This is a genomic window from Chromohalobacter sp. 296-RDG, assembly GCF_029889885.1.
Taxonomy (GTDB): Bacteria; Pseudomonadota; Gammaproteobacteria; order Pseudomonadales; family Halomonadaceae; genus Chromohalobacter.
This window is the reverse complement of record NZ_JARANY010000007.1, coordinates 56,807-106,293: the sequence shown is the minus strand read 5'-3', so window position 1 is coordinate 106,293 and position 49,487 is coordinate 56,807. Positions and strand designations below refer to the sequence as shown.

The 49,487-nt window shown below is 61.5% G+C and carries 45 protein-coding genes and 2 tRNA genes (1 of these 47 cut by a window edge); 20 read left to right on the top strand and 27 right to left on the bottom strand.

Annotated features, from left to right (window positions below; all coding sequences use genetic code 11):
• Positions 1 to 326: 326 nt before the first annotated feature.
• Positions 327 to 1,523: a tyrosine--tRNA ligase gene (tyrS, locus tag OP495_RS05025; protein ID WP_280562647.1), complete on the bottom strand. Its 1,197-nt coding sequence runs from the start codon at positions 1,521 to 1,523 to the stop codon at positions 327 to 329.
• Positions 1,524 to 1,622: 99 nt separating this feature from the next.
• Here tyrS and OP495_RS05020 point away from each other — a divergent pair, with 99 nt between their 5' ends.
• The gene (locus OP495_RS05020; protein WP_280567613.1) at positions 1,623 to 2,738 is read left to right on the top strand and encodes an anhydro-N-acetylmuramic acid kinase; all 1,116 of its coding nucleotides are present in this window, start codon (positions 1,623 to 1,625) and stop codon (positions 2,736 to 2,738) included.
• 4 nt (positions 2,739 to 2,742) lie between these two features.
• Here OP495_RS05020 and OP495_RS05015 read toward each other — a convergent pair whose 3' ends face one another.
• Positions 2,743 to 3,885 carry a PilT/PilU family type 4a pilus ATPase gene (locus OP495_RS05015; RefSeq protein ID WP_280567611.1) on the bottom strand — a complete coding sequence of 381 codons (1,143 nt, stop codon included), beginning with the start codon at positions 3,883 to 3,885 and terminating at the stop codon, positions 2,743 to 2,745.
• Between the two features lie 37 nt (positions 3,886 to 3,922).
• Positions 3,923 to 4,963 (bottom strand): type IV pilus twitching motility protein PilT, encoded by a 1,041-nt coding sequence (locus OP495_RS05010; protein ID WP_280562644.1) that lies wholly within the window; start codon positions 4,961 to 4,963, stop codon positions 3,923 to 3,925.
• Positions 4,964 to 4,997: 34 nt separating this feature from the next.
• Here OP495_RS05010 and OP495_RS05005 point away from each other — a divergent pair, with 34 nt between their 5' ends.
• From OP495_RS05005 to metW, 5 genes are read left to right on the top strand one after another with little or no spacing between them, the layout of a single operon-like run.
• Positions 4,998 to 5,705 (top strand): YggS family pyridoxal phosphate-dependent enzyme, encoded by a 708-nt coding sequence (locus OP495_RS05005; RefSeq protein ID WP_280562643.1) that lies wholly within the window; start codon positions 4,998 to 5,000, stop codon positions 5,703 to 5,705.
• Positions 5,706 to 5,754: 49 nt separating this feature from the next.
• Complete coding sequence (gene proC, locus OP495_RS05000) at positions 5,755 to 6,579, top strand: pyrroline-5-carboxylate reductase (RefSeq protein WP_280562642.1); 825 nt, start codon at positions 5,755 to 5,757, stop codon at positions 6,577 to 6,579.
• Positions 6,580 to 6,613: 34 nt separating this feature from the next.
• Positions 6,614 to 7,204: a YggT family protein gene (locus tag OP495_RS04995; protein WP_280567609.1), complete on the top strand. Its 591-nt coding sequence runs from the start codon at positions 6,614 to 6,616 to the stop codon at positions 7,202 to 7,204.
• Positions 7,205 to 7,264: 60 nt separating this feature from the next.
• The gene (locus tag OP495_RS04990) at positions 7,265 to 8,425 is read left to right on the top strand and encodes a homoserine O-acetyltransferase (protein WP_280562640.1); all 1,161 of its coding nucleotides are present in this window, start codon (positions 7,265 to 7,267) and stop codon (positions 8,423 to 8,425) included.
• The gene (gene metW, locus OP495_RS04985; RefSeq protein WP_280562639.1) at positions 8,425 to 9,024 is read left to right on the top strand and encodes a methionine biosynthesis protein MetW; all 600 of its coding nucleotides are present in this window, start codon (positions 8,425 to 8,427) and stop codon (positions 9,022 to 9,024) included. Before OP495_RS04990 ends, metW begins: the two co-directional genes overlap by 1 nt.
• A 1-nt stretch (position 9,025) precedes the next feature.
• Here metW and sfsA read toward each other — a convergent pair whose 3' ends face one another.
• The gene (gene sfsA / locus OP495_RS04980) at positions 9,026 to 9,772 is read right to left on the bottom strand and encodes a DNA/RNA nuclease SfsA (RefSeq protein WP_280567608.1); all 747 of its coding nucleotides are present in this window, start codon (positions 9,770 to 9,772) and stop codon (positions 9,026 to 9,028) included.
• Positions 9,773 to 10,021: 249 nt separating this feature from the next.
• Between sfsA and dksA the strand changes: the two genes are divergently transcribed.
• The 10 genes from dksA (at position 10,022) to OP495_RS04930 (ending at position 20,376) form a co-directional block, all read left to right on the top strand.
• Positions 10,022 to 10,459, top strand: coding sequence for an RNA polymerase-binding protein DksA (dksA, locus tag OP495_RS04975; RefSeq protein WP_040239883.1), 438 nt, complete (start codon positions 10,022 to 10,024; stop codon positions 10,457 to 10,459).
• Between the two features lie 71 nt (positions 10,460 to 10,530).
• The gene (gene gluQRS / locus OP495_RS04970; RefSeq protein ID WP_280562637.1) at positions 10,531 to 11,406 is read left to right on the top strand and encodes a tRNA glutamyl-Q(34) synthetase GluQRS; all 876 of its coding nucleotides are present in this window, start codon (positions 10,531 to 10,533) and stop codon (positions 11,404 to 11,406) included.
• Between the two features lie 172 nt (positions 11,407 to 11,578).
• Positions 11,579 to 12,943, top strand: a complete 1,365-nt coding sequence (locus OP495_RS04965) for a sigma-54 dependent transcriptional regulator (protein ID WP_280567607.1) — start codon at positions 11,579 to 11,581, stop codon at positions 12,941 to 12,943.
• An 886-nt stretch (positions 12,944 to 13,829) separates the two neighbouring features.
• Positions 13,830 to 15,248 (top strand): polynucleotide adenylyltransferase PcnB, encoded by a 1,419-nt coding sequence (gene pcnB / locus OP495_RS04960; protein WP_280567605.1) that lies wholly within the window; start codon positions 13,830 to 13,832, stop codon positions 15,246 to 15,248.
• The gene (gene folK / locus OP495_RS04955; protein WP_280562634.1) at positions 15,229 to 15,729 is read left to right on the top strand and encodes a 2-amino-4-hydroxy-6-hydroxymethyldihydropteridine diphosphokinase; all 501 of its coding nucleotides are present in this window, start codon (positions 15,229 to 15,231) and stop codon (positions 15,727 to 15,729) included. The genes pcnB and folK overlap by 20 nt, the downstream gene beginning before the upstream one ends.
• Before the next feature lie 112 nt (positions 15,730 to 15,841).
• The gene (gene panB, locus OP495_RS04950) at positions 15,842 to 16,633 is read left to right on the top strand and encodes a 3-methyl-2-oxobutanoate hydroxymethyltransferase (RefSeq protein WP_280562633.1); all 792 of its coding nucleotides are present in this window, start codon (positions 15,842 to 15,844) and stop codon (positions 16,631 to 16,633) included.
• Positions 16,633 to 17,484: a pantoate--beta-alanine ligase gene (gene panC, locus OP495_RS04945; protein ID WP_280567603.1), complete on the top strand. Its 852-nt coding sequence runs from the start codon at positions 16,633 to 16,635 to the stop codon at positions 17,482 to 17,484. Before panB ends, panC begins: the two co-directional genes overlap by 1 nt.
• A gap of 33 nt (positions 17,485 to 17,517) precedes the next feature.
• Positions 17,518 to 17,898: an aspartate 1-decarboxylase gene (panD, locus tag OP495_RS04940; RefSeq protein WP_280565276.1), complete on the top strand. Its 381-nt coding sequence runs from the start codon at positions 17,518 to 17,520 to the stop codon at positions 17,896 to 17,898.
• A 125-nt stretch (positions 17,899 to 18,023) separates the two neighbouring features.
• Positions 18,024 to 19,205, top strand: coding sequence for an acetyl-CoA C-acetyltransferase (locus tag OP495_RS04935; RefSeq protein WP_280567602.1), 1,182 nt, complete (start codon positions 18,024 to 18,026; stop codon positions 19,203 to 19,205).
• A 133-nt stretch (positions 19,206 to 19,338) separates the two neighbouring features.
• Positions 19,339 to 20,376, top strand: a complete 1,038-nt coding sequence (locus OP495_RS04930) for an acyltransferase (protein ID WP_280567600.1) — start codon at positions 19,339 to 19,341, stop codon at positions 20,374 to 20,376.
• Between the two features lie 71 nt (positions 20,377 to 20,447).
• Here the strand turns inward: OP495_RS04930 and pnp are convergent, their stop codons facing one another.
• The 15 genes from pnp to rlmE all read right to left on the bottom strand — a co-directional run bounded on the left by pnp (position 20,448) and on the right by rlmE (position 36,034).
• Positions 20,448 to 22,577, bottom strand: coding sequence for a polyribonucleotide nucleotidyltransferase (gene pnp / locus OP495_RS04925; RefSeq protein ID WP_280562628.1), 2,130 nt, complete (start codon positions 22,575 to 22,577; stop codon positions 20,448 to 20,450).
• Between the two features lie 249 nt (positions 22,578 to 22,826).
• Positions 22,827 to 23,096: a 30S ribosomal protein S15 gene (gene rpsO, locus OP495_RS04920; protein ID WP_280562627.1), complete on the bottom strand. Its 270-nt coding sequence runs from the start codon at positions 23,094 to 23,096 to the stop codon at positions 22,827 to 22,829.
• Between the two features lie 172 nt (positions 23,097 to 23,268).
• Positions 23,269 to 24,192: a tRNA pseudouridine(55) synthase TruB gene (gene truB / locus OP495_RS04915; protein WP_280567598.1), complete on the bottom strand. Its 924-nt coding sequence runs from the start codon at positions 24,190 to 24,192 to the stop codon at positions 23,269 to 23,271.
• Entirely contained in the window at positions 24,192 to 24,584 is a 393-nt protein-coding gene (rbfA, locus tag OP495_RS04910) for a 30S ribosome-binding factor RbfA (RefSeq protein ID WP_280562625.1), read from the bottom strand. The genes truB and rbfA overlap by 1 nt, the downstream gene beginning before the upstream one ends.
• A 56-nt stretch (positions 24,585 to 24,640) precedes the next feature.
• Positions 24,641 to 27,217 carry a translation initiation factor IF-2 gene (gene infB, locus OP495_RS04905; RefSeq protein ID WP_280567596.1) on the bottom strand — a complete coding sequence of 859 codons (2,577 nt, stop codon included), beginning with the start codon at positions 27,215 to 27,217 and terminating at the stop codon, positions 24,641 to 24,643.
• Positions 27,218 to 27,244: 27 nt separating this feature from the next.
• Positions 27,245 to 28,738, bottom strand: a complete 1,494-nt coding sequence (gene nusA, locus OP495_RS04900; RefSeq protein WP_280562623.1) for a transcription termination factor NusA — start codon at positions 28,736 to 28,738, stop codon at positions 27,245 to 27,247.
• A gap of 26 nt (positions 28,739 to 28,764) precedes the next feature.
• A complete protein-coding gene (rimP, locus tag OP495_RS04895) occupies positions 28,765 to 29,226 on the bottom strand; it encodes a ribosome maturation factor RimP (RefSeq protein ID WP_280562622.1) in 462 nt (153 codons plus the stop codon).
• Between the two features lie 136 nt (positions 29,227 to 29,362).
• A tRNA-Met gene (locus OP495_RS04890) sits at positions 29,363 to 29,439 on the bottom strand.
• Positions 29,440 to 29,546: 107 nt separating this feature from the next.
• Positions 29,547 to 29,633 (bottom strand) — tRNA-Leu (locus OP495_RS04885).
• A 140-nt stretch (positions 29,634 to 29,773) separates the two neighbouring features.
• Positions 29,774 to 30,133, bottom strand: a complete 360-nt coding sequence (gene secG / locus OP495_RS04880; RefSeq protein WP_280567595.1) for a preprotein translocase subunit SecG — start codon at positions 30,131 to 30,133, stop codon at positions 29,774 to 29,776.
• Between the two features lie 4 nt (positions 30,134 to 30,137).
• Positions 30,138 to 30,887, bottom strand: a complete 750-nt coding sequence (tpiA, locus tag OP495_RS04875; RefSeq protein ID WP_280562619.1) for a triose-phosphate isomerase — start codon at positions 30,885 to 30,887, stop codon at positions 30,138 to 30,140.
• A 64-nt stretch (positions 30,888 to 30,951) separates the two neighbouring features.
• A complete protein-coding gene (gene glmM / locus OP495_RS04870; protein ID WP_280562618.1) occupies positions 30,952 to 32,313 on the bottom strand; it encodes a phosphoglucosamine mutase in 1,362 nt (453 codons plus the stop codon).
• Positions 32,310 to 33,101, bottom strand: coding sequence for a dihydropteroate synthase (folP, locus tag OP495_RS04865; protein ID WP_280567617.1), 792 nt, complete (start codon positions 33,099 to 33,101; stop codon positions 32,310 to 32,312). Before folP ends, glmM begins: the two co-directional genes overlap by 4 nt.
• Before the next feature lie 197 nt (positions 33,102 to 33,298).
• Positions 33,299 to 35,263 (bottom strand): ATP-dependent zinc metalloprotease FtsH, encoded by a 1,965-nt coding sequence (ftsH, locus tag OP495_RS04860; protein ID WP_280562617.1) that lies wholly within the window; start codon positions 35,261 to 35,263, stop codon positions 33,299 to 33,301.
• A 138-nt stretch (positions 35,264 to 35,401) separates the two neighbouring features.
• On the bottom strand, positions 35,402 to 36,034 hold the full coding sequence (gene rlmE / locus OP495_RS04855) for a 23S rRNA (uridine(2552)-2'-O)-methyltransferase RlmE (protein ID WP_280567593.1): 633 nt from the start codon (positions 36,032 to 36,034) through the stop codon (positions 35,402 to 35,404).
• Positions 36,035 to 36,291: 257 nt separating this feature from the next.
• On the opposite strand from rlmE, the gene yhbY reads away from it, so the two are divergent.
• Complete coding sequence (yhbY, locus tag OP495_RS04850; protein WP_280562615.1) at positions 36,292 to 36,618, top strand: ribosome assembly RNA-binding protein YhbY; 327 nt, start codon at positions 36,292 to 36,294, stop codon at positions 36,616 to 36,618.
• A gap of 279 nt (positions 36,619 to 36,897) precedes the next feature.
• On the opposite strand, the gene greA is transcribed toward yhbY, so the two are convergent.
• The 5 genes from greA to OP495_RS04825 all read right to left on the bottom strand — a co-directional run bounded on the left by greA (position 36,898) and on the right by OP495_RS04825 (position 43,284).
• Entirely contained in the window at positions 36,898 to 37,374 is a 477-nt protein-coding gene (gene greA, locus OP495_RS04845; RefSeq protein ID WP_280562614.1) for a transcription elongation factor GreA, read from the bottom strand.
• Positions 37,371 to 40,601, bottom strand: coding sequence for a carbamoyl-phosphate synthase large subunit (gene carB / locus OP495_RS04840; RefSeq protein WP_280567591.1), 3,231 nt, complete (start codon positions 40,599 to 40,601; stop codon positions 37,371 to 37,373). The genes greA and carB overlap by 4 nt, the downstream gene beginning before the upstream one ends.
• A gap of 72 nt (positions 40,602 to 40,673) precedes the next feature.
• Complete coding sequence (gene carA / locus OP495_RS04835; protein WP_280562612.1) at positions 40,674 to 41,831, bottom strand: glutamine-hydrolyzing carbamoyl-phosphate synthase small subunit; 1,158 nt, start codon at positions 41,829 to 41,831, stop codon at positions 40,674 to 40,676.
• Positions 41,832 to 42,074: 243 nt separating this feature from the next.
• Positions 42,075 to 42,884: a 4-hydroxy-tetrahydrodipicolinate reductase gene (dapB, locus tag OP495_RS04830; RefSeq protein WP_280567589.1), complete on the bottom strand. Its 810-nt coding sequence runs from the start codon at positions 42,882 to 42,884 to the stop codon at positions 42,075 to 42,077.
• Between the two features lie 115 nt (positions 42,885 to 42,999).
• Positions 43,000 to 43,284, bottom strand: coding sequence for a DUF2218 domain-containing protein (locus OP495_RS04825; RefSeq protein ID WP_280562610.1), 285 nt, complete (start codon positions 43,282 to 43,284; stop codon positions 43,000 to 43,002).
• 272 nt (positions 43,285 to 43,556) lie between these two features.
• Here OP495_RS04825 and OP495_RS04820 point away from each other — a divergent pair, with 272 nt between their 5' ends.
• From OP495_RS04820 to OP495_RS04810, 3 genes are read left to right on the top strand one after another with little or no spacing between them, the layout of a single operon-like run.
• A complete protein-coding gene (locus OP495_RS04820) occupies positions 43,557 to 44,684 on the top strand; it encodes an ABC transporter substrate-binding protein (protein WP_280567587.1) in 1,128 nt (375 codons plus the stop codon).
• 1 nt (position 44,685) lies between these two features.
• Positions 44,686 to 45,768 carry an iron ABC transporter permease gene (locus OP495_RS04815; RefSeq protein WP_280562608.1) on the top strand — a complete coding sequence of 361 codons (1,083 nt, stop codon included), beginning with the start codon at positions 44,686 to 44,688 and terminating at the stop codon, positions 45,766 to 45,768.
• Positions 45,762 to 46,511: an ABC transporter ATP-binding protein gene (locus OP495_RS04810; RefSeq protein ID WP_280567585.1), complete on the top strand. Its 750-nt coding sequence runs from the start codon at positions 45,762 to 45,764 to the stop codon at positions 46,509 to 46,511. The genes OP495_RS04815 and OP495_RS04810 overlap by 7 nt, the downstream gene beginning before the upstream one ends.
• Here the strand turns inward: OP495_RS04810 and OP495_RS04805 are convergent.
• From OP495_RS04805 to dnaK, 3 genes are all read right to left on the bottom strand, one after another.
• On the bottom strand, positions 46,489 to 47,382 hold the full coding sequence (locus OP495_RS04805; RefSeq protein WP_280562606.1) for a DMT family transporter: 894 nt from the start codon (positions 47,380 to 47,382) through the stop codon (positions 46,489 to 46,491). The genes OP495_RS04810 and OP495_RS04805 overlap by 23 nt on opposite strands.
• Before the next feature lie 187 nt (positions 47,383 to 47,569).
• Positions 47,570 to 48,709: a molecular chaperone DnaJ gene (gene dnaJ / locus OP495_RS04800; RefSeq protein WP_280562605.1), complete on the bottom strand. Its 1,140-nt coding sequence runs from the start codon at positions 48,707 to 48,709 to the stop codon at positions 47,570 to 47,572.
• 90 nt (positions 48,710 to 48,799) lie between these two features.
• Positions 48,800 to 49,487, bottom strand: the end of a protein-coding gene (dnaK, locus tag OP495_RS04795; protein ID WP_280567584.1) for a molecular chaperone DnaK. The gene runs 1,247 nt beyond the window's last position; 688 of the gene's 1,935 nt are visible here — the last part of the coding sequence; its start codon lies beyond the right edge, outside the window — the gene reads right to left on this strand; it ends in the stop codon at positions 48,800 to 48,802.

Below are 49,487 nucleotides of genomic sequence, written 5' to 3'. Positions count from 1 at the left end.
TTGTTGCCGAAGCGCCTAACGAGGAAGGCGTATTCTACCGAAAGCGCCGTGATTGTCAAGGCCGAAGCCGGCGAGACAATGCTTGGCAACGCTTCAAATCGCGGCGTTGCCTGAGGCCTTTCGAGATGCGGCGCATTCTACCGAAATCGGCGTTACTGTCAAGCGAGAAGCCACCCGAAGGCTTGAATTTCTCAAGCAAGTCAGCCACTTGCGCCACCCTTTCACCGCCGGCCACGAAGCCCGTCGCCGGCAGCGGATGCGTACTTTACGGATCCGCCGACGCGAACGCAAGGGGTTTTTACACCGATGAAACCTATCGCTCGTCTCTACCCTAACGTCACCCGCGCGTAACGCTTCTTACCCGCCTGGATAACATAGCTTTGTCCGGTGGCAAGCATATGATCACGTGCCACAACGTCGCCATCGACCTTGACGCGACCATTGCCCAGCATGTCCTTGGCCTGGGCACTGTTGTTGACCAAGCCCGAGCGGTTGAGTACTGCAGCAACCGGAGCCTGCTCGCCTTCGAAGACCACCTCAACCTCCGGCAAGTCCTCCGGAAGCTCACCTTCCGCCAGTTGGTTGCCCGCCGACTTGTGCGCATTGGCGGCCGCTTCATCACCGTGATAACGCCCGATCAATTCGCGCGCCAGCTCCATCTTGATATCACGCGGATTGGCCCCGGACTCGATCGACTGACGAATCACTTCGATGTCTTCATTGGACTTGAGCGACAGCAGTTCGAAGTAACGCCACATCAGGCTATCGGGCATCGACACCAGCTTGTTGAACATCACTCCCGGCGTATCGTCGACGCCCACATAGTTGCCCAGCGACTTGGACATCTTCTGGACACCGTCAAGCCCTTCCAGCAGTGGCATGGTCATGACCACCTGCGACGCTTGACCGAAATGCTTCTGGATCTCGCGCCCCATCAGCAGGTTGAACTTCTGATCGGTGCCGCCCAACTCGATATCGGCTTCAAGCGCCACCGAGTCGTAGCCCTGCACCAGGGGGTACAGGAACTCGTGAATCGAAATCGACTGGTTGGCCGTATAACGCTTCTCGAAATCGTCACGCTCCAGCATGCGTGCCACGGTAGACTGCGCTGCCAACTCAATCATGTCAGCCGCGGAAAGCTGGCTCATCCACTCGGCGTTGAAGCGCACTTCCGTGAGTGCCGGATCGAGGATCTGGAACACCTGCTCTTTATAGGTCTCCGCATTGGTCTTGACCTCTTCCTCGGTCAGCGGCTTGCGGGTCACGCTCTTCCCAGTGGGGTCACCGATACGCCCCGTAAAGTCGCCGATCAGGAAGACGACCTGGTGGCCGAGCTCCTGAAACTGACGCATCTTGGTCAACAACACGCTATGCCCCAGATGAAGGTCCGGTGCGGTAGGATCGAACCCCGCCTTGATACGCAGCTTACGCCCGGATTCGAGCTTTTTTACCAACTCGTCTTCCAGCAGGATTTCATGGGTGCCACGCTTGAGCAGCGCCAGCGCATCGGCAACGTCGGTCATCGTATCCTTTCTCCGCAAATGGGGTGGCTTGGGCAATAATGGGGGGATGTTAGCATGACTCATCGACGCGGTTGAGCGCCCCGACACATGGAGAGGAACATGCCCCTTTATATCGGCCTGATGTCCGGCACCAGTCTGGACAGCATCGACGCCGCCCTGGTGCATTGCGGCGACGACCGCCCCGAGTGGCTAGGTGCTACTGGAGTGACCTTTCCCGCCGCGCTGCGAGAGGATTTGCTGGCCTTATGTCTCGCCCGCGAGACCTCTTTCAGCGAACTGGCCCGACTCGAAACCGCGTTCTGCGAGTACCAAGCCGAGGCAGTCAACCGCCTGCTCACGGAGACCGGCACCTCGCCTGACGACATCGCTGCCATCGGCAGCCACGGGCAAACCATCGAACACGCCCCCGAGGGGGTTCCGCCGCACACCTACCAGCTCGACAACCCCAGCCTACTTGCTGAGCTGACCGGCTGCGCAGTGGTCGGCGATTTTAGGCGCCGCGACATGGCCGCCGGCGGACAAGCCGCGCCGCTCGCGCCGGCCTTTCATGCCGCGCTATTCACCTCTGCCGAGCATACGCGCTTGATCCTAAACCTCGGAGGCATCGCCAACCTCACGCGTCTTCCTCCGAGCGGCGACTCTGCCCCTGTACTCGGTTTCGACACCGGCCCCGCCAACATGCTGATGGACGCCTGGTGTCAGCGCCATCTGGGCCACGCCTACGACGCCGATGGTGCTTGGGCCGCCAGCGGCCACGTCGACGCGGCCTTGCTCTCACGCCTCCTCGATGACCCTTACTTCCGGCGCCCCCCGCCCAAGAGCACTGGACGCGAGCATTTTCATCTCGACTGGCTGACAACTCACCTCACGGGTGACGAGGCGCCCCGAGACGTCCAGGCGACGCTCGCTGAGCTGACCGCCGCCAGCATTGCCATGGCCATCACCCAAGACAGCGAACGTTTGGATACGTGTTACGATGCGCTCATTCCCTGCGGAGGCGGCGCCCACAACGTAGACCTGCTGGCGCGCCTACGTCGGCACGTGCCGGATATTCCGCTGACGCCCTGTGAGCGTTTCGGCTGGTCAGCGGACTGGCTGGAAGCCGGCGCCTTCGCCTGGCTTGCTCATCAGCGCCTCGCAGGGCGCTCCGGCAACCTTCCCGAGGTTACCGGGGCGCGTGCCCCCCGTGTGTTGGGCGGTCTCTATGCGCCATGAAGGCTCACTCATCGTCACCTTGAAGGGTGAAGCGCTCGGCGGCATCGCTGGCCCGCGCAAGTTGCGAACTATCGGCATCGCCATAATCGATACACAACCGCAGGTCGTTGGCCGAGTCGGCATGCACCAATGCCATCTTTTCGCTGATGCGCCCTTGCCGATAGAGCGCATATAGCGCCTGATCGAAGGTCTGCATACCCTGATCGTGAGAGCGTTGCATGATCTCCTTGAGGTCGTGAATCGCCCCCTTGCGGATCAGATCGCTGACCAACGGCGAACGCAGCATCACCTCGACCGCCGCGCAGCGCCCCTCGCCATCTTCGCGCGGCAGCAGACGCTGGGCGACGATGGCCTGTAAATTGAGCGACAGATCCATCCATACCTGTTCGTGGCGCTCGCTCGGGAAGAAATGTTGTATCCGTTCCAGCGCCTGATTGGCGTTGTTGGCATGCAGCGTCGCCAGGCACAGATGACCGGTCTCGGCGAACGTCAACGCCTGCTCCATGATCTCGCGCGAGCGCACCTCGCCGATCATGATTACATCGGGCGCCTGACGCAGTGCATTCTTGAGCGCCACCTCGAAGGACTCGGTATCGATGCCCACCTCGCGCTGATTGATGATCGCCCGGCCATGGGGATGAATGTACTCGATGGGATCTTCAATACTGATGACATGTCCGCCGGTCGTCTGATTGCGGTGCTGAATCATCGACGCCAGCGTGGTCGACTTGCCGCTACCCGTGCCACCGACGATGAACACTAGACCGCGTTTGCGATTGACCAGCTCGCTCAAGACATCCGGCAACGCCAGGCTCGCCAGATCGGGAATGTCGTAGGCGATTCGGCGCACGACCATCGCCATCTGGCTGCGCTGGTAGAAGGCACTGACGCGAAAACGCCCCTTGCCCGACAGACTAAGTGCAAAATTGGCCTCGCGTTCAGCCTCGAAACGTTCTCCCACGCCCTGCGGCAGCGCCGCCGAGACCAACTCACGCACCTGTGACACCGACATCGCCTGTGCGCCCAGCGTGACCAGCTCGCCATTGATCTTGAGACTCGGCGGCGCCCCGGTGGACACCAGCAGGTCGGAGGCTTGCTTGTCGAGCATGATGTCCAGCAGTTGCGTCAGCCACTCGTATGGCGTCATCTCGCGCTCTCCTTCGCGACTGTCGATCATGCCCAGCTTACACGCCCAGTACGCGTCCATCCTTCGCCTTGGCCTGTGCCTCGGCGCGCGAGACGACACCCTGCGCCACCAGGCGCGAAAGCGCCGCATCCAGCGTCTGCATACCCAGGCTGCCACCAGTCTGGATCGAGGAATACATCTGCGCCAGTTTGTTCTCGCGAATCAGGTTACGCACCGCCGCGCTGGCCACCAGGATCTCGTGCGCCGCCATACGCCCGCCGCCTTCACGCTTGAGCAATACCTGAGAAATGACCCCCTGCAGCGACTCGGACAACATCGAACGCACCATGCTTTTCTCGTCGCCCGGGAACACATCGATGATGCGGTCCACGGTCTTGGCTGCCGACGTGGTGTGCAGGGTGCCAAATACCAGATGGCCGGTTTCGGCAGCGGTCAGCGCCAGGCGGATGGTTTCCAGGTCGCGTAGCTCACCGACCAGAATCACGTCGGGGTCCTCGCGCAGTGCCGAGCGCAACGCCGTAGCGAAGCTGCGCGTATCGCGATGCAACTCGCGCTGATTGACGAGACTGCGCTTGCTGCGATGCACGAACTCCACCGGGTCTTCGATGGTCAGCACATGCTGATAATAGTTTTCGTTGACGTAGTCGATCATCGCCGCCAAGGTCGTGCTCTTGCCCGACCCGGTCGGCCCCGTCACCAGCACCAGCCCACGCGGCAGCGAGGCCAGGCGTCGAAATACATCTCCCAGGTCCAGGTCATCGAGGGTCAGCACCTCGCTGGGAATGGTGCGAAAGACGGCGCCCGCGCCGCGCCCTTGATGGAAGACGTTGACGCGAAAGCGCGCCACGCCCGGCACCTCGAACGAGAAATCATGCTCGAGCGTCTCTTCGTAGTCGCGGCGCTGCTGATCGTTCATGATCGCGTAGATCAACTTGTGAACGTCACGATCCTCGATCGGCGGCACGTTGAGCCGGCGGATGTCGCCGTCGACGCGAATCATTGGCGGCAAACCGGCAGACAGATGCAGATCGGACGCCTTCTGTTTTGCCGAGAACGCCAGCAATTCGATAATATCCATGCATTTCTCTCGCTCGCGGACAGGGTTTCTCAGTATGCCAGATGTCACCATCGCCGAATCCCTCGAACGCGCTCGCCAGCGTTTGACCCGCGCCCTGGCGAGCGCGGGGCGTGACGGCGAGGACGCCTGCCTGTTGGCCGTGAGCAAGACGCAACCCACAGCCAGCGTGCGCCAGGCCTTCGCTGCGGGGCAACGCGCATTCGGCGAGAACTATCTTCAGGAAGCGCTCGACAAGCAGGCCTCGCTGGACGATCTCGAGGGTATCGTCTGGCATTTCATCGGTCCTTTGCAATCCAACAAGACCCGCGCGGTGGCCGAGCACTTCCAATGGGTGCATACCATCGACCGCGCACGCATCGCCACACGCCTCGACGCACAACGCCCGACGGCGCTGGAACCGCTGAATGTTTGCCTGCAGGTCAACGTCAGCGGCGAAACCAGCAAATCCGGCGTGGTGCCCGAGGCCTTGCCAGCACTGGCCGACGCCGTGGTGGCACTGCCACGCCTGCGACTACGCGGCTTGATGACACTGCCCGCACCGAGCGACGACCCGGCAGCCCAACGGCGACCCTTCGCCGAGCTGCGCGCCTTGCTCGAAACACTCCGCCAGCGACATCCCCAGGCGCCCCTGGATACACTCTCGATGGGCATGAGCGGCGATCTCGAGTCCGCCACCCTCGAAGGCGCCACCCTGGTCCGTCTGGGCACGGCCATTTTCGGGCAGCGCGCGCCGCGCGCCTGATCGTCTTGTCTCAACGCCACTGTTTCGCCGCGACACTACAGGAGACCCCATGACAAGCCACGTCACATTCATCGGCGCCGGGAACATGGCCAGCGCCATTTTCGGCGGCATGATCGAAGGCGGCCATCCCGCCGAAGCCATCACCGCCACCGCGCGCAGCACCCAGACACTCGACGCGCTCGCGTCGCGCTATGGCGTCCACACCACCTCCGACAATAACGCGGCCGTCGAACAAGCGGATGTCGTGGTCCTGGCCGTCAAGCCGCAGGTCATGCGTGAGGTCTGCAACGAATTGCGCGATAGCGTGCAGCGCCAACGCCCGCTAATCGTCTCCGTGGCCGCCGGTTTGAGTGCCGAGACGCTGGAGAATTGGCTCGGCGGCGAGCTCGCCATGATCCGCTGCATGCCCAATACCCCCAGCCTGGTCGGCCAGGGTGCCTCGGGGCTTTACGCTAACGCCCGCGTCAGCGAGGAGCAGAGGCAACTGACCACCTCGCTGCTGGAAGCCGTAGGGCTCGTGGAGTGGGTCGCCGACGAGACGCTTCTCGAGGCCGTCACGGCCGTGTCGGGTAGCGGACCGGCGTATTTCTTCTTGATCATGGAAGCACTCGAGGACGCCGGCAAGAAGCTCGGTTTGCCCGCCGACAGTGCCCGCCGTCTGGCCCTGCAAACCGCTTACGGCGCCGCCAGCATGGCCCGCGGAAGCGAATTCGAGCCAGCTGAGTTGCGCCGCCGCGTGACCTCGCCCAACGGCACCACCGAACGCGCCATCAATAGCTTCGAGGACGACGGCCTGCGTATGCTGTTCGAAAACGCCACGCAAGCTTGCGCGACACGCGCCCGTGAGCTGGCCGACGAACTGAGCCGCGACTGAATCCCCCTTCACCCATTCGACACGGAGGAGCCCCATGGGCAGCCAAATAGGAAGCGCCGGCTTGATGCTGGTCAACACACTAATCAATGTGTATCTGTTCGTCTTGATGCTGCGCTTTCTGCTGCAGTTTTCGCGCGCCGACTACTACAACCCCGTCAGCCAGGCGGTGATCAAGGCCACGCGTCCAGTGGTCGCGCCGTTACAACGCATTTTCCGCCCGCGTGGACGTTTCGATCCCGCCTCGCTGGTCGCGGGCTTGCTGATCAAGGCCATCACCATCTTCGTACTGCTCAAGCTTGCCGGCATCGGCATGCCGCCGATTCAGGGCGTGCTGGTGGCATCACTGGCCGGGGTATTGAGCGCCATTCTCGACATCTACTTCTTTGCCCTGATCATAATGATCATTCTCAGTTGGGTCGCGCCACAGGCCAGCCATCCCGGCGCCATTCTCGTCCACCAAGTGGTCGAACCGATTATGGCCCCAGTGCGCAAGGTCATCCCCCCGCTGGGCATGATCGACTTGTCGCCCATCGTGGTGTTCATCGCCATCAATCTGGTCGATAGCCTCGTCGTCGGCGCCCTCGCCCGTGCGGCGGGATTGCCTGGCATGCTGGTAGGCTTCTGAACATTCACGACCCTGGCGCCGTCGCGCGCCCCACGCTGGACACGGAAACCGATACACACGATGCCCGATACGCTACCTCCCGACTCGGTCGGTCTGGTTACGCCGCAAACGGCGCACTTCGATACCCCGCTGGCACTGGCCGGCGGCAAGACGCTGTCCGACTATACTCTGATCTACGAGACGTATGGCACGCTCAACGCCGAACGCAATAACGCGGTGCTGATCTGCCATGCGCTTTCCGGCCATCACCACGCCGCCGGCTTCCATGATATGGAAGATCGCAAGCCCGGCTGGTGGGACGCGTATATCGGTCCCGGCAAGGCAATCGACACCGAGCGCTTCTTCGTCGTGTCGATCAACAACCTCGGCGGCTGCCACGGCAGTACTGGCCCTGCATCGACCAACCCCGAGACCCAGCGCGCCTGGGGACCCGAATTCCCGGTCCTGACGGTGGCCGACTGGGTGCATAGCCAGGCACGCCTGGCGGACCGGCTGGGCATCGAACGCTTCGCCGCCGTGGTCGGCGGCAGCCTCGGCGGCATGCAGGTGTTGCAATGGACGATGGCATACCCCGAGCGCATCGCCAACGCCGTGGTCATCGCCGCCACGCCACGCCTCTCGGCGCAGAACATCGCCTTCAACGAGGTCGCCCGCCAGGCAATTCGTTCGGATCCCGACTTCCATGACGGTTGGTATGAGGAGCACGGTACGGTGCCCAAACGCGGACTCAGGCTGGCCCGCATGATCGGCCATATTACCTATCTGTCCGAACACTCGATGGGGGCCAAGTTCGGCCGCGATCTGCGTACCGATCAGCTCAACTTCGGCTATGACGTGGAGTTCCAGGTCGAATCGTACCTGCGCCATCAGGGGGATACGTTTTCCACCAGCTTCGATGCCAATACGTATTTGCTGATGACCAAGGCGCTGGATTACTTCGACCCGGCCGCCCTGCACGGAGGCGATCTGGCGGCGGCGCTGGCACCGGCGCAATGCCCGTTCCTGGTGGTCAGCTTCACCACCGACTGGCGCTTCGCACCGCCGCGTTCACGGGAGCTGGTCGACGCCCTGATGCGCGCCGACAAGACCGTCAGCTACGCCAGCATCGACTCGCCGCATGGCCACGATGCATTTTTGCTGCCGCACCCGCGTTACGAGGCAGTGTTCGGCGGATTCATGCGTCGCGCTGCCCGCGACCTGCAGCTCGAGGAGACGACCTGATGCGCGCCGATCTCAAATTGATCCACGACTGGGTCCCGCAAGGCGCACGCGTGCTCGACCTGGGCTGCGGCGACGGCGCACTGCTGGCCGCCCTGGCGCGTGACAAGCAGGTCGTCGGCTATGGGCTGGAGATCGACCCCGACGGCATCACCGCCTGCATCGAACGTGGTGTCAGCGTCATCGAGCATGACATCGATGACGGCCTGAGCAACGTCGAGAATGACGCCTATGACCTGGTAATCATGACGCAAGCACTTCAGGCTCTGCAGCGCCCGGACCGCACCCTCGACGAAATGCTGCGCGTAGGCCGCGAATGCATCATCGCCTTCCCCAACTTCGCCTACTGGCGCCACCGCCTGTATCTCGGCTTTCAGGGCCGTATGCCGGTGTCCAAGTCGCTCCCCCATGCTTGGTACGACACGCCCAACATCCACCTATCGACGTTTCGCGACTTCGGCCAGCTATGCCGTGACAAGGGCCTGACCATCGTCGATCAACGCGTCGGCAACGGCGACCACGAGCCGCATTGGAGCTCGCGGCTGTGGCCCAACCTGTGCGGGGAGACGGCAATCTTCCGCGTCACCCGCGCCTCACGCTGACTCAGACGCTCGGCGGCTGCCGCTCGAGATCCACCGGCAGCCGCCGGGTCAACATCGCCTGGCAAGGTACTCCGGCTGTGTCATGGATGACGCTGACGCCATACGCCAGCACCTCAACTCCCTGGGCGGCGACGCGACGCAGCGTTTCGGCATAGACAGGGTCGAGGTGCCCGGCCGGTGCCACAGTGTCGATCCCGGTATGTGCCACGCAAAACAGCAGTACCGCGCGCTCGCCCATCGCGACCCGCGCCGCCAGGCTCTCCAGATGCCGCCGACCACGTTCGCTGACCGAGTCGGGGAAATAGCCATGGCCGTCGTCTTCACGCAGCGTCACCTGCTTGACCTCGACATGGATCGTTTGCCGTGCCTCGGCGAGGCGAAAATCGAGCCGTGCGCCTTCGACCTTCGCCTCCCGCTTGAGCGTTGTATACCCCGCCAGCTCGGCGATACGCCCAGTGCTCAGGGCTTCCTCGACCCACGCGTTGGCGCGCCCGGTGTGCACCGAGACCAAGGCCGGTGCCGCGCCGGGCATGGGCAGCTCGATCCATTCCCAGGTCCAGGCCAGCTTACGCGCGGGGTTACGACTCGGCGAGAGCCAGACGCGACACCCGGGGACGTTGACGCCTCGCATGGAGCCAGTATTAGGGCAATGCGCGATCACCTCCTCGCCCGACGCCAATCGCACATCGGCCAGAAAGCGCTTGTAACGACGCACCAGAATACCGGGCGTCAGTTGCGTGTATTCCACATCTTCCCCTCTTGGGTCGCTAACGCATCACCGCGTGGGACAAAAAATCACATTTTCATAAGAGCGGCCGCGTGGCGGCGTAACGCGCGCGCTCCAGCGTCTTGACCGAGATCCGAATGCGTCATTTTATCGCCTAGGGTGGTTGCAAAGCCTGCACTTTTCCGCTAAATAAGCAGGGCTTCGGGCGGGCGCCCAAGCCCTACCCTGGCCAGGCATCGGCCCAAGTCACTTGCGTAATGAGGCAGTCCCATGCCAGTAGCGGAAATCAAATCGGAAGCGCCGAAAAAATTCACCCCGTACGAGCCGGCGCCGGGTGAAGAATACATGAACGAGCAGCAGCTCGCGCACTTCCGCCAAATCCTGCTCATCTGGAAACAGGAGCTCATGGAAGAGGTGGATCGCACGGTGCGCCACCTGCAGGAAGAGGCCAACAACTTCGCCGATCCGGCCGACCGGGCCACCCAGGAAGAAGGCTTCAACCTGGAGTTGCGCACCCGTGACCGTGAGCGCAAGCTGCTCAAGAAAATCAACGAGACCATCGAAAATATCGATGAGGACGACTATGGCTTCTGTGAAGCCTGCGGCGTCGAGATCGGCATTCGCCGCCTCGAGGCTCGCCCCACCGCCACGCTCTGCGTCGACTGCAAGACGCTGGCGGAGCTCAAGGAAAAGCAACTCGGCGGCTGATACCGTCCCTGAACACTCTATCGACGGGCACCTTCGGGTGCCCGTTTGTCATTGCGCAGGTCACGCCAGTCATGTCGTATATCGGTCGTTTCGCACCGACACCTTCGGGGCCCCTCCATCTGGGCTCCCTGATCACGGCCCTGGCGAGCTTTCTCGACGCACGCCACGCCCAGGGGCGTTGGCTCGTGCGTATCGAGGATATCGATCCGCCACGCTGCCCTGCAGGCACCGCCGATACCATTGTCCAACAGTTGGAGGCCTTCGGCCTGACCTGGGATGGCAGCGTGCACTACCAGAGCGAGCGTCACGCGCACTACCAGGCAGCGCTCGAGCGTCTCGTTGAGCGGGGGTTTGCCTACCCGTGCAGCTGTTCGCGCAAGGAATGGCGCGAGTATGCCACCTATCCCGGCTGGTGCCGGCACGGACCGCTGAGTCCCGAGCGCCCCCTGGCCTGGCGACTACGTAGCGATCTTGGCCTGCGCCCCGTCGAATGGGAAGACCGGCGCCTGGGTCATCAACGCTTCGACCCCGCCGAGTTGGGCGACGTGGTCCTCAAGCGCAAGGATGACCTCTGGGCCTATCAGCTCGCGGTGATCGTCGATGACGCCGATCAAGGCGTGTCCGACGTGGTGCGCGGCGCCGACCTGCTCGACAACACTCCCTGGCAGCGTCAATTGCAGGATGCATTGGCATTCCCGGTACCGCGCTATTTGCACCTTCCTCTGGTGCTCGGTGACAACGGCCAGAAGCTCTCCAAGCAGAATCTTGCCCCAGCGCTGCCGACCAATGAAGCCGGCATACGCCACACCCTGCACCACGCCTTGCAGCGACTCGGTCAGCAACCGCCACGCGAAATGGCACACGCCTGCGTAGCCGATCAGCTCGACGCAGCAATCACGGCCTGGCGTCCCGAACACCTGCGTCACATGACAGCGAATGAGCACTGAAAGCCCGCCCCCGCACGTGCATCCGATGCCTCGACAGTGCTCTTGTCATGCCATGGTCGCACACCCCTTGGCTTGATTCGCCCAGCCGGCAGGCGTCAGGATACAGGCCAACTGATCGTCGCATGAGCCGGCGCTCGACCACTCCCCATGCATTCACGCGACCATGAGGCCCATGAGCCGAATCCTGATCGTCGAAAACGAAGACACGCCGCGCCAGACCCTGAAGGATCTGCTCGAGCGTCAGGCGTACCGCGTCGCGACTGCCGCATCGCTCGACGCGGCCCAGGCGCTGGCGCCGCAGACCTTCGACCTGGTGATCTGCGATCTGCGCTTGGCAGGAGAAGATGGCACGCAGATGCTCGCGCTGAGCGCCCCGACACCGATATTGGTCATGACCGACCACGCCAGCCTGCGCAAGGCCGTGGTCGCGCTCAAGGAAGGCGCCGTCGATTGTGTCGCCAGACCCGTCGATGACGATGACGTCCTGGCGACCGTGTCACGCGTGCTGTCACACCCGGCGCCCAAGGAAACCGCCGCCCCTAGCGGCGTTCCCCGTGGCATGATCGGCGAGTGCGTCGCCATTCAGCGTGTCTACGAACGTATCCGCAAGACGGCACCCGCCGACGTCACCGTGCTCGTACAGGGGGAGACGGGCACCGGAAAGGAACTGGTCGCGCGCGCTCTGCATCGCCAGAGCCGCCGCGCCAAGGCACCGCTGATCTGCGTCAACTGCGCCGCGATTCCCGAAACCCTGATCGAATCCGAACTCTTCGGCCACGAAAAGGGCGCCTTCACAGGCGCCAACAGCGCACGCACCGGCCTGGTCGAGGCCGCCGATGGCGGCACGCTCTTCCTCGACGAGATCGGCGAGTTGCCTCTGGACGCTCAGGCCCGCCTGTTACGGGTGCTTCAGGAAGGCGAGATCCGGCGTATCGGCTCGGTGGAGACGCGTTACGTCGATGTGCGCCTGATCGCGGCGACGCACCGTGACTTGCACTCGCTGTCGCGCAGCGGCGAATTCAGGCTCGATCTCTACTATCGACTCAATGTCATGCAGATCGAGCTGCCACCGCTTCGCGAACGCGATGACGATATTCTCTCCATTGCCCAGGTTCTGCTTGAGCGTGCTTGTACCCGTCATGCACGACCGGGATTGCGCTTATCGCGTGCCGCACGCCGCGACATCCTCGGTTACGCCTGGCCTGGCAATGTGCGCGAGCTGGAAAACGCTCTGGAGCGCGGCGTCATTCTCGCCGAGGGCCACCTTATCCACCCCGACGACCTCGGCCTCCCAATGGAACGAAGACAGGAGCCGGTCTCTGCATCTCCCGAATCCTCCGCCGCCCCCGAGGAGGAGGACGTGCTCGACGACGACCTTTCCCTGGAAGACTATTTCCAGCATTTCGTGCTCGAGCATCAGACGCAGATGAGTGAAACCGAGCTTGCCCAGAAGCTGGGCATCAGCCGCAAGTGCCTGTGGGAGCGTCGCCAGCGCCTGGGAATTCCACGCAAGAAGAACGCCCGCCGTCTAGGGTGAGATCGCTTAATGCCGACGCCGAGCGCCTTTTGCCCCTGTCGCGACTATGGTCTAAGCGCATTTCTCGGCCTTTTTAGAGACCCTATACGCCATTGAGACGAGGCCAATGCACCAGTTGTTACCATCCCACACAAGAGATGCCCCGTTATGCGGCAATTTCGGTAACACCAAGCTTCTTCAGAACGCAGGGAACTTTCATAAAAAACTATAAAACACTGATTAAAAAGAAGAAAACAAATGGTGGCACGACCACTGCAATATATAGATCAAGAAAAACAACAGCCGGACGCCCGTGGCGCACGAACAACGACAATAACGTACGTCCCAGGTGCTCAGCCCGACATCGGTAATAACAAACACAACAACGTCGAGCTTGAACATCGCAAGCGAATCGCCAACAACAACAAACGAGACGCAATGCGAGTCGACCGCCAACAACAACAAGAGGGTCGATATCCGGAACCGAACCAGGACGCGACGCTTCATGCGAGGCCCAACAAGAACAATGCCCTCGCCCGAAGCATCCCGACAACAACAACAAAACGTCGGGAGAAACGATGTCGTCGTGGTTGGATTATTGTTTTGAATACGAGGTGGTCACCACGCGGGAAGAGTCACAACAACAATAATACTGCTTGCCTGCCCGACCTCATTGGTGACTGTGGTGCGTATTCAAGGCGATGCGCCATCACGAAGAAGAAACAGCAGCAAGGACGCTGCACAGCATACTTAGGGGAGGCCCACCGGGTCTCCCCTTTCTAATGATGCATTCCCACCTACTTCTTGCCCTGGCTCGTTCTCGATTCCCATCACGCCACATCCTTTGCAAGCCAAGGAGTGTCGGCTTACACTAGCAACTTCGCTCTCCGCAAGTCGTTAACGACGCATGTTCAAAGGATTTACCCGCTTTCTCCAACGCCCCGGTGAACGTTTGAAGACCCTGTTTGGCGCCCAACAGCCTTCCGGCCACTCCACGCCCACATTGCGCGTCATCCCGCGTGATCAGCACGACGTATCGCGGCGCCTGTTCAGCGAAAGTGCCCTCAAGGTGCTGTATCGTCTGCACAATGCCGACCATGAAGCCTACCTGGTAGGTGGCTGTGTGCGTGACTCACTACTCGGTAAAGTCCCCAAAGACTTCGACATCGCCACCGATGCCACGCCGGAAGAAATACGTACGCTGTTTCGCAACTCACGCATCATCGGGCGCCGATTCCGTATCGTCCATGTGCGCTTCGGCCGCGAGGTCATTGAAGTCACAACCTTCCGTGGTCGGCCCGGCGACGATCAAGACACCGCGCATTCCCAGCAATCCGACGACGGCTTGCTGCTGCGTGACAACGTCTGGGGCACCATCGAGGAAGACGCGCTACGCCGCGACTTCACGGTCAATGCGCTTTACTACAACATCGCCGACTTCTCGATTCACGATTGGGCCGACGGTGTGAACGATCTCGAAGCCCGCACCCTGCGCTTGATCGGCGACCCCGAGGTGCGCTATCGCGAGGATCCGGTGCGCATGCTGCGTGCCGTGCGCTTCGCTGCCAAACTGGACTTCGATATCGAGCCGAGCACCGAGACACCGATTCTCGAATTGGCCCCCTTGCTGTTGCAGATCCCTCCGGCACGCTTGTTCGAGGAGGTCCTCAAGCTCTTCCTGTCCGGACAAGCACTGCGTACCTTCGAATTGCTCCGCGAGTATGGCCTGTTCGCCATGCTGCTCCCGGAGGCCGAGGAGGCCATCGCGGAACGCACGTGGGCAAAGCCGCTGATCGAACAGGCCCTGATCAACACCGATCGGCGCATCCAGGAAGAACGCCCCGTCACGCCGGCGTTTCTGTACGGTGCCATGCTGTGGCCCGGCATGCGGCTACGCGCCGAGCGTCTCGAGAGTGACGGCATGCCGCCGATCCCCGCGCAACAGACCGCCTCGCAGCAAAGCATCTCGCGGCAACTGCAGCACACTTCGATCCCCAAGCGTTTCAGCATGCCGATGCGGGAAATCTGGGACCTTCAGCAACGCTTGCCCAAGCGTCATGGCAAACGCGCCTTTCAGACTCTGGAGCATACCCGTTTCCGCGCCGCCTATGATTTCCTCCTGCTGCGAGAGAGCGCCGGTGAGATCGACCCCGGGCTCGGTGCTTGGTGGACAGCCTTCCAGGAAGGCGACGACCACGAGCAAGCACGCCTGATCGCCAAGACCAGTGGTTCTCCGGCCGGCACGTCCGACCGCCCCAAGCGGCGTCGTCGTCGGCGCCGGCGCAACCCATCCTCCGAGCAAGGCAATGACGGACGCCAGGAGTGATCGCGTAGCGGCCTATATCGGCCTGGGCAGCAATCTGGACAGGCCGCGCGAGCATGTCTCGCGCGCGCTGAACGAATTCGATGCCCTGCCGCTGACCCACTTGGCGGGGCATTCTTCCCTATATGCCTCAGCGCCGGTGGGCCCCCAGGATCAACCCGACTTCATCAATGCCGTTGCCTGCGTATTCACACGACTCTCGCCGCTGGCCTTGCTCGATCAACTGCAGGCACTCGAGCAACGCCACCGCCGGGTGCGCCAACGCCATTGGGGACCGCGCACGCTGGATCTCGACCTCTTGCTTTACGCCAATCTCGAATGGCAAACGCCGCGCCTGACGCTCCCTCATCCGGCTATGTACGAGCGGGCCTTCGTACTCGTCCCGCTGGCGGAACTCGCGCCACAGGTAACGATTTCAGGCAAGACCAGCGCTACCCTGGCGAAGTACCACGATGATGCGGACTTGCACCGCCTTCTTCCCTAAAAGTCGAGTTGCAGCCGATGTGTTACCGATCCACACTCTCGGCACCCCGAGGTAACGTTTGCGGTAACACTTCTCCCAGGCCCGAGCGGGCCGCCACAGCATGGAATGTCTCATGAAAACCGTCACCTTGAGCCACCTCAATGCCTTCAAGCGTGCCAGCGAACCGTTCAGTTGCCTGACGGCCTACGATGCCTCGTTCGCGCAGCATGCGGGCGACGCCGGTATCGATGTGCTGCTGGTGGGCGATTCACTGGGCATGGTGCTGCAGGGTCATGCCAGCACGCTTCCCGTGACGCTCGACGACATCCTTTATCACACACGCTGCGTGGCACGCGGCAAGCAGCGCAGCCTGTTGATGGTCGACCTGCCCTTCATGAGCAACGCCGACACGCGCCAGCTGCTGCACGATGCCGGCGCCCTGATGCGAGCCGGCGCCGAGCTCGTCAAGATCGAAGGTGCGGGCTGGATGCATGACGATGTGCGCGCACTCACGCGGCGAGGCGTGCCGGTATGCGCGCATCTGGGCCTGACGCCCCAGAGCGTGCATCAGTTCGGCGGCTATAAGGTGCAAGGCCGAGAACAGGACGATGCCCAGCGCATCGTCGACGATGCCCGGTTGCTGGTCGACGCCGGTGCGTCGGTGATCCTGCTCGAATGCGTACCCGCCGCGCTGGGACGCGCCGTGCGCGATGCAGTGGAGGTCCCGGTGATCGGGATCGGTGCAGGCCCCGACGTAGATGGCCAGATTCTAGTGATGCATGACATCCTCGGCGTAACGCATGGGCAGCCGCCGCATTTCGCCAAGAACTTCCTGACCGGCCACGACAGCATTCAGGCCGCATTCGCGGCCTACCACGACGCCGTCAAGACACGCCAGTTTCCCGCCGAGGAGCATTGTTTTTGATGTTGACGCTGCACGACATCGCCGAATTGCGTGCCCATTTGAATCCCCAACGCCGCGACGGCCAGCGCATTGCCCTGGTGCCAACCATGGGCAATCTGCACGCCGGGCATTTGGCCCTGGTCGATGCCGCGCGCCGTGACGCCGACGTGGTAGTCGCCACCATCTTCGTCAACCCTCTACAGTTCGGCGCCGGCGAGGACTTCGAGCGCTATCCGCGAACCCTCGAGGCCGATACTCAGGCACTGGCGAGCCACGGCTGCGATATCGTCTTCGCCCCCAGTGCCGAGACGCTCTATCCCCAGGGCCGCGATCATCACACCCAGGTCAGTGTGCCCCAAGTGTCGGAAGGACTGTGCGGCGCCAACCGGCCCGGGCATTTCACCGGTGTGGCCACAGTCGTCAGCCTGCTCTTTCATCTCGTGCAGCCCGATCTTGCCTACTTCGGGCGCAAGGATTACCAGCAGTTGACGGTGATCCGCAAGATGGTCGCTGACCTGCATTTCCCGATCGATATCGTCGGCGTGCCCACCCAGCGCAGCGAAGACGACCTGGCGCTCTCCTCACGCAACGCGTATCTGAGTACTACGGAGCGTCAGCGCGCCCCGGCACTACATCGCATCCTGTGCCAGGTACGTGACGCCCTGCAAGGCGGCAAACCTCCGGCGTCGGCACTGCGCGAAGGCTTGGCGAGCCTCGCCGCGGAGGGCTTCAAACCCGATTATCTGGAGCTGCGTCGCACTCAGGATCTGGGGCCTGTCGCGCTGGATACCCGCGAGGCGATCCTGCTCGTCGCCGCGCACCTCGGCACCACCCGCTTGATCGACAATCTAACGGTCGACTTACCGCGCTGAGTACCAGCACGAGACCACGACGAGGTTCCCACGATGTACACCATCATGCTCAAGGCCAAACTCCACATGGCTCGCGTTACGCACGCGGTGCTCGACTACGAGGGCTCCTGCGCGATCGACGGCGAATTACTCGACCGCGCCGGTATTCGCGAAAACGAGCAGATCCAGATCTACGACGTGGAAAACGGCAACCGCTTCACGACCTACGCGATTCGCGGTGAAGCCGGCTCGCGCCTCATTTCCGTCAACGGCGCCGCCGCGCATCAGGCCCAGGCCGGTGACCGCATCATCATCTGCAGCTACGCCCATTACGCGGAACACGAGCTCGACGCCCACCAGCCCGCGCTCGTCTACTTGCAGGAAGGCAACCGCATCGGCCATACCAGTCACGCCATCCCCGTGCAGTTCGCCTGATCTCCATCACATTACGCCGGTATACCCGCTCATACCGGCGATCTACGCCCATGACCCGATTGTCGCGCAACACCGTACTCACCTATTCTGAACGTATCGTCCCTCTACGCTGACAGGAGACTCTCATGGAAGACGTGGTGATCGTAGCCGCGAGGCGCACCGCCATCGGCAGCTTCGGCGGCGCCCTCGCCAGCCTCCCCGCGACCCAGCTCGGCGCCACGGTCATCGCGGATTTGCTCGCGCATACCGGCGTGGCGCCCGAACAGGTCGACGAGGTTCTTCTGGGTCAGGTGCTGGCCGCCGGATGCGGCCAGAACCCCGCTCGCCAATCAGCGATAAACGCCGGGCTGCCTTCCGCCGTACCGGCGATGACCCTCAATAAGGTCTGCGGCTCAGGCCTCAAGGCACTGCATCTGGCCACGCAGGCCATCCGCTGTGGCGACGCCGAGTTGATCATTGCCGGTGGCCAGGAGAACATGTCGCTATCCCCGCACGTGCTGCCGAACTCGCGCACCGGCCAACGCATGGGCGACTGGAAAGCAGTGGACACGATGATCCGCGACGGCCTATGGGATGCCTTCAACGATATGCACATGGGCAATACCGCCGAGAATCTTGCCGCCAGATACGCCATCACCCGCGAAGACATGGACGCCTTTGCCGCCGCATCCCAACAAAAGGCGGCCGCGGCCATCGAGGAAGGTCGTTTCGCCGGACAGATCGTGCCGGTCGAGATCCCCCAGCGCAAAGGCGACCCACTCCACGTCACGACCGACGAAGGGCCTCGCGCGGGCGTGACCGCCGAACAACTCGCCGGCATGCGCCCAGCCTTCAAGCGCGATGGGTCCGTCACCGCCGGCAACGCCTCCTCACTCAACGACGGCGCCGCCGTGACCATGCTCTGCTCGGCACAGAAAGCGAAAGCCCTGGGGCTGGAACCCCTCGCGGTGATCAAGGCCTACGCCAATGCCGGGGTCGACCCCGCGATCATGGGCATCGGCCCGGCCCCCGCTACGCGGCGGTGTCTGGAACGAGCCGGCTGGTCACTCGACGAATTGGACTTGATCGAAGCCAACGAAGCCTTTGCCGCCCAGGCGCTCGCCGTCAACAAGGAGCTCGGCTGGGACCCGGCCAAGATCAATGTCAATGGCGGTGCCATCGCACTGGGGCACCCCATCGGCGCCTCCGGCTGCCGCATCCTGGTGACGCTGCTGCATGAGATGATCGCCGGCAACGCCAAGAAAGGGCTGGCGACGCTGTGCATCGGCGGAGGACAAGGCGTGGCGCTGGCCATCGAACGCCCGTGAAACGCTAACAAAAACGCTGTTTTGTAACTCTACGTCAAACCGGTGAACTTTTCGATTATCCTGCCTGCCCAATCGTTTACGACGCCCAAGCGGCGTCGTATTCGTCTTGGCTTCAACAGGAAATGTCATCGGTATGTTGATTTCGGTGCAGGCATTACGTGCGTTTGCGGCATGGGTGATCGTCTTCCACCACTTCGTGCAGGTCTTTTTCGATTTCGAGACCAATAATGCCTTCGAGCACCTCCTCGCCACCCGAGGTCAAATGGGTGTGGATATCTTTTTCATCATCAGTGGCTTCGTCATCTATGCCGCCACCGCGCGCCGCGCACCTTCCAGCGGGGAGTTTCTCCTACAGCGAGCAGCGCGCATCGTGCCCGCTTACTGGCTTTATACCGCCATCACGGCAGGCATCGTCTACCTTTCGCAGGATGTCATGCCAGACTACGGGCTGGACCTCAAAAGCCTGGCGATGTCGCTTTTATTCCTGCCTACCGAGAATCCTGCCGGCTATGGGTACTATCCAACATTACCCGTGGGGTGGACACTCAACTTCGAAATGCTGTTCTACCTGGTGTTTGCAGGCTCCCTGCTGGTCAATAAATACCTACGCCTGTGGCTACTAGCCCTGGTGCTTATCGCGATCAGTGCCTGGCTTGCAAAGCGCCCACTATTGAGCGACTTCTACCATGATCCGATCATCTACAATTTCCTGCTCGGACTAGGAGTCGGCATCGTCTATCGCCGCGGCTGGCTTCCCCAAGGGCGATGGGTTCCGGCCGCTATCGCCTTGGCGGCATTCACACTGCTCATGCAGTTCGACGACCCCCAAGGCATGACGCGCTTCCTGGCCTGGGGATTGCCCAGCACGGTGCTGCTTTGCGCGTTCATCGCCATGGAGCCACTGTTCGCTGGCAACCGAGTGATCAAGGCATTGGGGGATTGGTCCTATTCGACCTACCTGCTTCATGTGATCGTGCTGTGGACGGCGCAATACACCTTGCGCGAACACGTCGGCCTCCCTCCCTACGCGACCCTGGCCATCTGCTTGCCGCTCATCGCCGTGTTTTCGTGGGCCAGTTTCGAATTCATAGAAAAGCGACTTTCACGCCACTTGCGCCAGTGGATACCCAAGCGCCACTCGCCTCCTGCCACAAACGCCTATTCAGTTTGAGACACCGCTAACGTAAAAAGCCCCGTACACCTTGGCGTACGGGGCTGCATTAGCCGCGAGAAGCGGGCCGTTTATTCAGTCTCAGCCGGCGCCGCCTCGAAGGCCGCTTTCTCTTCCGCAGTGATTTCCTTGATGGAAAGCTTCACGCGGTTGCGATTATCGATGTCGAGCACCTTGACGATGACCTCCTGGTCCTCGCTGAGGTAGTCGCGCACGTCGTTGACGCGCTCAGGGACGATCTGCGAGATATGCACTAGGCCGTCGGTGCCCGGCATGAAGGTGACGAAGGCGCCGAAGTCGGTGATACGCGCGACCTTGCCCTGATAGAGCTTGCCGATCTCGGGCTCGGCGGTGATCGCCAGCACGGTATCGATCGCCGCCTTGGCGGCCTTCTTGTCCTCGGCATAGATGCGCGCGGTGCCGTCATCGTCGAGGTCGATGGAGGCGCCGGTATCATCGCAAATCTTGCGAATAGTCGCGCCGCCCTTGCCGATCACGTCACGAATCTTATCCGGAGAAATCTTGACCGTGGCCATCGACGGCGCATTATCGGACACTTCGCTACGACTCTGGCCGATGACGGTGCTCATCTGCTCCAGAATATGCAGACGCGCCTCATGCGCTTGCTGCAAGGCGGTTTCCATGATCTCTTCGTTGATGCCCTCGATCTTGATGTCCATCTGCAGGGCCGTCACGCCGGCGGTGGAGCCCGCCACCTTAAAGTCCATATCGCCAAGGTGGTCCTCGTCACCGAGGATATCAGTCAACACCGCAAAGCCATCGTCATCCTTGACCAAGCCCATGGCTATACCCGCCACCGGGGCCTTGAGCGGGACGCCGGCGTCCATCAATGCCAGGGAAGAACCGCATACCGAGGCCATGGAGCTGGAGCCATTGGATTCAGTGATTTCAGACACCACGCGAATGGTGTAGGGGAAGTCTTCCTCGTTGGGCAGCACCGCCTGAACACCACGCCGTGCAAGACGACCGTGACCGATTTCGCGGCGCTTGGGCCCGCCCATGAAGCCGGCTTCGCCCACGCTGTAGGGTGGGAAGTTGTAATGCAGCAGGAAACGGTCCTTGCGCTCACCTTCCAGCGACTCGATCAATTGCGCATCTCGCAGCGTCCCAAGGGTCGCGACCACCATCGCCTGGGTCTCGCCTCGCGTGAATACTGCCGAGCCATGTGTCTTGGGTAGATTGCCGACCTCGATCGCCAGCGGACGCACGGTCTTGTGATCGCGACCATCGATACGCGGCTCACCCTTGATCACCCGTGAACGGACCACGCGTTTCTCAAGACCGGCAAAGCCATCCTTGACCTCGTCGGCATCGAACTGGCCTTGCTCTTCACCGGCCAGTTGCGCGATCGCCTCATCCTTCAGGACGGATAAGGCATCCTGACGCTCCATCTTGTCGGTAATACGATAGGCTTCACCGATCTTGGCCTCGAAACCGGCCGCGAGGGCCTCTTTGAGCGTCGTGTTCTCGGTGGCAGGTTGCCATTCCCAACGCGGCTTGCCGGCCTCGGCGGTCAGTTCGTCGATGGCGGCGATCGCGGTCTGCATTTCCTGATGGCCAAAAAGCACCGCCCCGAGCATTTCATCCTCGAGAAGTTCGTTGGCCTCGGACTCGACCATGAGCACGGCCTTACCGGTACCGGCCACGACCATGTTCAACTCGGAGCTGCCCAGCTCTTCCACCGTCGGATTGAGGAAATAGCCATTGTCCTCGGTGAAGCCAACGCGCGCGGCCGCAATCGGACCATTGAAGGGAACGCCGGAGATGGCCAACGCCGCGGACGTGCCTAGCATCGCCGCGATGTCCGGATCATGGTTGCGGTCGGTGGAGAGCACCGTGCACACGACCTGCACCTCGTTCATGAACCCGTTGGGAAACAGCGGGCGGATCGGTCGATCGATCAAGCGCGAGGTGAGCGTTTCCTTCTCGGTAGGGCGGCCCTCACGCTTGAAGAAACCACCGGGAATCTTGCCCACGGCGTAGGTCTTTTCCTGGTAATGGACAGAAAGCGGGAAGAAAGGTTGCGCGGGGTTGGCGTCTTTCTTGGCCACCACGGTGCACAGCACCACGGTGTCGTCCATGGTCACCATCACGGCACCGGTAGCCTGGCGGGCAATGCGGCCCGTTTCCAGGGTCACGGTACTGCGACCGTACTGAAACGTTTTCTTGACCGGGTTCACGGCAATGTCCTTAACTTTTCATCTCATGTATGGGTCGTCTCGACTCGGCGACCATTTTAGGAGTTCACGCGCCACAGAGCCACTCATTACGACATGCGAGGCCTACGAAACGAAAACGGGCAGCCCCGGAGGACTGCCCATTTCAAACGACCACGCGTCGGCGCTAGAGTGAAAGACCTTCGCAACCCTGGCATGCAGATGCATTACCTTCATGGCATCCACACTACCCTGTCGCGAACGGAACTCCCCTTAGCGGCGCAGGCCGAGACGCTGGATCAACGACTGATAGCGCGCGATATCCTTGCGCTTCAGATAATCCAGCAACTTGCGACGCTGGTTGACCATGCGAATCAGGCCACGACGAGAGTGGTGATCCTGCTTGTTGCTCTTGAAGTGATCCTGCAAGCCATCAATGTTGGCGGATAGCAGGGCCACCTGTACTTCAGGGGAGCCGGTATCGCTTTCGCCACGACCGTATGCATCAACGATGGCGGCTTTCTGTTCAGCGGTCAGTGCCATTTCTCTCTCCAGTAAACAATATGCCTGAGCAATGAATGTCGGAGACCACGCATATTTGCAGTCTCCAGGTACTGCCCGCGAAATACGGGCACCATGTAAAAGGCCTGGCCTTCATGCACACAGAGGGTATTGGTGTGCCCCGGCGCACATGGCACGCGCCGGGCATCACGCCTCACTCGCAAACGGGCGAGGCGGTATTCCGTAAGCGTTGCGGCGTGACTTCCCCAGGTGTCGTAACGCTCACGAGCCCCAGGAAAGTGCCGTCGTGATATAGACGCGCCGTCTCGTCCGGAGTCAACGCCCCGGTTTCGACCCGCGCCCGCTGCCCATGCAGCAGCCGCCGCGACTCGATCGCTGCCACCTCAAGCGATGGCACATGGGGCAACATCGCATCGACAGGCAACAACCTCGCCTGACGCGAGGCCTCGTCCATTTGCTCGAGCGCTGCGAAGTCCTGCATGGCCTCGGCATCGAACGGTCCGCTACGCAGCCTACGCAGGGACATAATGTGCGCGCCGCATCCCAGCGTCCGGCCGATATCCTCGGCCAGGGTACGGATATAGGTACCTTTGCTGCAGCGGACCTCGAGTTCGAAGCCTTCGGCCTCGCACGACAGCAGGCGCATATCATAAACCCTCACGCGGCGCGCCGCACGCTCGACCTGCTTGCCTTCGCGAGCCAGCTCGTACAGAGGGCGCCCCTGGTGCTTGAGTGCCGAGTACATCGGCGGAACCTGCTCGATATCGCCGCGAAATTGTGCCAGTACAGCCTCGATATCGTGCTCGGCGAGGGCCGGCACCGTATGACATTCGATCACAGTACCTTCAGCATCACCGGTATCAGTGGTTTCACCTAGTCTGACACGCGTGCGGTACGTCTTGTCGGCATCGAGCAAGTAGGCGGAAAACTTGGTTGCCTCACCAAAGCAGATCGGCAGCAAGCCAGTCGCCATGGGGTCCAGTGTACCGGTATGGCCAGCCTTTTTCGCCTCGTACAGACGGCGTACCTGCTGCAAGGCATGGTTCGACGAGACATCCTGTGCCTTATCGAGCAACAGCACGCCATCCACCGGTATGCCACGACGACGTCGCGCCATCAACGTACCTCGTCTTCGTCTTCATCGTGACGGCGACGATCATCGGCCACCGCCTCGTCGATCAAGGATGACAGACGCTGGCCGCGCACAATGCTTTCATCGTAATGAAAGCGCAATTCCGGCACATGCCGGAGCTTGACGCGATTGGCGATCTGACTGCGCAGGAAACCCCGCGCATGACGCAGCACCTTGAGGTTTTCATCGATGCGCGTGGCATCGTTCTCACCCAACAGCGTGATGTAGATGTCAGCATAGCCCAGGTCGCGACTGACCTTCACCGCACTCACAGTGACCATCCCCAAGCGAGGATCCTTGATCTCACGCTGGATGAGGACGGCCAACTCCTGCTGGAGCTGATCGGCCACACGATCGGTACGTTGGAATTCGCGCATCGTTATCTCCCGCGATTCGCCATTCGGATGGCGGACGACGCATCGTCCGCCTCACCTTACAGGCTACGCTCGACCTTGACCTGATCGAAGACCTCGATCTTGTCGCCGACCTGAACGTCGTTGTAGTTCTTGACGCCGATACCGCATTCCATACCACTGCGGACCTCGCCAAGGTCATCCTTGTAGCGACGCAAGGATTCCAGCTCACCTTCGTAGATGACAACGTTTTCGCGCAGCACGCGAATCCGCTTGTGACGATGCACGGTGCCTTCGACGACCATGCAGCCTGCGACAGCGCCGATCTTGGGCGCACGGAACACCTCACGGACTTCGGCTACGCCGACGATCTCTTCTTTCCAATCCGGTGCCAGCATGCCACTCATGGCCTGCTTGACCTCGTCGATGAGGTTATAGATGACGCTGTAATAGCGCAGATCCAGGCCTTCCCGTTCGACGATTTCCCGCGCGGAGACATCGGCACGCACGTTGAAGCCGACCAGAATGGCATCACTGGCCACCGCCAGATTGGCATCTGTACCGGTGATACCGCCGACACCAGAGGACACGACTGCGACCTTGACCTCGTCGGTGGAGAGTTCTTCCAGAGCACCGCGAATCGCTTCCAGGGAACCTTGCACATCGACCTTGAGGACGATGTTGACCTTGGCCACCTCGTCCTGACCCATCTGGCTGAACATGTTCTCCAGCTTGGCCTTCTGCTGGCGAGCCAAGCGCACTTCGCGATACTTGCCTTGACGGAAGTTGGCGACTTCACGCGCCTTCTTCTCGTCGGCCACGACGATGAACTCATCACCGGCTTCGGGCGTCCCATCGAGGCCCTGGATCTCGACCGGCATGGCCGGGCGGACCTCTTCCACACGTGTGCCGGTTTCATTGACCAGCGCGCGAACGCGACCATAGTGCAAGCCAGCCAGGACGATATCGCCCCGCTTGAGTGTGCCGTTCTGTACCAGCACGGTCGCCACCGGACCACGGCCCTTGTCCAGTTGGGACTCGACGACGACGCCCTTGGCCGGTGCTTCCGGCACTGCCTTGAGCTCGAGCACTTCAGAGACCAGCAGTACCGCCTCGAGCAGTGCATCGATACCGTCACCGGTCTTGGCCGAGACATGTACGAACTGCGTGTCGCCGCCCCATTCCTCGGAGATAACACCGTGCTGGGAAAGCTCATTGCGGATACGGTCGAAATCCGCACCTTCCTTATCGACCTTGTTGACCGCAACCACCATCGGTACGCCGGCCGCTTTGGAATGCTCGATCGCCTCGACGGTCTGCGGCATGACCCCATCGTCGGCCGCGACGACCAGGATGACCACGTCGGTCGCCTGGGCACCGCGTGCACGCATGGCGGTGAACGCCGCGTGGCCTGGAGTATCGAGGAAAGTCACCCCACCGTGATGCTCCTCGACGTGATAGGCACCAATATGCTGGGTGATGCCACCGGCCTCGCCGGTCGCGACTTTCGTGCGGCGAATGAAGTCGAGCAGCGAGGTCTTGCCATGATCGACGTGACCCATCACCGTGACAACTGGCGCACGCATAATTTCGTCGCCTTCATAGGAGATGGCCTCGAGCACTTCCGTCTCCAGCGCATCGTCCTTGACCAGCTTGGGCTTGTGGCCCATCTCTTCGACGACGATGGCCGCCGTGTCCTGGTCGATGGTCTGGTTGATGGTCACCGCCGCGCCCATGGTGAACATCGCCTTGATGACCTCATTGGCCTTGATCGACATCTTGTCGGCCAAATCGGCAACGCTGATCGACTCAGGAATGCCAACTTCGCGGACGATGGGCTGCGTCGGCTTCTGAAAGCCATGCTGATTATCGCGACCGCCACCGCTACCGCTACCGCTACCACCACGACGACCGCCACGACGTTCGGAGCGCTTGGCTTTCTTCGCATTGCCACGACGCCGCTCACGACGCTCGTCATCATCGTCACGACCGCCTTTACGGCCACGTTCGGACTCTTTCTTGTGAGGAGTCTGACCGCGCCGGTTCGGTGTCCGAGGCTCTTTCGGCGGCGCCTCGACGTAGGGCTCGCTTGCGGGCTCCGGCGTGGCGATGTCCTCGGGCACGGGGGCTTCCGGTGTGCTCGGCGCTTCGCTTTCAGCCGGTTTGGCCGCCTCGGCCGCCTGCGCTTCCTGCGCCGCTTTTTCTTCCGCCTCCACGCGCGCAGCCTCTTCGGCGGCGGCCTGTTCTGCCTTGGCGGTTTCGGCAGCCTGGGCAGCCTGAGCCTGCTTGGCATCGGCCATGTCACCCACCAGCTGACGCGGACCGGCTTCCTCGGCCGGTGCTTCTTCGGTCTGCTCCGGCTCGCGTTTTACGTAGGTACGCTTTTTTCGCACTTGTACGTCGATGGCCTTGCCACGACCATCGCCACTACGGATCCGACTCTTGGTATTACGCGTCAACGTCACACGGTTCTTCGTCGCGCCGCTATCCCCACCATGGCTACGCGTCAGGTGATCGAGAAGGCGCTGCTTGTCCTCCTCGGATACCGCATCGCTTTCGGCCTGATGGGGAAGCCCCGCTTCTTTCATCTGCTCCAGCAGACGGGACACGTCGCGTCCCACCTTGCTGGCAAAATCCTTAACGGTCATGTCTGACATTACGACCCTCCTGAGCCCGTGACCAGATTACTGTTCGCTCTCGAACCAAGGCGCACGAGCGGTCATTATCAGCGCCGCAGCGCGCTCTTCGTCCACATCGTCGATGTCCTTGAGATCATCGATGGACTGCTCGGCCAAATCCTCACGAGTGACGATCCCTCGGCTGGCGAGCGTGAATGCCAAGTGACGCTCCATGCCCTCCATTTCAAGGAGGTCGTCGTCAGGCTGCGCACCATCCAGCGCCTCTTCTGAGGCAATGGCCAGCGTCAGCAGTTCGTCCTTGGCTCGAGCGCGCAGCGTTTCGATCAGTGCTTCATCCAATCCCTCGATTGCGTGCAATTCCTCGAGCGGCACGTAGGCCAGCTCTTCGAGCGAGGTAAAGCCCTCCTCGACCAGCAGACGAGCCAGTTCCTCGTCGACTTCGAGGTGATTGATGAAGTACTCGATCAGGCTGTCGATTTCTTGCTCGCGCTTGCCTTCGGCCTCTTCTTCGGTCATCACGTTGAGCGTCCAGCCCGTCAGCTCGGAAGCCAGGCGAACGTTCTGGCCGCTGCGGCCGATGGCCTGCGCCAGGTTATCCTCGGCGACGGCGACATCCATGGAGTGGGCGTCTTCGTCGACAAGAATGGAACCGACTTCCGCAGGCGCCATGGCGTTGATCACCAATTGCGCCGGGTTGTCGTCCCAGGTGATGATGTCCACGCGCTCGTTACCCAGCTCATTGGACACCGCTTGCACACGCGAACCGCGCATGCCGACACACGCACCGACGGGGTCGATACGCTTGTCGTTGGTCTTCACCGCGATCTTGGCGCGTGCACCCGGATCACGCGACGCGCTCTTGATCTCGATCAATTGCTCCGCAATTTCAGGCACTTCGATCTTGAAGAGTTCGACAATCATCTCGGGGCGCGTACGCGTCAGAATCAACTGCGAGTTACGCGCCTCGGCATCGACCTTCCACAACAGGGAACGTACCCGCTCGTTCATGCGGTAACGCTCACCGGGGATCATTTCACTACGCGGGAGGAAAGCCTCAGCGCTCTCTCCCAAGTCAACCACCAGCCCTTCACGCGTGGTCTTCTTGACGATACCCGCCACCAGCTCACCTTCACGCTCGGCGTATTGGCGCACGACCTCAGACCGTTCGGCTTCGCGCACCTTCTGCACGATGACCTGCTTGGCAGTCTGGGCAGCGATACGCCCGAAAGCCACCGACTCGACCTGCTCTTCGACCACATCGCCGAGGGCCAGCGGCGGATCGCGACGCTCAGCCTCGGAGAACGGAATCTCGCTGTCCCGATTCTCGAATGCGTCATCGTCGACAACGGTCCAGCGGCGGAAGGTTTCATAATCGCCAGTCACACGGTCGATCTGGACGCGGGCGCTCACTTCCTGGCCGTCGAAACGCTTGCGCGATGCACTCGCCAGCGCCGACTCCACGGCCTCGAAGATCACTTCTCGCGGCACCCCCTTTTCGTTCGAGATCGCATCCACGACTAGCAGAATCTCTTTACTCATGCCTATGCCTCGTAGAAAAGCTGTCCTTAATTATCGAACTGAGGCACCACCCGCGCCTGCTCGATGCTTTCAATCGGAAAGCAATATTCTTGTCCGTCGAGTTGCAGCAGAATCTCGTCGCCCTCGACACCCGCCAATTGTCCCTGAAACTTGCGACGCCCTTCGAAAAGAGCACTCAACTTCACCTTGACATGGCTGCCCTTGAAACGCGCGAACTGATCGAGCGTAAACAGAGGACGATCCATTCCCGGCGATGAGACCTCCAAGCGATACTCTCCCGCAATGGGGTCTTCTACATCCAACACGCCACTGACTTGACGGCTGACTGACGCACAGTCATCCACGGTCACGCCCTCAGCGCTTTCGATATAGATCACCAAACGGGAATGCTTACCCTGGGAAAGGTAGTCGACCCCCCAGAGATCGAAGCCCATGGCCGTCACGACCGGCTCGATGAGCGTATTCAGTGCAGCATGCTTATTTGCCACAGACGGAGGCTCCCACTAGCAGTTGCATCAGGCACCTGACCAGGAGTGAAGAGGAAAGCTAGGTGGCTGATTGGCGTTATCGTCGCAAGTGATAACAAAAAGCCCCTTCATAGGAAGGGGCTTTTCATAAAAAACTTGGTAGCGGGGGCCGGATTTGAACCGACGACCTTCGGGTTATGAGCCCGACGAGCTACCAGGCTGCTCCACCCCGCATCAATGGCTAACGATTGTACTGACTACTTCTTGGAAAGTCAAGGTGTCAAACCATCGTTATATCGCGCCAATCTTTAATTGGGTCAACAACTTACATTGACTCAATGTGGTGCCGAAGGCGGGACTTGAACCCGCACGACCATGAGGCCACTACCCCCTCAAGATAGCGTGTCTACCAATTCCACCACTTCGGCAACAGGGGCCAGACTACCCCGATGCAAAACGTTTGACATTCTTTGTCTGCATCGTCTCGCCTGCTAAGCTACTCACCATGCTGTCAGCCAACTTGGCCTCACACATTACTTGATGAGCTAACTCAATGACGGCACTGCATTTATTCGCCGCCGTCCTCGAGTACTGGCGCTGTATTCTCCTCGCTATCCGCCCCCTCGTCAATAGACGACGACGCATTTTGTTGCTCGACAACTTGCGCGTCGGGCACTCCTTCCTGTGGTGCGTCTCCTGCCTGTGACACGAAGTATGCCAATCCAAGCGAGGTCACGAAGAAAATCGCCGCCAGCACTCCCGTCAATTTGGCCAGAAAATTACCGCTGCCTTGCGACCCGAAGACCGTTTGCGAAGCGCCACCCCCGAAGGACGCACCAGCATCGGCCCCCTTGCCCTGCTGTAGCAGCACCAACACCACCAAGGCAATGGCGATCGCCACATGAACCAATAACACCCCAATATACATCGCGCTACCTTGCTGAATGACAAATGGCTAGAAAATCGTCGACCTTGAGCGAAGCACCACCCACCAGGCCGCCGTCAATATCCGGCTGAGCCAGCAGCTCGGCCGCATTGGCCGCGCTCATGCTACCGCCGTAAAGCAACCGCATTACCTGTGCCAGGTCGGGATCGAAACCAGCCTGGTACTCACGAATAGCGGCCATGACGTCCTGCGCCTGCCCAGGTGTCGCCGTACGTCCCGTACCGATGGCCCACACCGGCTCATAAGCGATCGTCACCCGAGCACGTTGTTCGGGCTCAAGGGGGGCCAAAGCATGACCGACCTGGCGCAGCACTACATCAAAAGTATGCCCTGCATCGCGCTCTTCGAGCGTCTCGCCGACACACAAGATCGGCTGAATGCCGACATTCAATGCTGCCAGCAAGCGATCATAGACGTCATCATCGGTTTCACGATAAAGCGCACGTCGCTCCGAATGACCGACGAGCGCATAGTCGACACCACACTCTTTGAGCATACGCCCACTGACCTCGCCAGTATGTGCACCGGAATGCGAGGGATTGAGCGTCTGCGCACCGAGCTTCACGGATACATCGGCCAACGCGCGATGCGCTGCATCGAGATAAGGGAATGGCGGCAGTACGACGACGTCCAGCGAATCGGGAAGCGTATCGTCGGTGAAGGCACGACCGAACGTGTCCACGAGTGCGTGCGAGCCGTTCATCTTCCAATTGCCCGCGATCAGCGGCGTGCGCATAGAATAGTCCTCCGAATGGAGCGCCATGGTATAGGAGGCGTATTGACAACACAATATGCGCGCCTCAGCGTGCCATTTGCCCCTCGATATCGTCCGCAATACACTTGGCTAACGCGTCAACGTCGAAATGGGGGCGCCCTTCAACCATGACCCGGATCAAGGGTTCGGTGCCCGAGGGCCGTAACAACACACGTCCTTCGTTGCCCAGCTCCGCCTCGACCGAGGCGACGGCATGACGCACCTGTTCATTGACCAATAGCGCATCGTTGTCGACATCGGGAGGCAAGCGTACGTTGATCAACGCTTGCGGCGCTTTCTCGAAACCCTTGAGCAGGCCCGACAGCGACGATGACTCACGCACCATGATCGCCAGCACCTGAAGCGCCGATACGATGCCATCACCGGTCGACTGCACATGGCCGCAGACTATGTGCCCGGAGGACTCGCCACCCAGCTGCCAGCCGTTGGCCGCCAAACGCTCCATCACGTAGCGGTCCCCAACTTTGGCCCGCTCGAAGGGAATACCCAAGGCTTCCAGCGCAGCCGCAAGACCGAAGTTGGACATCAGCGTTCCGACCACGCCGCCGCCCAGCATATCGCGCATCTTCCGGTCACGAGCGATCAGATAAAGAATATCGTCGCCGTCAACCTCATGCCCCTCGGCATCCACAAGAATCACGCGGTCGCCATCGCCGTCCAACGCCATGCCGAGATCGGCGCCACGCTCAATCACCGCCGCGCGCAAAGCGTCGGGATGCGTGGACCCCACACCCTGGTTGATGTTGAGCCCATCCGGGTCGGCACCAAGCAAGCTGACATCGGCGCCCAGTTCACGCAATACGCTAGGTGCGATGTGATAAGTCGCCCCATGCGCGCAATCCAGCACCACTTTCAGGCCTTCCAGCGTCAGGCGGTCGGGCACCGTGGACTTGCAGAATTCGATGTAACGCCCCGCAGCATCCGCGATACGCAGCGCCTTACCCAAATCCGCCGGTGCAACCGTTGATAGCGGCTGCTCGAGTTCCGCTTCGATCTCTTCCTCGACGGCATCGGCAAGCTTGACGCCCTCGGCGGAGAAGAACTTAATGCCGTTATCCTGAAACGGATTGTGCGACGCGGAAATGACGATTCCTGCATCGGCACGAAAGGTCCGTGTCAGGTACGCGATACCCGGCGTGGGCATCGGTCCCAGCAAGGATACATCGACCCCTGCCGCCGATAGTCCCGCTTCCAGAGCAGACTCGAACATATAACCCGAAATCCGCGTATCCTTACCGATCAACACCTTGGCACGCGACTTGCGTCCCGTGTGGCGTGACAGCACGCGGCCCATCGCCCAGCCCAGTTTCAAAACGAAATCAGCGGTAATGGGAGGCTCCCCCACCGTGCCGCGAATACCATCAGTTCCAAAATAGCGTCGTGTCATGCGTCGGAGCCTTCCTGTAGCACTGCCCAAGTCATATTGACCGCATCCACCGTCGATCCCACATCGTGAACACGCACGATACGCGCCCCACGCTCCACCGCCATCGTGGCGAGCGCCAGGCCGCCCGGCAGGCGTTCCTCGACGGGACGCGCCAGCACTTTGCCAATCATACTCTTGCGTGACATGCCAGCCAGTATGGGGAGCCCAAAATCAGTCAATGGTTGCATACGATTCAGCAACCGCAGATTATGTTCGACACGCTTGCCGAAACCAAAGCCTGGATCGAGTACCAACTGGTCGCGTCGAATCCCCACCGCTTCGCATTCAGCGATACGCGTCTCGAGGAACGCGGCCACTGCCTCTTCGATCGGCACCTCGTAATGCGGTGCTCGCTGCATGTCGGTAGGCTCACCCAGCATATGCATCACGCACACCGGAAGGCCGCTCATCGCCGCAGCCTCCAGCGCGCCGGGCCAGCGCAAACTGCGCACATCATTGATCATGCCCGCACCCCGCGACGCCGCCTCACGCATCACTTCGCCGCGACTGGTATCCAGCGACACCAGTGCATCTAGCTCGTTGACCAAACGCTCCACCACCGGCAGCACGCGATCCAGCTCTTCCTGAAGCGGCACCGGCGAAGCGCCCGGGCGTGTCGACTCACCACCGATGTCGATGATCGCCGCACCCTCGGCCAGCATGTTTTCGGCACGACGCACAGCCTCATCCAGTGCGTTATGGCGGCCACCGTCGGAAAACGAATCGGGCGTGACATTGAGGACCCCCATGACGCGGGGGTAAGAGAGGTCGAGCTGATGGCGCCCACAGCGCAGCTGCGTGGGCGTATCGTATCGGTCTTGCATGATCAGGGCCGTTGCAATGTCAAACTGCTACCTTACCATGCGGCGGTCGGAGTGTAAGCACACCCCAAACGCCAACGGGCGCCGCTATGCGGCGCCCGTTGGAAGATGACACAAGATTGATATTAGTGGCCGGCCGGCCCGCCCAATGGATCAGACGGACGACGACGCGCATCGTCATCTTCGTCACTGCCGGTGTCGGATTCTTCATCCGACGACGTGCCCGCCGCGTGACCCGACCCGGTAGTCGGCCCCTTGTCGTCCCAGTCTTCGGGAGGACGCGGCTTACGACCTTCCATGATGTCGCGAAGCTGGTTGGCGTCGATGGTTTCGTACTGCATCAACGATTCGGCCATCAGGTCGAGCTTGTCGCGATTGTCTTCCAAAAGCTGGCGCGCCTTGGAGTAGCACTCGTCGATGATCCGACGGACTTCCTTGTCGAGTCGTGTCGTGGTCTCGCCAGATTTGAGCTTGCCACCTTGGCCAGAACCACCCAAGAACTGGTGAGACTCGTCCTCATCGTACATCAGCGGTCCCATTTCCTCGGAGAGCCCCCACTTGGCTACCATGTTATGGGCCAGCTCGGTAGCGCGCTTGATGTCGTTGGATGCCCCCGTTGTGACGCCATTCGGCCCCAGCGTCATCTCTTCGGCAAGCCGGCCGCCGAACAACGAGCAGATCTGACTGATGATTTGCTGCCGCGAGAGGCTATATCGGTCTTCTTCCGGAAGGAACATCGTCACGCCCAGCGCATGACCGCGCGGGATGATCGTCACCTTGTAGACCGGATCGTGCTCAGGCATCAAGAGCCCGATGATGGCATGGCCCGACTCGTGATACGCGGTGTTGCTCTTTTCCTTCTCGGACATGGCCATCGAGCGTTTTTCAGCGCCCATCAGGATCTTGTCCTTGGCCATCTCGAGCTCGTCCATGCCCACCAGACGCCTGTTGCGACGCGCCGCGAACAATGCCGCCTCGTTGACCAGGTTGGCCAGATCGGCACCAGAGAAACCCGGCGTCCCGCGTGCAATGAGGGTCGAGTGAACATCATCTGCCAGTGGCACCTTACGTAGATGCACACCGAGAATGTGCTCGCGACCGCGGATATCGGGAAGCCCCACCACGACCTGACGGTCGAAACGGCCTGGACGTGTCAGTGCGGGATCGAGCACATCGGGACGGTTGGTCGCGGCGATGACGATGATGCCTTCGTTGGCTTCGAAACCATCCATCTCGACCAATAGCTGGTTGAGCGTCTGCTCGCGTTCGTCGTTGCCGCCTCCCATACCGGCGCCACGCGAACGCCCGACGGCGTCGATTTCGTCGATGAAGATGATGCACGGGGCCTGCTTCTTGGCTTGCTCGAACATATCGCGGACACGCGATGCCCCTACGCCGACGAACATCTCCACGAAGTCGGAACCCGAGATCGAGAAGAACGGCACATTGGCCTCGCCAGAAATCGACTTGGCCAACAACGTCTTACCCGTACCCGGCGGCCCCACCATCAAGACACCGCGAGGAATCTGCCCACCCAAGCGCTGGAACTTGCTGGGGTCCTTGAGGAAGTCGACGAGCTCTTCGACTTCTTCCTTGGCTTCGTCACAACCGGCCACGTCGGCGAAAGTGGTCTTGATCTGATCTTGGGTCAGCAGCTTGGCTTTGGACTTACCGAAGCTCATGGGGCCGCTCTTACCGCCAGCGCCCCCCTGCATTTGACGCATGAAGAAGATGAAGATCGCCAGAATGATCAGAATCGGGAAACTGGCAACGAGCAGGCGCGTCCACAGGCTCTGCTCCTCTGGCTGCTTACCCACTACACTGACGTCGTGCGCCAGTAGATCATCCATCAGCTTAGGATCTTGCGCCGCCGGACGGATCGTCTGGAATTGCGTGCCATCATCACGCTCCCCCGTGACCGTGTAACCTTCGATGGTTACATTGCTCACTCGGTCATTCTGCACCTGCTCGACGAATTGAGAGTAGCTCATCGCCTGAGGCGAGCTGTCGGAACTGAAGTTGTTGAACACCGTCAGCAACACTGCCGCGATGACCAACCAGAGGATCAGGTTCTTCGCCATGTCGTTCAAGGGAATACCCTCATTGCATGCAACTGTCTGCCAAGCAGGACCATAATTTAGACACTACACCACAAGAAGCGTTCCGACTACCAAGTCATTATGACTATCGAGCCGATACGCCTGAGGGCCAGTCCCATGGACACAAGCTCAGCCGTGGAATCCTTCTGCAAGCAGATAGACTTCGCGCGAACGGGCCCGCGAGGCCTCCGGCTTGCGAGTCGTCACCTTGCGAAAGCTGCTGCGCAGCTCTTTCAAATATGCATCGAACCCTTCTCCCTGGAAAACCTTGGCCACAAAGCGCCCACCAGGCGATAAAGTTTGGCGCGCCAGATCCAGCGCCAGCTCGACGAGATACATCGCCTGGGGCTGATCGATGGCCGCCATACCACTCATATTGGGGGCCATATCGGACAACACAAGGTCGACACGACGCCCTTCCAAGGCGGCAAGAATTCGCTCCAGCACATCCATTTCAGTGAAGTCACCCTGTACGAACGTCACTCCGGCCAGCGCATCCACCTCCAGAATATCCGACGCCACCACACAACCCTTGGCTCCGACCTTATCGGCGGCAACCTGGCTCCATCCGCCTGGTGCGGCGCCAAGATCAATGACAGTCATGCCCGGCTTGAGCAGCGCATCCTTGGCATCGAGTTCGAGTAGCTTGTAACTCGCCCGCGAACGATAACCATCTTGCCACGAGCGCTGCACGTAGTGATCGTCAAAGTGCTCCTTGAGCCAAGAGGCCGAGCGCTTGCTAGTATGCGAGGAACGTGCCACGGATCACCTAAATCGATAGCGGTCAAAACTCGTCCGGAAGGCAGGGCGGGCTAGCTGAGCGGGCGGCACGGCCTTTCCAAGACGCCGCTTTCCCCGTAACATGACATGTTCCATCTTTTTTCGGCGCCACACTTCATGGTCTAGCCACAAGGCCAGAACGATCGACAGCAGTTGCGCCAGTCTGCGGCTTGGCCGCATTCAGATAACGCCCTCGGCAAAACGCCGAGTGTCCGCCAACCCGGAACAGTCACGATACCATGAGCTTGTCACAGGCACAAAAGAAAGCATTTCGCAGCATCGGCCACCACTTGAACCCCGTGGTAACGGTCTCGGAAAACGGGCTGAGCGAAGGCGTCTTGGCCGAGCTCGCTCGCGCCCTGGAAGATCACGAACTGATCAAGGTCAAGCTCGCCATCGGCGATCGCGGCGCCCGCCAAACCGTGATCGACGAATTGACCGAGGCCAGCCACAGCGAACTCGTCCAGACGATCGGCAAGGTTGCGCTGATTTATCGCCGCAATCCACGGGTCAACCCCAAGCTATCCAACATCCAGCGCTTCGAGAACCATCACGGACGGCGCTGAGCGGCCGGGCGGTGCCCGGAGCTTGAAGTTATAAGAACGGCGCTTCGCGCCTGGAAGTCGGAAGAAACAGCAAAACCCGATTTGAGCTTCGAGAATCCGGATGCACCCCTGGACGAAAAGATGCCAGCGACGAAATATCGTCGCTGGCATCTTTCGTTAGGAGCTAGAAGCCAAGATCAAACCACTACAGTTCTGTTTTGGGTTTGGCTTTTGATCTTTCTTCCAGGCGCGTAGCGCCGCTCTTCCAGCTAATAACTTCCAACTTCCGGCGCAGCCGGGTTACAGGTGCTCGACCCCGGCAACCTCGTACTCGACATCGCCGCCCGGCGTACGTACCAACACCGTATCACCTTCGTCCTTGCCGATCAGCGCACGCGCGATCGGCGAGGTCACGGAAATCCGCCCTTCCTTGATGTCGGCCTCATCCTCGCCGACGATCCGGTAGCGCACTTCCTCGTCGTTTTGAAGGTTGATCAACTCGACCGTCACGCCAAAAATCACCTTGCCGGTCTTGGGCAATTTGGTGACGTCGATCACCTGGGACGCAGACAGCTTGCCTTCGATTTCCTGTATACGCCCCTCGATAAATCCTTGCTGCTCGCGCGCCGCGTGGTATTCGGCGTTTTCCTTGAGATCACCGTGCTCGCGCGCCTCGGCGATGGCTTGGATCACCTGCGGGCGGTCCACGCTCTTGAGGTGCTCGAGCTCCTCTCGCAGGCTTTTCTCACCTGCGACGGTCATCGGGACCTTGTTCATGTGCTTGCTCCTGCGTGCAGTTCCTGCAGCCGCCGTACGGTAATTGCATTTCCATACTCAAGCGCCATACACACCGCACGCGCCCCAGCCAGCGTCGTGGCATAAGGGACCTTGCGAGCGAGTGCGGTACGGCGGATCACGGAAGAATCACTGATCGCCTGGCGGCCTTCGGTCGTATTTACGATATAGGCCACCTCGTCGTTTTTGAGCATATCGACGATATGGGGGCGACCTTCATAGACCTTATTGACGACCTTGACCGGGAGGCCAGCCGCTTCGAGAGCGCTGGCAGTACCACGGGTCGCGATCAGGCTGAAGTCCAATGCTAGCAGAGATTGCGCCACCTCGGTAATCTCGCTCTTGTCCGGATCACGCACTGAAAGGAATGCCTGGCGCTCACCACCCAAGCGTGGAATCGCCTCACCGGCGCCAAGTTGCGCCTTGTAGAACGCTTCGGCAAAGGTCGCACCGCTGCCCATCACCTCGCCGGTGGATTTCATTTCCGGCGACAGGATCGGGTCGACGCCTGGGAACTTGTTGAACGGGAAGACGGCTTCCTTGACGCTGTAATAGCCTGGCAAGCGTTCGCGGGTGAAGTCCTGCTCGGCAAGGGTCTTTCCGGCCATGCAGCGCGCCGCGACCTGGGCCAGCGAGGTACCGATGCACTTGGAGACGAAAGGCACCGTACGCGACGCGCGCGGATTGACCTCGATGACGTAGATCTCGCCATCTTGCCAGGCGAGCTGCACGTTCATCAGCCCGACCACGTTGAGCTCCAGCGCCATGCGCTTGACCTGGTCGCGCATCTCGTCCTGCACCTTGGGCGGCAGCGAATACGGCGGCAACGAGCACGCCGAGTCGCCAGAGTGCACACCAGCCTGCTCGATATGCTGCATGATGCCGCCGATCACCACCTGCTCGCCGTCGCTGACCGCATCGATATCGATCTCCACAGCCGCATTGAGGAAGTGATCCAGCAGCACTGGCGAGTCGTTGGACACCTTGACGGCATGCGTCATGTAGCTTTCCAGCTCGGAGGCATCATAGACGATCTCCATGGCACGACCGCCCAGTACGTAGCTGGGGCGCACCACCAGCGGATAGCCTATCTTCTCGGCCTTGGAGAAGGCATCCTCGAAGCTTCGCGCGGTAGCGTTGGGCGGCTGCTTGAACCCCAGCTTGTCGATCATCTTCTGGAAGCGCTCACGATCCTCGGAACGATCGATGGCATCCGGTGTGGTGCCGATGATCGGGACACCGGCCGCCTCCAGCGCGCGTGCCAGCTTGAGTGGCGTCTGCCCGCCAAACTGCACGATCACACCGGCGGGCTTTTCCTTGTCGGCGATCTCCAGCACATCCTCGAGCGTCACCGGCTCGAAGTAGAGGCGGTCACTGGTGTCATAGTCGGTGGACACGGTCTCGGGGTTGCAGTTGACCATGATGGTTTCATAGCCATCCTCGTGCATGGCGAGCGCCGCGTGCACGCAGCAATAGTCGAACTCGATACCCTGGCCGATGCGGTTGGGGCCACCCCCCAGCACCATGATCTTCTGCCGGTCGCTGACCTCAGCCTCGCACTCCTCTTCATAGGTGGAGTACATATAGGCCGTATTGGAGGCGAACTCGGCGGCACAAGTGTCGACGCGCTTGTAGACAGGGCGAATGCCATGCTTCTGGCGCGTCTTGCGAAATTCTTCCTCGGAGACTCCCAACAGCATGGCCAGACGCGCATCGGCAAACCCCTTGCGCTTGAGCCGGAACATTGTCGCCGCCGATAGCTCGTTCAGCGAGCGGCTAGCGAGTTGCTGCTCGAGAAGCACCAATTCCTCTAGCTGGACCAGGAACCAGCGATCGATGTTGGTCAGTGCAAAAACTTCGTCGATGCTCATCCCTGCGCGCATCGCATCGGCTACGTAGAAAATACGATCGGCACCAGCAGCCTGCAGCTCGCCCTTGATCAGCGCCATACCCGCGCCGTTGAACTCGGTGACCTTAGGATCCAGCCCATCGACACCGGTTTCCATGCCGCGCAGCGCCTTTTGCAGCGACTCCTGGAAGGTCCGCCCGATGGCCATGGTTTCGCCCACCGACTTCATCTGCGTAGTCAAGCGGTCGTTGGCCTGGGGGAATTTCTCGAAGGTGAAACGCGGGATCTTGGTGACCACGTAATCGATCGACGGCTCGAACGAGGCCGGTGTCTTGCCACCGGTGATGTCGTTCTGCAGTTCATCAAGTGTGTAGCCCACCGCCAGCTTGGCAGCAATCTTGGCGATCGGAAAGCCAGTGGCCTTGGACGCCAGTGCCGAGGAGCGGCTGACGCGCGGGTTCATCTCGATGACCACTATACGACCGGTTTGCGGATCGACGCCGAACTGCACATTGGAGCCACCGGTCTCGACACCGATCTCACGCAACACCGCCAGGGAGGCATCGCGCATAATCTGATATTCCTTGTCGGTCAGCGTCTGCGCCGGCGCGACAGTGATGGAATCCCCGGTATGCACGCCCATGGGATCGAAGTTCTCGATGGCACACACGATGATGCAGTTGTCGTGCTTGTCGCGCACGACCTCCATCTCGTACTCTTTCCACCCCAGCAGCGACTCGTCGATGAGCAGCTCGTGATTGTTGGAGAGTTCGAAGCCGCGTGTGCAGATTTCCTCGAACTCCTCCTTGTTGTAGGCCACTCCGCCGCCGGAACCCCCCATGGTATAGGACGGCCGGATGATCACCGGGAAGCCCAGCTCACGCTGGATTCCCCAGGCTTCGGACATGGTGTGGGCCACCTTGGCCTTGGGGCACTCCAGGCCGATGTTCTTCATCGCCTTGTCGAACAGGTCGCGGTCCTCGGCCTTGTTGATGGCATCCGCATTGGCACCGATCATCTCCACGCCGTATTGCGTCAACACGCCGCGCTTGTCGAGTTCCAACGCACAGTTGAGCGCCGTTTGCCCGCCCATGGTCGGCAGGACAGCATCGGGGCGCTCCTTCTCGATGATCTGGGCGACCGCCTGCCAGGTGATCGGCTCGATGTAGGTCGCATCCGCCATCACCGGGTCGGTCATGATAGTGGCCGGATTGGAGTTGACCAGGATGACCCGGTAGCCCTCCTCGCGCAGTGCCTTGCAGGCCTGGGCGCCGGAATAATCGAATTCGCACGCCTGGCCAATGACGATGGGCCCGGCGCCGATGATCAGAATACTGTGGATGTCGGTACGTTTCGGCATGACGATTCCCGCTAACTTGGTGACTGACGACGGCTCAACGTGAAAGCGCCTCCGATGTGCGGAGGCGCGGCCTTAGCGACGCGCTTGCATCAACGCGATGAAACGGTCGAATAGCGGCGCGACATCGCGCGGGCCGGGGCTGGCCTCGGGGTGCCCCTGAAAGCTGAACGCCGAGCAATCGGTACGTTCGATGCCCTGCAACGTGCCATCGAACAACGAACGGTGCGTGGCCCGTACATTGGCCGGCAGACTCGCCTCGTCGACCGCGAAGCCGTGATTCTGGCTGGTGATCATCACCCGGCCGGTGTCGAGATCCTCGACCGGATGGTTGGCACCATGATGGCCATTGTTCATCTTCATCGTGCGCGCCCCGGAGGCCAACCCCAGCAACTGATGTCCCAGACAGATGCCGAACAGCGGCACACCGGCGTCGATGACTTCGCGGATCGCCGCGATGGCGTAATCACAAGGCTCAGGATCGCCAGGCCCATTGGCCAGGAAGACACCATCGGGACTCATCGCCAGCACTTCGGCGGCCGAGGTCTGCGCCGGCACAACCGTCAGGCGGCAACCGCGCGAGGCCAGCATGCGCAGGATGTTGAACTTCGCCCCATAGTCGTACGCCACCACGTGGAAAGGGCGCTCAGCTTTGCCATCAGGGCCGGCCGCATCAGCGTAGCCGCTGCCCAGCGCCCATTCACCTTCGTTCCACTCGTAAGTGTCGCGACAGCTCACTTCCTTGGCGAGATCCATGCCTTTGAGGCCGGGAAAGGCACGCGCCGCGGCCAAGGCCCGCTCGACGGCATCCTCGCCCTCGGCCTCGCTACCCGCCAGGATCGCGCCGTTCTGCGCGCCCTTGTCGCGCAAAAGCCGCGTCAGGCGCCGTGTATCGATATCGGCGATGCCCAGCACGTTGGCACGCTTGAGGTACTCGTCGAGGCCCTCCTCACTGCGGAAGTTGCTGGCCATGAGCGGCAAATCGCGGATCACCAGACCGGCCGCCGCAATGGCGGCGGACTCGATGTCCTCGGCATTGACGCCGGTATTGCCGATGTGAGGGTAAGTGAGGGTAACGATCTGTCGCGTGTAGGAGGGGTCGGTAAGGATTTCCTGATAGCCAGTCATGGCTGTATTGAAAACCACCTCACCACTGGTTTGTCCATCGGCTCCGATGGCACTGCCATGAAATACGCTGCCGTCTTCCAAGGCCAATATCGCGGGTCTGATCAACGCAACGTCCTCCCCTTGTCATGCGCGCGTCTGGGCCGGGGCCGGCGTATCGCCGAGCCCCTCGTATTCAAGGAGCACTGAGAGTATTGACGACCGCTACTCGCGGGTCGTAAAAAAGCGGGACGAAACCTGAAAGAAGCCCGGTTTCATCCCGCCTTTTTGTCATTCGCTCGAATCCCTGTGGCCATCAATGCATTTACTTGGCCAAATTGGCTCGATTATACGCGATTTTCTGATCGCAGACTAGCCTTTAAGGCCTAGCACGTCCTGCATGTCGTAACGACCACTGTCGCGAGAGGCGACCCAGCGCGCCGCGCGCGCCGCCCCCTTGGCGAAGGTCATGCGGCTAGAGGCCTTGTGCGTGATCTCGATACGCTCGCCCTCGGTGGCAAACATCACGGTATGCTCACCGACGATGTCGCCGGCACGCACAGTAGCGAAACCGATTTCCTTGTCGCTGCGCGGGCCACACTGTCCCACACGCTCGAAGATGCCATCTGCCTTTAGGTCGCGATCCAGGGCCTTGGCCACGACCTCGCCCATCTTCAGCGCCGTGCCGGAGGGCGCATCGACCTTGTGGCGATGGTGCGCCTCGCTCACTTCGATATCGTAACCCTCGTCACCCAGCGCCTGAGCAGCAGTTTCCAACAGCTTGAGGGTGAGGTTGACGCCAACGCTCATGTTGGGCGCGAACACCATGGGAACACGGTCACGATAACTGTCGAGCTCGGCGAGCTCGGCGTCGGAGAGCCCCGTGGTGCCGATCACGATGGCCTTGCCGTGCTCGGCGCAAAACGCCAAATTCGCCAGCGTGACTCGAGGCGTGGTGAAGTCGATCAACACATCGAAGGCGTCGACGATGGCAGCGGGATCGTCCATGGCATTCACGCCCAGACGTCCGGCACCGGCGAGCTCGCCAAGGTCGGCACCGACTAGTGAGCTACCCGGCTCGACGATACCGCCCGCCAAGCTGGCCTCGGGATCCTTCTGTACGGCGTTGACCAGAGTGCGGCCCATGCGCCCGGCGACGCCGACGATGGCGATACGCGTCATGTGGACTCCTTGCGATTGCGTGTTGATGAATGCCGGGAGTATACCAAACCGCCCTGCGTTCCCGTCACACATAGAACATTGTGCCCAAAGTAGCGTGGATGCAGCCTATATCAGCTCAGGCGGGCTGCCACACGATATCGAGCGTCTCACGGCTAGCCATCCGTTTGAGATGCACCGCCACGACCTCTTCGAGGCTCTCGCGGGTTGTCGTATCTGCGGCTTCCAAGCGCAGGTGCAAAGCATCCGCCTCGGCGCGCATATGGCACACCCCGCCGTCGAACGTGACATGCCCCTGATGCTCGTCACGGGAAACGTCCAGCTTGTGCTGCCAGTGCTTGCACAGGCGATTGATATAGCGCGAACCGGATGTCGTCGTAACGACGGCGTGGGAAACAGGCATGAATACCTCCTAGCAGGATAACCACCCAATGGGCATGCCATTATGGCATGCGCCTTCGCCACTCACCGGCAACGCCCCGTTCGTCAACACGGGACTCGAAGCCCTCAGGCGATCGGTCTCGACATGGAGCGCTCCATCGCCCGCGACTCGACGCGCCCTCGCGATGCAGGCATACTGGCATCCAAATGCGAAAAGAAATGAGTCGCAAAAAGAGGCGCTATCGATTAGTATCTCCATCGTCTCCAAACCAGACACCCAATCCGACACCGCCCATGCCCACCCCACTATTGAAAGCCGCCGCCGGCGCAGTCCTCGCCCTCGCTGCCACGATCGCCCTGGCCGAAGAGATCACCGTCACTGACATCGCCGGCCGCCAGGTCACCGTCGACGCCCCCGTGAATCGCGTGATCCTCGGCGAGGGGCGCCAGATCTACCTGTTGGGCGCGCTGCAGCCGGAGAATCCGTTCGAGCACGTGGTGGGCTGGCGCGAGGACTTCTCCCAGGCCGACCCGGACAACTACGCCAGCTACGCGGCGAAGTTCCCCGAACTGGAAGACATCCCGACCTTCGGTGGCTTCAAGGACGGCACCTTCGACGTCGAGCAGGCCGCCGCGCTGCAGCCCGATGTGGTGCTGATGAACCTCGAGGCGAAGACCGCCACCGAGGATGCCGCCTACGACGACAAGCTGGCCCGGCTGGGCATCCCGATCGTCTACGTGGACTTCCGCGAGGCTCCGCTCGAGCACACCACGCCCTCCATGCGGCTGATGGGCGAGCTGCTCGGCGAACAGGAGGCGGCCGAGGCCTTCATCGACTTCTCCGAGACACAGATGGCGCGGGTCACCGAGACCATCGAGACCGCCGACCCCGCGCGCCCCAAGGTCTTCATCGACCGTGCCGGCGGCTACTCCGAGGAATGCTGCATGAGCTTCGGCCCGGGCAACTTCGGCGAGTACGTCGAGATCGCCGGCGGCAGCAACATCGCCGACGGTATCATTCCCAACACCTTCGGTACCCTGAACCCGGAGCAGATCATCGCCGCCAATCCCGACCAGGTCGTCGTTACCGGCGGCAACTGGAACGCCTATGTACCCGGCGGCGACTGGGTCGGCGTAGGACCGGGGGCCGACATGGACGCGGCCCGGACCAAGCTCCAGGCGCTGACCGAGCGCACCGCCATGACCGGCATAGAGGCCGTGGAGAACGACGACGTCCACGCCATCTGGCACCAGTTCTACAACAGCCCCTACTACTTCGTCGCCGTGCAGCGACTGGCCAAGTGGTTCCACCCGGAGCTGTTCGCCGATCTCGACCCCGAGGCCACCCTGCGCGAGCTGCACCAGCGCTTCCTGCCGGTGGACTACACGCCGGGCTACTGGGTCTCGCTGAAGGATGACTGACATGCACACCGGTACCGATACCCTGCCTTCCGAGCAGTCTGCAGCCGAAGAAGGCCGCACCTTCTATCGCACCCTGGTGGTCCGCCGCCAGCTGATCCTCGCCGCTCTGACCCTGGCGCTGTTCCTGAGCCTGTGCATCGACCTGGCGCTGGGGCCGGCCCGCTTCAGCCTGGGCGAAGTGATCACCGCGCTCTTCTCCCCGGATGACGTGAGCCAGCAGGCCCGCGTCATCCTGTGGGAGATCCGCATGCCGGTGGCGCTGATGGCCCTAGTGGTCGGCGCCAGCCTGTCGGTGGCCGGCGCCCAGATGCAGACCATCCTCAGCAATCCGCTGGCCAGCCCCTTCACCTTGGGGATCTCCGCCGGCGCCAGCTTCGGCGCCGCCCTGGCGCTGGCCTTCGGCGTGGTGATCGTGCCCGCGGCGATCGAGTACATGGTCCCGATCAACGCCTTCGTCATGGCCATGCTGACCGCCTTCGCGATCCATGCGCTGAGCATGCGGCGCGGGGTGACCATCGAGACCATCGTGCTGCTGGGTATCGCCATGGTCTTCATCTTCAACGCCCTGATGGCGCTGATCCAGTTCTTCGCCAGCCAGCAGGCCGTCTCCGCAGTGGTGTTCTGGACCATGGGCAGCCTGACCAAGGCCACCTGGCCCAAGCTATGGATCGCGCTCGGCGTGCTGGTCACGGTCATGCCACTGCTGGCTCGCCACGGCTGGGCCCTGACGGCCATGCGCCTCGGCGATGCCAAGGCCGAGAGCCTAGGCGTGAAGCTCCGCGCACTGCGCCTGGAGGTGCTGGTACTCGTCTCGCTGCTGGCCGCCATCGCCGTGGCCTTCGTCGGCACCATCGGCTTTATCGGCCTGGTCGGGCCACATATCGCCCGCCTGCTGCTGGGCGAGGATCAGCGCTTCTTCCTGCCCGGCTCAGCACTGTGCGGCGCGTTGATCCTATCCATCGGCTCGGTGCTGTCGAAGGTGCTGATCCCGGGCACCGTCATCCCCATCGGCATCATCACCTCGCTGGTCGGCATTCCTTTCTTCCTGTTCCTCGTTCTCAACAACAAGAAGGCCTCATGGTAACGCTCACGCTCGATCGCTTGTCAGCCCACTACGGCCGTCACCAGATCCTCTCCGAGGTCACCACGCCGACTTTCGCCGGCGGCCAGATGGTCGCTCTTCTCGGCCCCAACGCAGCGGGCAAATCGACGCTCTTCCGGCGCATTCTCGGGCTGCTCGACGGCGATGGCGAGGTGCATATCGAAGGCGCCACCTGCGAGCGCCCCATGGCCTACATGCCCCAGGAAACCGGGGTCAACGCAGTACTGACGGTCTACGAATCGGTGTTGCTGGCACGTATGCAGGGCCGGCGCCTGAATGTGAAGCCCGAGGATCTGGCCGAGGTGGATCGCGCCCTGGACGAGCTGGGCATTGTCGCGCTCGGCGAGCGCGACATCGGCGATCTGAGCGGCGGCCAGCGGCAGATGGTGGGCGCGGCCCAGGCGCTGGTGCAGAACCCTGAGGTGCTGCTGCTCGACGAGCCGACCTCGGCGCTGGACCTGCATCGGCAGATCCAGTTGCTGTCGATCCTGCGCCGACTGGCGAAGGACAGGGGCATGCTGGTGATTGCCGCGTTGCACGACCTGGGCCACGCGCTGCGCTTCACCGACCAGGCACTGGTACTGCAGGGCGGGACGCTGGTGGACTGCGGTCCGACCGAGGAGGTAGTCACCCCCGAGCTGCTGTATCGCGTCTATCACGTTACCGCACGCATCGAGCGCTGCTCGAAGGGACGGCCGCAGCTCATTGTCGAAGAGGCCGTCTGAGCCGCCGCCCCTCCAGCGCCGCCAGGGTCGCCCCGCCCAGTACCAGCGGCAGGGCCACCACAAAGCCGCTGGAGAGAGGCAGTCCGAAAATCAGCAGATCGGCCAGCACCGGCCAGATCAGCGCCACGTACTCGAAGGGTGCCAAGCGCGAGACCTCAGCGTAGCGTAGCGCCAGGGTCATGCAGATATGCGCGGCACCGCCGAACAATCCCGCCATCACCAGCAACGCCAACGTCTGCCCCGAGACCGCCATCCAGCCAAGCGGCAACGTGGCGAGCCCCGCCAGCGCCGTGACCAGCACGAAGTAGAAGGCAATGGACGCCGCCGTCTCGGTACGCGAGATACGCCGCACCGTCACCAGCGCGCCCGCCGTCAGCAGCGCGGCGAGAATACCCAGCGCGTAGCCCATCACCTGCCCCCGGGACTCGCCCAGATCGGGCATCACCAGCGCTGCCACGCCCATCAGCACCAGCGCGAAGGCCGCCGCACGGTGCAGGGTGAAGCGCTCACCAAGCAGCAACACGCCGCCCACCGCCATGGCCACCGGCGACAGCTGGGCCAGCAGCGTCGCCTCGGCCACCGGCAGCCGCGCCACCGCAGCGAAGGAAGCGAACATCGCCGCCGCTCCCAACCCCGAGCGCACCAGATGCCCCAACGGCTTGCGCGTCGCCAGCGCCCGGGGAAATTCCCGCCGCCAGGTCATGAAGATCACGATCGGCAGCAGCGCGAAGGCCGAGCGGAAGAACACGGTCTGCCCCAGCGGCACCTGCGTGCTCACCGCCTTGACGCACACCATCATCCCCGTGAAGAGAATGCCCGACAGCAGCCGAAGCACGATGCCGGCCAGCGGCCGATCCGCGACGTTATTCATGAGCGTCCTCGAGCGTCTTTCAAGCGAGCCGGGCGCGACGATTCACGGGCCCTGGAGATACGATCATGATATCACTGCGGATGGGAACAGTTCTCGTATCGGATCGAAATTCTGCGGGAAGTGACACGACGAGGCCCCGCCTCCTTGCGGAGCGCGGGGCCTCGAGCATGCCATCGAGAACGCGGCTTTACGGCTTCATGTCCTCGAAGAACTTCTTCACGCCATCGAAGAAGTTGCTTTTCTTTGGCGAGTGATGGCTGTTGCTGCCATCCAGGCTTTCCTGGAAGCGGCGCAGCAAGTCCTTCTGTTCTTCGCTCAAGTCGACCGGCGTTTCCACCACGACCTTGCAAAGCAGATCGCCAGGCGGGCCGCCACGGACCGGTTTGACGCCCTTGCCCTTGAGCCGGAACATTTTACCGGTCTGGGTCTCCGGCGGAATCTTCAGCTTGATCCGGCCGTCCAGGGTCGGCACTTCCAGTTCACCGCCAAGCGTCGCATCGATGAAGTTGATCGGCACGTCACACAGCAGGTGGCGACCGTCACGCTCGAAGATCGGGTGCGGCTTGATTGCCGCCTGCACGTAAAGATCACCCGGCGGCCCACCGTTGAGCCCCGACTCACCTTCGTGGTTGAGACGAATCCGATCACCGGTATCGACCCCGGCGGGGATTTTCACCGACAAGGTCCGCGTTTCGCGCACGCGCCCTTCGCCATGACACTTGCGGCACGGCACCTTGATGCTCTGACCGGCGCCATGACAGGTTGGGCAGGTCTGCTGCACGGCGAAGAAGCCTTGCTGCATGCGCACCTGACCCTGACCGTGACAGGTTGGGCAGGTCTCTTTGCTGGAGCCCGGCTCGGCGCCATCGCCATCGCAATGCTCACACGCGACGTGACGCGGCACGCGAATGTCGACCGTGGTACCGGCAACGGCGTCCTCGAGATCGACCTCAAGGTTGTAGCGCAGATCGGCACCACGCTGCGGCGCATTGGGGTTGCGACGACCGCCGCCCCCAAAGATATCGCCGAACACATCGCCGAAGATATCGCTGAAGCCGCCTGCACCGGCGCCACCGCCGCCGAAGCCGCCGCCACCTTGGCCATCAACGCCGTCGTGGCCGAACTGGTCATAGGCAGCACGCTTTTCTTCATCGGCGAGGACTTCATAAGCATCGGAGACTTCGCGGAACTTCTCCGCCGAGGTGTCGTCATCCGGGTTGCGATCCGGATGGTACTTCTGGGCGAGTCGACGGTAAGCTTTTTTGATCTCTTTCTGATCAGCTCCCCGCTCGATGCCCAATACTTCGTAATAGTCACGTTTGGACATGGATGGTCCGCCTCCGTGTCGGCGCTGCGCAAACAGCAACGCGGGAGAGCATCCCCCGCGCTGCCATCATGCGAGCATCAGACGTCGTGGTTACTGCTTTTTCTGGTCGTCGTTGACTTCCTCGTACTCGGCGTCAACCACATCGTCTTCTTTCTTCTGGGCGCCGTCGTCGGCTTGTTGCTCGCCGCCCTCAGCGCTCGCATCGCCTTGTTCGGCGTACATCTTCTGCGCCAGATTGCCGGAGGCTTCGGTCAGCGCGTCGAGCTTGGCCTGGATATGCTCCTGGTCATCGCCCTTAGTCGCTTCTTCGAGCTCGCTGATCGCGGTCTCGATCTGCTCTTTCTCGCTGGCCTCGACCTTGTCGCCGGCTTCTTCGAGGGTCTTGCGCGCGGCGTGGACCATGCCATCGGCCTGGTTACGCAGCTGTACCAGTTCCTCGAACTTCTTGTCCTCGGCCTCATGCGCCTCGGCGTCCTCGACCATCTGATCGATCTCTTCGTCGGAAAGACCGCCGGAGGCCTGGATGACGATGGACTGTTCCTTGCCAGTCGCCTTGTCCTTGGCGGAGACGTTGAGGATGCCGTTGGCGTCCAGATCGAATGCAACTTCGATCTGCGGCACGCCACGCGGTGCCGGCGGGATATCGGCCAGATCGAAGCGACCCAGTGACTTGTTGCCGTTGGACTGCTTGCGCTCACCCTGCTGCACGTGAATGGTCACGGCCGTCTGGTTATCATCCGCCGTCGAGAAGGTTTGAGTCTTCTTGGTCGGGATGGTG

What these genes read in the sequence shown, in the direction of transcription:
- tyrS (WP_280562647.1), bottom strand. Translation starts at nt 1,523, where the DNA reads ATGACCGACGTTGCCGATGCGCTGGCGCTGCTCAAGCGTGGCACCCAT.
- OP495_RS05020 (WP_280567613.1), top strand. Translation starts at nt 1,623, where the DNA reads ATGCCCCTTTATATCGGCCTGATGTCCGGCACCAGTCTGGACAGCATC.
- OP495_RS05015 (WP_280567611.1), bottom strand. Translation starts at nt 3,885, where the DNA reads ATGACGCCATACGAGTGGCTGACGCAACTGCTGGACATCATGCTCGAC.
- OP495_RS05010 (WP_280562644.1), bottom strand. Translation starts at nt 4,963, where the DNA reads ATGGATATTATCGAATTGCTGGCGTTCTCGGCAAAACAGAAGGCGTCC.
- OP495_RS05005 (WP_280562643.1), top strand. Translation starts at nt 4,998, where the DNA reads ATGCCAGATGTCACCATCGCCGAATCCCTCGAACGCGCTCGCCAGCGT.
- proC (WP_280562642.1), top strand. Translation starts at nt 5,755, where the DNA reads ATGACAAGCCACGTCACATTCATCGGCGCCGGGAACATGGCCAGCGCC.
- OP495_RS04995 (WP_280567609.1), top strand. Translation starts at nt 6,614, where the DNA reads ATGGGCAGCCAAATAGGAAGCGCCGGCTTGATGCTGGTCAACACACTA.
- OP495_RS04990 (WP_280562640.1), top strand. Translation starts at nt 7,265, where the DNA reads ATGCCCGATACGCTACCTCCCGACTCGGTCGGTCTGGTTACGCCGCAA.
- metW (WP_280562639.1), top strand. Translation starts at nt 8,425, where the DNA reads ATGCGCGCCGATCTCAAATTGATCCACGACTGGGTCCCGCAAGGCGCA.
- dksA (WP_040239883.1), top strand. Translation starts at nt 10,022, where the DNA reads ATGCCAGTAGCGGAAATCAAATCGGAAGCGCCGAAAAAATTCACCCCG.
- gluQRS (WP_280562637.1), top strand. Translation starts at nt 10,531, where the DNA reads ATGTCGTATATCGGTCGTTTCGCACCGACACCTTCGGGGCCCCTCCAT.
- OP495_RS04965 (WP_280567607.1), top strand. Translation starts at nt 11,579, where the DNA reads ATGAGCCGAATCCTGATCGTCGAAAACGAAGACACGCCGCGCCAGACC.
- pcnB (WP_280567605.1), top strand. Translation starts at nt 13,830, where the DNA reads ATGTTCAAAGGATTTACCCGCTTTCTCCAACGCCCCGGTGAACGTTTG.
- folK (WP_280562634.1), top strand. Translation starts at nt 15,229, where the DNA reads ATGACGGACGCCAGGAGTGATCGCGTAGCGGCCTATATCGGCCTGGGC.
- panB (WP_280562633.1), top strand. Translation starts at nt 15,842, where the DNA reads ATGAAAACCGTCACCTTGAGCCACCTCAATGCCTTCAAGCGTGCCAGC.
- panC (WP_280567603.1), top strand. Translation starts at nt 16,633, where the DNA reads ATGTTGACGCTGCACGACATCGCCGAATTGCGTGCCCATTTGAATCCC.
- panD (WP_280565276.1), top strand. Translation starts at nt 17,518, where the DNA reads ATGTACACCATCATGCTCAAGGCCAAACTCCACATGGCTCGCGTTACG.
- OP495_RS04935 (WP_280567602.1), top strand. Translation starts at nt 18,024, where the DNA reads ATGGAAGACGTGGTGATCGTAGCCGCGAGGCGCACCGCCATCGGCAGC.
- OP495_RS04930 (WP_280567600.1), top strand. Translation starts at nt 19,339, where the DNA reads ATGTTGATTTCGGTGCAGGCATTACGTGCGTTTGCGGCATGGGTGATC.
- rpsO (WP_280562627.1), bottom strand. Translation starts at nt 23,096, where the DNA reads ATGGCACTGACCGCTGAACAGAAAGCCGCCATCGTTGATGCATACGGT.
- truB (WP_280567598.1), bottom strand. Translation starts at nt 24,192, where the DNA reads ATGGCGCGACGTCGTCGTGGCATACCGGTGGATGGCGTGCTGTTGCTC.
- rbfA (WP_280562625.1), bottom strand. Translation starts at nt 24,584, where the DNA reads ATGCGCGAATTCCAACGTACCGATCGTGTGGCCGATCAGCTCCAGCAG.
- infB (WP_280567596.1), bottom strand. Translation starts at nt 27,217, where the DNA reads ATGTCAGACATGACCGTTAAGGATTTTGCCAGCAAGGTGGGACGCGAC.
- nusA (WP_280562623.1), bottom strand. Translation starts at nt 28,738, where the DNA reads ATGAGTAAAGAGATTCTGCTAGTCGTGGATGCGATCTCGAACGAAAAG.
- secG (WP_280567595.1), bottom strand. Translation starts at nt 30,133, where the DNA reads ATGTATATTGGGGTGTTATTGGTTCATGTGGCGATCGCCATTGCCTTG.
- tpiA (WP_280562619.1), bottom strand. Translation starts at nt 30,887, where the DNA reads ATGCGCACGCCGCTGATCGCGGGCAATTGGAAGATGAACGGCTCGCAC.
- glmM (WP_280562618.1), bottom strand. Translation starts at nt 32,313, where the DNA reads ATGACACGACGCTATTTTGGAACTGATGGTATTCGCGGCACGGTGGGG.
- folP (WP_280567617.1), bottom strand. Translation starts at nt 33,101, where the DNA reads ATGGGGGTCCTCAATGTCACGCCCGATTCGTTTTCCGACGGTGGCCGC.
- yhbY (WP_280562615.1), top strand. Translation starts at nt 36,292, where the DNA reads ATGAGCTTGTCACAGGCACAAAAGAAAGCATTTCGCAGCATCGGCCAC.
- greA (WP_280562614.1), bottom strand. Translation starts at nt 37,374, where the DNA reads ATGAACAAGGTCCCGATGACCGTCGCAGGTGAGAAAAGCCTGCGAGAG.
- carB (WP_280567591.1), bottom strand. Translation starts at nt 40,601, where the DNA reads ATGCCGAAACGTACCGACATCCACAGTATTCTGATCATCGGCGCCGGG.
- dapB (WP_280567589.1), bottom strand. Translation starts at nt 42,884, where the DNA reads ATGACGCGTATCGCCATCGTCGGCGTCGCCGGGCGCATGGGCCGCACT.
- OP495_RS04825 (WP_280562610.1), bottom strand. Translation starts at nt 43,284, where the DNA reads ATGCCTGTTTCCCACGCCGTCGTTACGACGACATCCGGTTCGCGCTAT.
- OP495_RS04820 (WP_280567587.1), top strand. Translation starts at nt 43,557, where the DNA reads ATGCCCACCCCACTATTGAAAGCCGCCGCCGGCGCAGTCCTCGCCCTC.
- OP495_RS04815 (WP_280562608.1), top strand. Translation starts at nt 44,686, where the DNA reads ATGCACACCGGTACCGATACCCTGCCTTCCGAGCAGTCTGCAGCCGAA.
- OP495_RS04810 (WP_280567585.1), top strand. Translation starts at nt 45,762, where the DNA reads ATGGTAACGCTCACGCTCGATCGCTTGTCAGCCCACTACGGCCGTCAC.
- OP495_RS04805 (WP_280562606.1), bottom strand. Translation starts at nt 47,382, where the DNA reads ATGAATAACGTCGCGGATCGGCCGCTGGCCGGCATCGTGCTTCGGCTG.
- dnaJ (WP_280562605.1), bottom strand. Translation starts at nt 48,709, where the DNA reads ATGTCCAAACGTGACTATTACGAAGTATTGGGCATCGAGCGGGGAGCT.